We start from the raw sequence: 57,671 nt of genomic DNA, 5'->3' as shown, positions 1-57,671 counted from the left end.
GAAACGCCAGCGCAACAATGAGCCATATCCCTATCAGCGCTTGAGCAATAAGCTGTACTTTTTCTTTACGGGTTCGTCTTGCGCTGGTTTTTTTATCATAATCTTCCAATACCTGTCGGACGCGTTCTGGCAATTCTGCACCATAACCGAACAGTTTAAAGTGTTCGACCAGAAAACAGACTAGCAGCCCGCAGATAAAGACAGGCAGGGTAATTGGAGCCATGCGAATAAAGAAGGTGACAAAATCCCAATTAACGTTTTTGGCGATAATCAGATTTTGTGGTTCTCCTACCATTGTCATCACACCACCGAGTGCAGTACCTAAACCTGCATGCATCATCAGACTGCGCAAAAAAGCACGAAACTGTTCAAGAGTTTGTTTCTTTTTGGCTGTATCAATGTGATTGTCATGCTTAGAGTTAAGTACATTATGCTGATCAGTAATGAAGTTGTTGTAGATAGAATAGAAACCAAGGGAAACACTAATTACTACCGCGATAACTGTCAGGGCATCAAGAAATGCTGACAGGAATGCACTGGCCAGGCAGAATGCCAAGGCAAGCATACGCTTGGATTTTATGGAGAGCAGGAGTTTAGTGAAGGCAAATAATAGTAATTGCTTCATAAAGTAAATTCCTGCGACCATAAATATCAGCAACAGTACAACTTCCAAGTTATTAGCAATTTCATGACCAACTTGTTGAGGTGAAGTCATGCCGATGATGACCGCTTCAATTGCCAACAGGCCACCCGGTTGTAACGGGTAACATTTAAGTGCCATTGCTAAAGTAAAGATAAATTCGATAACAAGCAGCCAGCCTGCGACAAATGGGTTAATAAAGAAGAATATCAGTGGGTTGATGATGAGAAAGATGATGATAGCTAGCTTATACCAATCTGGCGAGTTGCCGAGAAAGTTTTTTACCGCTGTTTTTAGGATACTGGTTTCCATTGCAATTAAAGTTCCTCTAAATTCGTAAAATCGCGTTCTTTAAACAATAGTACGCTTTAATACAGAATATTTTAAGGGAAATGAGACATAATTCAGCATTGGTACGCTTTTTTTCATGACCACCTTTACGCTTTCTAGACTACATAGCTATATTGAAGTTGCGTATTCTGATATAATTTCATCTATTATTAGTTGAAAAAGTCACGTTGGAATAATAAAAATATGGTCATTAAGGCTCAAAGTCCCGCAGGTTTTGCGGAAGAGTATATTATTGAGAGTATATGGAACGGTCGTTTTCCTCCCGGCTCCATTCTTCCGGCAGAACGTGAATTATCTGAGTTAATTGGTGTGACAAGGACTACCCTGCGTGAAGTATTGCAGCGTTTGGCTCGTGATGGATGGTTAACTATTCAGCATGGCAAACCAACAAAAGTGAATAACTTTTGGGAAACATCGGGTCTTAATATTTTAGAGACTCTGGCCCGTCTTGATCACGATCGCGTTCCTGAGTTGATTGATAATCTACTGGCGGTGAGAACGAATATTGCGGCGATATTTATTCGCACCGCTTTTAAGCATAATCCGAGTAACTCATTGGAAGTATTGGCGGAAAAAGAGCATGTGGAAGATAACTCAGAGTCATTTAGTACGCTAGATTATGATATTTTCCGTGGCTTGGCTTTTGCTTCGGGTAATCCAATTTACGGCCTTATTATCAATGGGTTGAAAGGGCTATATACCCGTATAGGGCGTTATTACTTCTCTAATCCTGAGGCGCGTAAATTGGCGCTGAATTTTTATCAGCAACTGGTGATATTATGTCGTGATAAATCCTACGATAATGTCATGGAATGTGTACGTAATTATGGTAAAGAGAGCGGTGTTATTTGGCACAGTATGCAAAGTACGATGCCAAGTGATTTGTCAGAAGTGTGTCGCTGATATCTCGTTAGTGTTTTTACTTAATTCCAGGCGTTATCCGATCTATACCTAATAGATTTCGAGTTGCAGCGAGGCGGCAAGTGAATGAATCCCCAGGAGCATAGATAACTATGTGACTGGGGTGAGTGAAAGCAGCCAACAAAGCAGCAGCTTGAAAGATGAAGGGTATATTAGTTTCAAATCAAAATTATTTTGAGTTGGCCCGGTGCAGAATGCTCTGTACCGGGAGCTTTGTTTTTTCTCATTTAATCTCAAGCCAATTGTTAATTTCTCTATTTTAGAATATTATTCTGAGTTTTGGGTTTTTATTTGAATTTTTATTCCGATTAATTGATGGTTATTGGTATCTGTGGTTGTTTAATTGATTCGTTTTTTTTACCGAAAAACTCAAAATAATGACTTGATATGAAATAATTATCATGCGATTCATATCGTAATTATTATCTTAATTTTATGATTTTGATATTAATTTTTATAATTTGGTTAGATATGAATCACAAATAAGTCTGTTGCATAAATGTAATCTAATTGTGACCTAAATCATAAATGTAGATTATTGACGTCACCGATGATTGTTCTATATTGGTTTTTTATAAACAGCATATTATGCTTGCCTAAAATTTTAAATCATCCGGGGGCCATGATGAAAATCCTTATTTTAGGTAGTGGTGTTATTGGTGTAACCAGTGCCTGGTATTTGGTACAGCAAGGTCATGAAGTCACTGTCATTGATCGCCAGGGAAGTGCTGCTGAGGAAACCAGTGCGGCTAATGCCGGGCAGATCTCGCCGGGATACGCGACCCCGTGGGGAGCGCCGGGTATTCCATTGAAAGCGATTAAGTGGATGTTTCAACGTCATGCTCCGTTGGCTATTCGTCCGGATGGATCGCTGTTTCAGTTACGCTGGATGTGGCAGATGTTGCGTAATTGTGATTCAAGTCACTATGCGATAAATAAGAGTCGGATGGTACGGCTGGCAGAGTACAGTCGTGACTGTATCAAACAGTTGAGGGCAGATACGGGTATTCAATACGAAGGGCGTCAGGGGGGCACGCTTCAGTTATTCCGCACCAATAAGCAGTTTGATAATGCGGTGAATGACATAGCCGTTCTTGAGCAGGAAGGTGTTCCTTACAATTTATTAACGGCAGATAAACTCGCGACGGCAGAACCAGCCTTGGCACATGTCGCTCACAAACTGACCGGGGGATTGCAATTACCGAACGACGAGACGGGGGATTGTCAGCTTTTTACTAAAGAGTTGGCAAAAATGGCAGAAGCGGCAGGTGTAACGTTTTTGTTTAATAAACAGGTCAAACAGTTATTGGTCGAAGGGCATCGGATTACTGGCGTCCAGTGCGAAGATGGCGTTATGACAGCAGACAACTATGTTGTTGCAATGGGCGCTTATTCCACTGAATTGCTGAAAGGTCTTGTCAAAATTCCAGTATATCCACTGAAAGGTTATTCATTAACTATGCCTATTGTCGATGCAGAACGGGCTCCGGTATCTACTGCATTGGATGAAACATACAAAATTGCGATTACCCGGTTTGATAACCGTATTCGCGTGGGTGGAATGGCCGAAGTTGTCGGTTTCAATTTGAATCTGCTTAAAGCTCGTTATGAAACATTGAAAATGGTGGTGCAAGACCTTTATCCCGGTGGGGGCGATATGACTCAGACTCGTTTTTGGACAGGATTACGTCCAATGACGCCAGATGGTACCCCAATTGTTGGCCCGACTGAATATCACAATCTCTACCTAAATACAGGGCATGGGACACTGGGATGGACAATGGCATGTGGCTCCAGTCAGTTACTGGCTGATATTATTTCGGGTAAAAAGCCCGCCATTGCATCTGATGATTTATCAGTATTTCGTTATGTTAATGGTTTTAATACAACATTGAAAACAACATTGGTGCCATTTAGCCATCAATTACACATTGAACTGAGAGGCTAATAGAATATGCCACGTCCGATTTCGGCAACGATCCATCTTGATGCATTGGAAAATAATCTGGCGATTATTCGTAATAAGGTCGGTAAAAGTAAAATCTGGGCTGTTGTTAAAGCAAATGCTTATGGGCATGGTCTGCATTGTATATGGCGGTATCTCGATCAGGCTGATGGATTTGCTTTACTTGATTTTCATGAAGCGATTTTATTGCGGGAGCAGGGGTGGCAGGGGTCAATCTTGCTATTGGAAGGGTTTTTCAAACCCGAAGATTTGCCAATAATTGATGAATATCAGTTGACAACGGTAGTGCACAGCCATTGGCAACTTGAAGCAATAGAAGCGGCCAATTTGAGTAAACCCATCAATATTTATCTCAAACTCAATAGCGGTATGAATCGATTGGGATTTCCCGCGGATCAATATAGAACGGTTTTATCATTAGCAAAAGGTATCCGGCAAATTGGGCAAATAACGTTAATGTCACATTTTGCGAATGCGGATAATAAGGAGATCGGTGTTACTGAACAACTTAAAGTTATTAATTCGGTCAGTCAGGGATTGGATATTTCTCAATGTCTGGCTAATTCAGCCGCTTCTTTGTGGTATCCACAAACTTATAGAGATTGGGTACGTCCCGGTATTGTGCTTTATGGTGCCTCACCGAGTGGAAAATGGAAAGATATTGCCGATATTGGGTTGAAAGCAGTGATGAGTCTACAAAGTGAGATTATTGCTATTCAGAATCTCAAGGCAGGAGACAAAATTGGTTATGGCAGTAAATATACAGCGTCGGGCTCTATGCGAGTCGGTACCGTCGCCTGTGGCTATGCCGATGGTTATCCCCGTCGTGCAATGACGGGAACACCGATTATTGTCGATGGCGTCAGGACCCAAGTATTAGGTACAGTATCAATGGACATGTTGTCGGTGGATTTAACGCCTTGTCCGCAGGCCCAAATTGGCAGTCCTGTTGAATTATGGGGGCAAAATTTGCCGGTGGATGATGTGGCGGAGAGTTCTGGAACAATTGGCTATGAATTATTGTGTGCATTGGCAGATCGGGTTCCGGTATCTATGTGCCGTTAAATACCCGATAGCGTGTTAAATAGTCGTGAGTTTCTGGTATTATTGCAGGAAATAAGTTACCGTTTTCGCTAAATTAATATATCTTTGTTTTCTATAATCTGTTTATTTTCGTCAGAAAAATTGGGTGGGCACTATACCTAATAGATTTCGAGTTGCAGCGCGGCGGCAAGTGAACGAATCCCCGGGAGCATAGATAACGATGTGACTGGGGTGAGTGAAAGCAGCCAACAAAGCAGCAGCTTGAAAGATGAAGGGTATAAACATATTGTGCTCTTTGAGAAACATAGGACATTATTACTTGGAAATGAGGGAAACGATCTTTTACACTTGATATAGCTAATCGCATAATTGTTTTAAAGGAAATAGTTAATCATGATCAACAAAGCTAAAATTTTAGCCACAGTCGTCACTTTTTGTCTTTCTTCATCTTTAGCTTATGCGGGGCAGTGGTCAATTGGCGCCTCTGTTTTGGCTGAGGCATCACCTTATAAAGGGGTAAAGAATAAAGATAAAGTGTTGTTTGTTCCAATGGTTAATTATGAAAGTGACAATTTCTATTTTCATACTTTAGCCGCTGGGTATTATTTGTGGAATGAACCAAAAGATCAGCTATCTTTAGATGTTTATTACTATCCGCAAAATTTCCGCCCAAAAGATAATGAAGATAAGCAGATGAAAAAGCTGGATCGTCGCCATGATACCATGATGGGCGGCTTTAGCTATCGTCATATTGAAGATTGGGGAACGTTGCGTAGCTCTTTTGCTGCGGATACGTTGAGTAAAAGTAAAGGCATAACGATTGACCTGGCTTATTTATATGAATTTAAAAGTGATGATTGGTCATTACAACCAGGATTAGGTGTGGTTTGGAATAGTAAAAAACAAAATCGTTATGAATATGGCATTAAAGATAGTGAATCTCGCCGTAGCGGATTAGAAAAACACACGCCAGATGATAGCTGGACGCCCTATCTGGAATTATCTGCTAATTATAAATTTAACCAGGAATGGTCTGTATTTATGATGGGGCGTGTTGAGCGTTTACCGAGTGAAATTAAAGATAGTCCAATGGTTAATAAGTCATATTCAAGTATTGTTTGGACAGGTGTTACATATAGTTTTTAATTACATATAGTTTTTAATTACTCATGGCGATAATATTGGATAGAGACTGAATTCATGGGATAGTATTCAGTCTTTCTAATGTGAATGAGTGAGATATTTACTGGTAATCTTTCCGGCAACGGATTAAAACCGAAATATGGGCTGGACTATCATCTTTAGAGATTAGTGGCTTATTGATGCGAGCTGTTTCTACACAAACCATATTTTTATAACCTTCATTGTCCATATCTTTCATGCTATTCGATAATTGGGCACCTGGATTCCAGCATACAACATCACTGTGATGGTAATGGTGAATTTCAATAGTCCGTTTCAGCGATTTATCCCTTATCAAATTAAAATCTTCCGGCTTGGTATAAATGCGATCAGTGCGACCATTGAAAATAAGATGCTCTGCCGTGGTGTGTTGCTGTTTGTCAGCAACCGCATCAGTAAAATATTTACCTAAACCGCTAATTGAAACCTGATTAATATCGCCTATATTCAGATAAGTGTGCAGGGCACAAGTTGCTTGATAATCACCATAGGTTTCCAGCTCCACTTCACAGGTTTCACACAGTTTGAAACGGGCAATCAAGGTAAAATCATAAGGCCACAATTTATGGGTATATTCATTGTCTTTCAGCGTGAAAGTTAATATGACGCCATTTTCATGTTCATTATGTGCGCTAAATTCCCAGGGAAGAATTCTGGCAAAGCCGTGACTTGGTGCTCCGGCGGAACCAAACCAAGGCCAGCAAATAGGTATACCACCGCGGATAGCGGTACCTGCTACAAATGCGGTTTTCTTGCTCAGCCATAACCCCGGCTCTTCACCACTGGGTTGCCAGACGATGAGATGCGCCCCTTGCAGGCTGATTGCACCACGAACTTTAGGATGAGAGACGACTATCAGTGGGAACCCATCTATATTTCGTTGACTAATAGCAGGAGAAATCTGTTCTGCAATCGGCAACGTAAAAATTTTATCGTTCATGCGTATAACCTTGTAAAACCAAAGCTGGGATATGGCATGGCTCAAGAATAACGCATGTTGTATACAGATTGAAATAAAGAGCTGCCGGGGAAGGCAGCTCTTTTCAGACAAAGTAATTACTCAGTTATTTGGAAATATGAGCAATCAGATCCAGAACTTTGTTAGAGTAACCGGTTTCGTTGTCATACCAAGAAACCAGTTTCACAAAGTTGTCGTTCAGAGCGATACCAGCTTTGGCGTCAAACACAGAAGTCAGTTTTTCTCCATTGAAATCGTTAGATACGACGTCATCTTCGGTGTAACCCAGAACGCCTTTCAATTCACCTTCCGCCGCGTCTTTGATTGCATCACAGATTTGTTGATAAGTGGCTGATTTTTCCAGACGTACAGTCAGGTCAACAACCGATACGTTAGGAGTAGGAACGCGGAAAGCCATGCCAGTCAGCTTACCATTTAGTTCAGGGATAACTTTACCAACAGCTTTAGCTGCGCCGGTAGATGATGGGATAATATTCTGAGCAGCGCCACGACCACCACGCCAATCTTTCGCAGAAGGACCGTCAACTGTTTTCTGAGTTGCTGTTGTTGCGTGAACAGTGGTCATCAGCCCTTCAACAATGCCGAATTTATCATTGATAACTTTAGCCAGCGGTGCCAGACAGTTAGTGGTACAGGAAGCATTGGAAACGATCTCCTGACCTGCATAAGTTTGGTGATTAACCCCCATAACAAACATAGGCGTGTCATCTTTGGACGGGCCGGTCAGAACAACTTTTTTCGCACCAGCGGCAATGTGCTTACGTGCAGTTTCGTCAGTCAGGAAGATACCTGTTGCTTCTGCAACAACGTCAGCACCTACTTCATTCCATTTCAGGTTAGCTGGATCTCTTTCTGCTGTAACGCGGATAGCTTTGCCGTTAACAACCAAGTGGCCGTCTTTTACTTCAACAGTGCCGTTGAAACGCCCGTGAGTTGAATCGTATTTCAGCATGTAAGCCATGTATTCGGCGTCGAGCAAATCGTTGATTGCAACGATTTCGATGTCTGAACGTTCTTGTGCAGCACGGAAAACAATACGGCCAATACGACCAAAACCGTTGATACCTACTTTGATAGTCATAGTGTTCCACCAGCTATTTTTTAGTGAATTAAAAATTATTACTAAAGTTACCAAAACCTTGCCAGCCGTCAAGCGGAATCGTGTCAATAGCCGAAAAACATTAGCTTTGAGTTCATCATTTAGACGCTTGCTATAGGGTACTGGCCATTGAGCCGCCCACCATTATCAAGGTGCAGACAGATATTGAAAGTTAATTGGTTAGATATGCGAGTCACATCACAAATAGTAGGATAAACAGATTCAGTTAACCGCTTAAAATAAATTCCACTGATGTAATGTTAATTTTTTGTTATTATTAATCAATTTTATTGAGAACATGAGTCTTATTATTAAGGTGGTCGTTATGGCTAATAACCCTGAAATTTCCCTTTATAAAGAACTTACTGATATTCAGCGTCATGTAACCCAGAATGCCGGGACAGAGCCGCCATTCTCAGGGAAATTGCTACAGAATAAGAAAAGTGGCGTGTATCATTGTTTGTGCTGCGAGCAGCCGTTATTTATGTCCGACACTAAATTTGATGCTGGTTGTGGCTGGCCGAGTTTTTACCAGCCTGCCACTCATGATGCAGTGCAGTATCTTGATGATGATAGTCACAATATGCATCGTATTGAGGTTCGTTGCGGTCATTGTAACGCTCATTTGGGGCATGTGTTCCCTGATGGTCCGCAACCAACGGGAGAGCGTTTTTGTATCAACTCGGCTGCATTAAGCTTTACTGATGAAAATACAGGCGAAAAAACAGTAGGTTAATTGTTTTTATTATTGCGGGCATAATCTTAGTTTACGCTAAGAATCGTTTCAGCTAATTCTGGAAAATAATGAGGAAATATCAATGGAACTGGATGATCTGTTATCTGTAATGACACCAGAAATATATCAACGCCTGGTTCAGGCAGTAGAACTGGGTAAATGGCAGGATGGTGTGCCTCTAACGGTAGAGCAGAAAGAGCATAGTTTGCAAATGATTATGCTATGGCAATCAAGGCATAACCATGATCCGCAACATATGACGATTGGTACTGATGGTCAGTTGGTGATGAAGAGTAAACAAGAACTGAAAGCGATCTTTCAGTCTGAAATGGTGGCAACATTCAAACCATAATCTTTGGCAAATAGGTGATGAACAGGCTGAGTGTGTAAAACTCAGCCTAGCCTTAGATTGATATCAGAGAAGAGCACCCTCTAGTTGATCAAGTTCTATCAATATAGCGCCTTGCTCTTTTAGCTCTTTGAATGCTGATTGGCTATCATTTGGACTAAGGTTAACCCCCCGACAACCATCAGTAATGACCCAGGTTTCATAACCTAATGCCAGCGCATCCAGCGCGGTAAATTTCACACAATAGTCAGTGGCGATACCAATAATAAACAGACGTTGAATTTGCTGTGTTTGCAGCCAGTCATCAAGCCGGGTTTTACTCTGATGGCCGTTGTCGAAGAACGCACTGTAGCTGTCGATCTGTGGATTTTCACCTTTGTGGAAAATTTCGAGAATTGCTTGCTTGTTTAGCTGTGGATGGAAATCAGCGCCATGCTGGCTTTGAACGCAGTGTACCGGCCACCATACTTGTGGAATACCGTTTAATAGACCGATATCACCGATCTTCTGGCCGGAATTTACGGCGAAGCTCATATGTTCAGCAGGATGCCAGTCTTGGCTGGCAATAATGCTGATATTGTGTTTCAGACAAATAGCAATTGCTTGATTTGCCGCAACAATGACTTGTTCACTCTCTTCTACGGCTAAAGCGCCGCCGGTACAGAAGTCGTTCTGTAGATCAATAAGTAATAGGGCTGTTTTCATCTCTTTCCTTGATTATTTATCAATATATACCCTTCATCTTTCAAGCTGCTGCTTTGTTGGCTGCTTTCACTCACCCCAGTCACATAGTTATCTATGCTCCCGGGGATTCGTTCACTTGCCGCCGCGCTGCAACTCGAAATCTATTAGGTATAACTTAATTCACCACGTAAATTTTGTTGCATTAAATAACGAATTTTTTCATTGCTATAGGGTTGACTGAGTAAATAGTGCAACTTGGTTAAAGTTGCTTCAAAAGTCATATCGTAGCCGCTTATCACCCCCGATTCTGCCAGAGCATGGCCCGTTGCATAACCTTCCATATTGACTCGGCCAGAAATGCATTGAGTCAAATTAACAACCACGATCCCTCTCTCTGTTGCCTGTCTTAGCTCTTTCAATAATTCAGGGTGCTGAGGCGCGTTTCCGACGCCATATGAGCGCAGGATGAGAGACTTAACCGGTTGCATTAAAATATTATTCACAACCTGACTGGAAAGGCCGGGATAAATGGTGATTACACCAATGGGCTGAGGGGTAATCTGATGAGTAATAAACTCACCGTGATTGACAGGGGCAGAACATGCATTGAAGGTTTTGATGTTAATGCCGGCTTCCATTAATGGAGAACAGTTTGGTGAGGCAAAAGCATCGAAACCGTCGGCATGGGCTTTGACGGTCCGGTTCCCACGAAACAGTTTATTATTGAAAAACAGGCTGACCTCGTTAACTGGGTAATTAGCGGCAAGATAAAGCGCATTCAACAAGTTTGTCTGCCCATCAGAGCGCAGTGCTTCCAGCGGGATTTGTGACCCGGTGACAATGACTGGCTTACCTAGATTTTCAAACATAAAGGAGAGGGCAGATGCCGTGAATGCCATTGTATCCGTACCATGCAGGATCACGAACCCATCATAATCATGGTAGTTTTCTCGGATATCATCAGCGATAAATTGCCAGTCTTCTGGAGTCATATCAGAAGAATCGATCAACGGTTGATGTTCACGTATGGTGAATGTCGGCATTTCCGGTCGATGGAATTCGGGCATCTTAGTTAGTTGGTGTTGTAAATGCCCGGAAACGGGAATGTATCCCTGAGATGAGTGCTGCATTCCAATGGTTCCGCCAGTATAGACGACATAAATAGATTTCTTCTGCATGATTGTACCTCATAAAAAGATCAGCAGGATTATAGGAGTATTGCAAAATAAAAAAAGCCTGACAGGGTTTGTCAGGCTAAATTAATCGAGCTATGACTAGCATCATGCATTGTTATCGGTTGTTTAGCGAATATCTCCGCAATTTAAACAGAATGCATAACGATTTTGTGGATCATTCAGATGGCGATAGAACTCACTCTGTTGTTTTACTTCCTGAGCTACTTGCACCAATGGAGCGGGGAGCCAGGCTTGAACCGCTTCCGGTACGATAGCTTGCGCGGTTGTTGTCAACTGGTTCATCAGCAACTCACTGAATGACATTTCAGGTTGCATCCAGTCAAGCGCTGGGTTGTCCAATTTTGCCAATTCAGCCGCTTTGGTGACTGCATCATCGAAATCCCCTAATTGGTCGACCAATCCATTAGTTTTCGCATCGTTACCAACCCACACATGCCCCTGAGCAATTTTATCGACTTCTTCACGTGTTTTATGGCGTGAAGTAGCAACAAGGCCAATAAAGTTGTTATAGCCATTCTCAATATTAAGCTGCATCAGTGCTGAGAATTCTTTGCTAAGTCCTTTAGTAACAGAAATGCCCGCGAGTGGTGTCGTGGAGACGCCATCAGTGTGGATACCAATATGTTCCAGACTGTTTTCATAAGTGGTGATGACACCGAAGATACCGATGGAACCCGTCAACGTACTTTGGTTTGCGATGATGTAATTAGCCGGGGTAGCGATCCAGTAGCCACCGGATGCCGCCATTCCCCCCATAGAAACCACCACGGGTTTATTCGTTGCACGTAGCGCAGCCAGTTCAGTGCGGATAACATCAGAAGCATTCACACTGCCACCGGGGCTGTTTACCCGCAGAATAACGGCTTTGATATTATCATCCAGACGAGCTTGACGAATCTGAGCGGCGGTTGTGTCACCGCCAACCATGCCTTGAGTCTGCTGCCCATCGACGATTGCACCTTGTGCGACAATAACGGCGATATTGCCTTTGGATGATAACCTGCCTTCCACCAATTGCGGTGCATAATCATAAATGCTGATAGCATTGAAGTGACGGTTTTTCTCGTCCCAACCAAAGGCTTTTGTCATGTCATTTTCAATGACATTGCGCGGCGCAACATAATCGACCAGTTTGTATTTAAGTGCATATTGCGCATTGTCTCCGCCAACAGCACGTAAGTTAGCAATCATCTCATCAGCGCCAGGGAATACTTGATGAACAGAGAGCTTGCGGTTGGTAGCGACAGTATTGAGGTAGTTGTGCCACAGACCGTTGACCCAACGGCTATCAGCCTCGCGGGCAGCGGGGGACATATCATCACGCATAACCGGTTCAACGGCTGATTTATATGTGCCGACGCGGAAAATATGCGCGGTGACTTTCAGTGAATCCAGCAGGGATTTATAATACAAGTTATTGGTTGAATAGCCATAAAGGCCAACCGTTCCTTGTGGCGATAGATAGATTTTATCGGCAAAGGTAGCCAGATAATATTGCGACTGATTATAACTATCACTGATAGCATAAACCGGTTTACCGGAAGTTTTAAACTCATTAATTGCCTTACCGATATACTGCATAGAGGGCTGGTCGGTGCCGATGAAATCATCAAGTTTCAGCACCAGCCCGGTGATTTTGTTATCGGTTTTTGCTTGGCGAATGCTATCAACAATATCAAACAGGGAGTTTTCCTGGAATTTATTGCTGGATGTACCAAACAACTCACGGCCTAATTGAGTTAATGGAGTACGGCTGGAGACCTGATCCACAATGATACCGGTGAGATTGACATATAACGCTCCTTGATAACTATCTGCCGTTTTGTTTGGCTGTTGGTAAATCAGAAAACCGCCAACCACAACCAGAATCAGCATGATAAAAATCAAGTTTGAAATGACTTCCCGAATAAAATTTAATAGTTGCCAACTCCATTTAAATAATCTTGCGATCAACTTCCATAAAATACGCATATCATCTCCAAAACTAGGATCAAGTGAAGCTATCCTAATGATCAGACATGTAAATGTCAGCTTCAAATAGTGGCATATTGTCTGAAAAGATAGCTTTGGGGCTTTTATTTGTTAACAAATAAACAGAAAATGCTAGCTTATAACAAAATACATTACCTAGGAGAGAAAAAATGGATGCACTAGAACTTTTGTTGAACAGACGTTCAGTATCACGTTTAACAACCCCGGCACCTCAAGGTGAAGCATTACAGCATATTTTGGCGGCGGGAATGAGAGCACCTGATCATGGCGCATTACGTCCGTGGCACTTTACTGTCATGCAGGATGAAGGTATTGAGCGATTCAGTCGATTACTCCATCAAGCAGCCATTGATAGTAACCTTGGTGCTGAGGCGGAAGAAAAAGCGAAAAATGCGCCTTATCGTGCACCATTAATCATCGCGGTTATGGCAAAAGTGGCTGAGAATTCCAAAATACCTGAATGGGAACAGGTGGTTTCGGCTGGTTGTGCTGTACATGCGATGCAAATGGCTGCTGTGGCTCAAGGGTTTGGTGGTATCTGGCGTACCGGTTCATGGACTGATGATCATACCGTGCGTGCCGGTTTGGGTTGTCATGAACATGACAAAATAGTGGGTTTTCTCTACCTTGGAACGCCTGTACTAAAAGCGCCAAATAAGGTTACTGCGCCTGATATGACCAATTTTGTCAGCTATTTGTAACGGGGCCTGTTATGTCAACAGAAGTTCGTCTTACCCAATACAGCCACGGCGCTGGGTGCGGTTGTAAGATTTCACCAAAAGTTTTGGAAACCATTCTGCATAGTGAGCAGGAAAAATTTCTTGATCCTCACTTATTGGTTGGTAATGAAACCCGTGATGATGCTGCGGTTTATGATATTGGCAATGGTACCGGCATTATCAGTACGACAGATTTCTTCATGCCGATTGTCGATAATCCATTTGATTTTGGGCGCATTGCTGCCACAAATGCTATCAGCGATATTTATGCAATGGGCGGTAAGCCTATTATGGCGATAGCTATTTTGGGATGGCCGATTGATAAATTGGCGCCGGAAATTGCCCGTAAGGTGATTGAAGGTGGCCGGGCTGCATGTAAAGAGGCTGGGATTGTACTGGCGGGAGGGCACTCTATTGATGCACCTGAACCTATTTTTGGTCTGGCTGTAACCGGTATCGTTAATATTGACCGAGTGAAACAGAACAGTGCCGCGCAAGCGGGAAGCCAGCTATTTCTGACAAAACCACTTGGAATCGGGGTATTGACCACGGCGGAGAAAAAAGGCTTGCTGTTACCTGAACATCAGGGCGTCGCGATAGAAACCATGTGCCGCTTAAATAAATTGGGGATGGATTTTGCCGAGGTGGCTGGCGTTACAGCAATGACCGATGTAACCGGGTTTGGTCTTTTAGGGCATTTAAGTGAAATTTGTCAAGGATCGGGGGTTCAGGCAACTCTCCATTTTGCAAAAGTGCCTAAACTGCCGGAAGTGGAATCCTATATTGAAAAGGGTTGTGTTCCGGGGGGAACTGGGCGTAACTTTGATAGTTACGGTCATCTTATTGGTGAAATGACAGAACTTCAGCGCAAACTGTTATGTGATCCGCAAACATCCGGTGGCCTGCTGTTGGCTGTTTTACCAGAAGCCATGGACGAAGTGAAAATGATTGCACGATGTCATGACATCGAACTGACCGCGATTGGTGAATTGTCTGAGCGACAGTCAGGCAGAGTACTCATTGAGGTTAATGAATAATATCCATGCGGCTTTTTATTGCAGAAAAACCAAGTCTAGCCAGGGCGATTGCTGATGTTTTACCAAAACCGCATCGCCGTGGTGATGGCTTTATCGCTTGTGGAGATAACCAGTTTGTTACCTGGTGTATTGGGCACTTGCTGGAACAGGCGGAACCTGATGCCTATGACAATCGTTTTGCTCGTTGGTCATTAGTTGATCTTCCAATCATTCCTGAAAAATGGCAGTTAAAACCGCGACCTTCTGTTGAGAAACAGCTCAATATTATCCAGACGTTGTTGGAAAAAGCCGATGAAATAGTACATGCCGGTGACCCAGATCGGGAAGGGCAACTGTTGGTGGATGAGGTTCTGGATTTTTTGAAACTGGATGCTGTGAGGCGGAAAAATGTTCGTCGTTGTTTGATAAGTGATCTAAATCCGCAAGCGGTGACCAGAGCTGTTGAGCGGTTAAGAGATAACCGGGATTTTATTCCGCTATGTGTTTCAGCTCTCGCCAGAGCTAGGGCTGATTGGCTTTATGGCATTAATATGACCCGTGCTTATACCTTGCTTGGCCGCAATGCGGGGTATCAGGGGGTATTATCTGTCGGGCGGGTTCAGACCCCTATTTTGGGTTTAGTTGTTCGCCGGGATGAAGAGATTGAGCATTTCGTACCCAAAGATTTTTTTGAGGTGAAAGCGCATATTGTGACGCCGAAAGATGAACGTTTTATCGCTATCTGGCAACCAAGTGAATCTTGTATCGATTTTTTGGATGAAGAAGGGCGATTAATACACCGGCCTCTGGCTGAACATGTTGTTGCCAGAATAACCGGTCAACCAGCCTATGTGATCTCTTATCAGGATAAACGGGAATCTGAAGTCGCTCCTTTGCCATTTTCATTATCTTCTTTGCAAATTGAAGCCGCTAAACGTTTTGGCCTAAATGCGCAGCAAGTATTGGATATTTGTCAGCGATTGTATGAAACACATAAGTTAATTACTTATCCCCGTTCTGATTGTCGTTATTTGCCCGATGAACACTTTGCTGGTCGTCATTCAGTGCTTAATGCGATATCTATTCATGCAACAAATCTATTGCCACAAAAGTTACTGGAAATAGATAGAAAGAATCGTTGTTGGGACGATAAAAAAGTTGATGCTCACCATGCAATTATTCCTACAGCTAGAAGTAGTCATATAAATCTGACGGATAACGAGGCTAATATTTATGGTTTGATTGCCCGACAATATTTGATGCAATTTTTCCCGGATGCCATATTCCGTAAATGTGTTATTGAATTAGAAATTGCGGGTGGAAAATTTATTGCTAAAGCCCGTTTTCTTGCTGAGGCAGGTTGGAGAACGTTGCTTGGAAATAAAGAGCGTGACGAAGAGAATGACGGAACGCCATTACCGGTTGTTGCTAAAGGTGATGAATTATTGTGTGAGAGAGGAGAGGTGGTAGAGCGCCAAACCCAACCGCCGAAACCATTTACTGATGCGACTATCCTTTCTGCTATGACCGGAATTGCCCGTTTTGTACAGGATAAGGAACTGAAAAAAGTTCTTCGTGCAACAGATGGGCTAGGAACGGAAGCTACGCGGGCTGGCATTATCGAACTGTTGTTTAAACGGGAGTTTCTTTATAAAAAAGGGCGTCATATTCATGCAACACCTGCGGGTAGGGCGTTGATTCACGTATTGCCTGATATGGCCGCTTTACCGGATATGACCGCCCATTGGGAGTCTCGGTTAACGCAAATCAGTGAAAAACAGTTCCGCTATCAAGATTTCATGGTGCCACTTGAGGAGACATTGCAACAATTAATTTGGCAGGCTAAACAGGACCGTAATTTAACCGCTTTTCGTGACTTACCACCACTCCCAGTGAAAGATAAAAAAGGGAAAAAAATGAAAGCAACGAAAAACACCAAAATAGCTGCGCCATAGAGCGCAGCAATTATTGCGTTATTTTAAAAAACATCGGTGTTAACAGAATATCAAATTTCAAATTCTGCCCAAACTGGGGCATGATCTGACGGTTTTTCCATTTCACGGATTTTGTAATCAATGCCTGTTGCGATACAGCGCTCCGCCAAGGGTTTACTTGCAAGCAGTAAATCAATCCGCAATCCTCGGTTATCATCAAACCCTTTGGATCGATAATCAAACCAGGAAAATTGGTCATTACATTCAGGATTGAGATGCCGGAATGTATCAACCAGGCCCCAATTTTTCAGGCGATCCATCCAATCTCTCTCTTCAGGCAGAAAAGAACATTTACCTGTTTTTAACCAGCGTTTTTGGTTGTTCTCACCAATTCCGATATCCAGATCTGTCGGGCTGATATTCATATCACCCATGATAATCACGTGTGATTGAGGGGTTAAGTTTTGCTCCAGGTAGTTTTGCAGATCCTGATAAAATTTCTCTTTTGCCGGAAATTTCACTGGATGTTCACGATTTTCTCCCTGAGGGAAATAGCCATTAATAACGGTCAATGGCCCGTGTGGGGTTTCCATTTCCGCCATGATAACACGGCGTTGAGCATCTTCATCATCCCCTGGAAAACCACGATACACCGCAAGAGGCACCTGGCGCGTTAACAGTGCAACGCCGTAATGGGCTTTCTGGCCGTAATAAAATACATGATAGCCAAGTTTCCCAACCTCTTCTAAAGGAAACACTTCATCATGAACTTTTGTTTCCTGTAGGCCGATAACATCGGGTTGATGTTGCTCGATGATCGCAGCTAACTGATGGGGGCGGGCACGTAGTCCATTAATATTAAAAGAGATAAATTTCATCTTTTACAGCCATCCAGTAAAAAGACACAGGAACAATAGTAACAGATGGATCTTAAAAAGTAACTATTGACAATGGTCAGCACGAAATAGTAACGGATCCCCTAATATTATAATTTGCTGTGAAAAATATAATAATTTGTGGTGAGAAAGAGCCTCGGTTAGACCGTTTTTATCTCTAGTGTTACAAAAATTGATTACTGAAAAATGTAGAACCCTATCCTAATCTTTGATAGAAAATTGAGCTCGTTAGTAATGTTTATATTTTCTAATGGTTGATTGGTTGAGATTAATTTTTGAACCATGATAAACATGAATAATAGAGTTTATTGAGCCACCTATGTATTGAACATACGCTTTTTTTATGTGGTATATGTTTGAGAAGTATTTGTTTTTTTGTACAAAATTTATGCCTTCACAGTATCAAACTTGATTTAGCTGTCATTTGGTGAAGGCTATTTCAAAGAAATTATTTTAGCCACAAGTTATATAGGAACGGTGAATTATGTTTTTTTCTCGTAAATTAGAAGCATTCATGGCAGTGGTGGAAAATGGTTCTTTAAGTAAAGCGGCAAGAGTGATGAACCGTACAACTCCTCCAGTAGCTAAATCAATCAAAGACTTCGAAGCAACATTAGGGAAGCGCCTTTTCAAAAGGGAGAAATTTGGGATGAGTTTGACTAAAGATGGTTTAGAATTATATAACGATCTTAAAGATCTTTATTTACAAGAAAAAGAAATAACTAAAAAACATATCAGTGGTAGTATATGTAACATAGTTAATATTTATTACGATTGGGGGAAAAACAAACATCTTATTTATTTATATAAGGCAGCTGATAGAAATAGCTCACAGGTAAATATATTCCGGTTTAGTTATGATAACATTGAAGAAATAGTGGATTATGACGGCAACACGCTCATTCTGAGCTCAGAAAAGATACTGAGTGACCGTTTCAGCCTCATTAGTAAAATAAAAGGGCCTGAATTGGGAATTTGCTGCCGAAAAGAGTTATTAGATATTGCTAATGGTGATGTGATGCAATTGCTAAAGAGTAATACTTGGCTATGCGATCCTGTACTTTATAAAAGTAGTTTCATTAAAAACTTGGAAGAAGAAGTTATTCAAAGTGGTGGAAAAGTAAATATGCGTCAGATGGATAATATGGGATGTTGCATGAATTTCATTTATTCCAGAGATTATATATTTATTACAGATTCTCATCCTGATGAATTGGAAGGAGGAGACGCTTTGAGTTTTGTTCCCATTGAAAAACCTGGTGCAGCAAATCAATGTTATATTTATAAGTCTAAATCACACTCAAGTGTTCTTAATCGTTTTATCGATTCAGTTAATGACATGAGTTAAAATTCATCTACGCGGAGAGGATTATGGTAAGCTCCGCGTTGTTATTATGCGGAGATAATTATAAAGATTTTTCACTGTACCTAAATGATAAATTTATATTCCAAATTCTTATTTGAATATTCCGAGTAAATGTTTGGTAATGGTGAGGAAAAATGGACTGTTCCTCGCCTTTTGGAGCAACTTGTACTACAAGCCTGACATTATTATTCATTTTCGTCTGGTGTTTGGCACAACCCATTGTGCATGGCCTTTGCTTTACTGCTTTAGCCACGGTGTTGTGGTACTCCAAAAAATAATGTTAGCCCCCAAGTAGTTTTCGGCAAAATGAGTAAACTCTTCCTGAGTGAAGGGTTTTTTAGTTTTTGGGTTGGTGTAGGTCAGTGTTGGTTCTTGGACTGCTATTGCCACCAAATCCGGTTTGCCTTTGTAACGGTTGAAAAAGCGATAAGCGTTTTTCATCTGAGCAGATTGACACGGCACGATATCGGGACCGCCGATACCGATCTTATTTTTCGACGCGAAATTAAAAAAACGAGACATATATTGATGATCGTTATCCCATTCACATGGCCAGAAGTTAACATATTGCACCCCATAGGATTTTTTGCATGCTCGGTGCACCCTCCAATTGTTTCCAGCTATAAACAATTTGTACACCGGCAATATCTTGACGTTCTAGCAGAGGACCTAATTGCTCAAGCTCATCGGATGAAGTGTAGAGATAGTTTTGTGGTTTTCCTGCGAGTGCAGCAGTTGACAGTGAACTAAAAATCAGAGTAGCTGAGATGAGTTGTTTGAGCACCATTATTATCTCCATCCTTAATTGTAGGGGAATGAGTAATAGGTTTATGACAGCTTAACAAGGCGGATAGTTCCATGACTTTATGAATTTATTTAACATTACAAAGTTACTTTATTGGTTAATTAGTAATTATTTTCCGCATCTTAGTACCCATTTATCTCTATCTTTGTAAATACATTCTCATTAAGAACAAATGAGAATGTTATCAATGAATATGATATTAATTGGGGTTGTTGACTGTTTTTTTAAAGATATTTGGTTATTTATTGTTGAGGTTTAATCAAAATTAAACGTGCGGCATTTTATGATAAAAAAGCCTTGATTCTGAATCAGCCGTTAATAATGAAGGCGTATTTATAATATTCTGCAAAAGGTGTTCATGGAGTGCCTTTGAACTGGGTATAGATGCAGCAGACTGCGGCGGTAGTTCACCAAAGCATCCACATTCAGGTGCTTGATAGAGGTTTTTGGGGTTGGTTTAACACTGTTCTCATTGTTATCATTGCTCAAAGCAAAAGGAGATAACATGAAAAAATTGGCAGTTATGTTTACATTGGGAATGGTTAGCTTTGGTGCAATGGCAGTTGATGGTTATAAAGATGCAAAGTTTGGTATGACAGAAGAAGAGTTCCTTTCGAAGAAGTTATGTGATTTTGAAAAGTTTGAGGGAAGCCCGCGAATAAAAGAAATATCACTTTATTCGTGTTCTGACTTTTCGTTTGCTAACAAAAAGCGTGGAGCAATGGCATTTTTTTTTAATGGAAAATTTAAAAGATTAGAGATTGGTATTGGCGAATACCTGAAGCCAGTATTCAAATCGTTAGAGAAAAAATACGGAGAGCCGTCGTCGTACCCATCACAAGAAGAATTTGGTGATGCGATGAAAAATGGTGGGGTTATAACTATAGGTTATGATAATGATACGGTATCAGTTGATATACATGTGATGTTTGGTAAAGAATCCGGTCAGTTGGCTTATACGAGCTCAGATGTTTATGCGATCCCAGATTTCGAAAAAAAAATCCAGGAATTAAAGGAGTTCCAGGAATTCCAGGAATTTCTGAAATTAGATCATAAAAAATTGGATGAAGATATTTAAGACGACAATAGCCACCTTCGGGTGGTTTTTTATATTCGCAATACTCAAACATTACAAGTAACTAATTCAACCAGGTCGCTTTGGTGTCCTTTTTACATCTAAAGGAAGTGAACACAGACCAATATATTATGCTTTCATCAATGGTATTAAAGAGGGTTTTTCTACTTGGTGAAGGTGTTTATAAAATTGTTGCTACTCTGTTATCTGATGAAATTGACAAAGGAGTTACACCGATGGAAAAACAGATAATTTCAATGTTATGAGTCATGATCTTTTCTTATTAAAGCGGCCCATAACTTGCTGAAATGAGCCGTAAAGAAGAAGTGGATAATCTGATTATATGCTGTTTAATGTAATGGACCATCCAATGATGGGAATTTAACTGTTATTGCAAATAAAAACATCATTATTTCTTAGCTAAAAAAGGGGCTGTATATAGGATAGTTGATATCCAGATGATTGCGGTGATAAACATAACAATCATCTTGGTGAAACGCCAATAAAATGGCTTTGGCGGTGTATCGGTGGGAATCGGTAAGTTAGTATTTTGGGGTTGACTATTATCTTGTTCGTTATCTTGAAATGGCAGGATAAAACGATAACCTTGCCGGTACACTGTGTGTATGGCTTCACCTAGATCACAATAGCGTAATGTGCGACGTAATTTACAGATTAATTGCAGTAAATTGGTTTCTGCTACTCCGTTTTTGCGTTCAGGCCAAACCAGAGGGATCAGTTGTTCCCGGTTTAACGTATTCCCCTGGGATGCATGTTCCCACAGTGCAACTAACAGGCGTTTCTCTTTTTCCGTAATGATAAATATATTTTTACCATGAATTATTTTGTTTGAGTCACAGTCTAAATAAACATCTCTAGTTATTTTCAACATAACGCATTCTTTGCCTCTGTTTAGTGTTTATACCCGTTATCTTTCAAGCTGCCTCTTTGTTGGCTGCACTCACTCACCCCGGTCACATAGTTCTCTATGCTCCCGGGGATTCGCTCCCTTGCCGTCGCGATGCAACTCGAAATCTATTAGGTATATAGCCAGGAGGGCTCAATTAGGCACTTATGCCTATTAGAGTTTATATATTTTATGAATAAGTAATGCAAGAAAATAAATAATTTAAAATCTTTTATTTTATTTTGTTATCTGGGTTATTTTTATTTTTCTCATTAATAAATAAAACTAATGATAATTAATTATTAATTTTGTTTATATTTGTGATAATGCTGTCTCTATTCTCTGTGAAATAAATGAAAATTTTCAAATATAGATAAATTATTTTTAGGTATTGTTTTTTTCTTATAAATTCATTTTGTAAAAATTGATAAATAGATGTTCATAAGCAATAACCCTATTGATTGAGTGATATTTTTTATCATATTGAATTATAAGTAAAAATAGAGATTAAAATCATTATTTTTTATTTTTAACTTTTATTTATCGGTGTTTGAGTGATTACTGTTCAATGAATAGCTTCAAGTTCCAACAACGTGATGTTTATCACGTATTAACTTACGTTAGTCAGTAGTCAGGTCGCCTCATTGCTTGAATGAGGGTTTGGATATTAAAGCACGGTGAATACACAAGTAAGGCATTAGGCATGATACCTAAGGGCGGTAGCGTACCTAAAATGATGTGTGTTTTAACCCGGTTATGAATTTAACTCTTAAGGAAATAACAATGTCTACAACTGCCGATCAAATTGCTGTTCAATACCCCATTCCAACTTACCGTTTTGTTGTGGCCGTTGGTGATGAGCAAATGTCTTTTCAAAGTGTATCGGGATTAGATATTAGCTATGACACGATTGAATATCGTGATGGAATTGGTAATTGGTTACAAATGCCCGGTCAGCGTCAGAGACCAACAATTACCTTGAAGCGCGGTATATTTAAAGGGCAATCTAAATTGTACGATTGGATTAATTCTATTTCGCTTAATCAGATAGAGAAGAAAGATATTTCTATTAGCCTCACTGATGAAACAGGTTCAAATCTGCTGATTACCTGGAATATTGCTAATGCTTTCCCAGAAAAACTAACAGCACCCAGTTTTGATGCTACCAGTAATGAAGTTGCGGTGCAGGAAATAAGTTTGAAAGCCGATCGGGTTACTGTTGAATTCCATTAATACACAGTTTGGTGTCAGGAATAGTCTGGCACGTCAATACAGTGTTTTTTAAAGGCGAATATTATGACAATCAGTACAACTTATCCGGGTGTCTATATTGAGGAAGATGCTTCATTGGCACTCTCTGTCCGTTCCAGTGCAACGGCGGTCCCTGTTTTTGCGGTTGCAAATACTAATAAATTTTTATCCACACAAAATTATGTCCGTATTAGTAGTTGGTTGGACTATTTGACACGAAAAGGTGGGCAATTTGATCCTGATGATAAGCTTGATATTTCACTACGGGCCTATTTTATTAACGGTGGGGGATATGGCTATCTCGTGAAAACTAAAGACCTAGTAGGTCAAATTCCGAAACTAGATGATGTCACATTGCTGATTGCTGCCGGAGAAGATATCACTACTGCCGTAGGGACACTTTGTAAACCGGGCAAAGGATTATTCGCCATTTTTGATGGTCCAGCCACTCAAATAGCTTCGAATCAAAAATCCGATGAAGTGCTTAAGTCTTATACCGCTACTGCCTATGGCGCAGTTTACTATCCCTGGCTGACCGCCGAATGGGGAAATGAAAAAGATGATGAAGGGAGAAAAGCGAGTGTTGATATTCCCCCCAGTGCAATGATGGCGGGTATTTATGCCAGCGTTGATAACAACCGAGGTGTTTGGCAAGCTCCGGCTAACGTGGCTATTCAAGGTGGATTACAACCTAAATATCCAGTGACTGATGACCTGCAAGGACAATATAACCAAGGAAAAGCACTGAATATGATCCGTAATTTCCCTAAGAGCGGCACATTGGTTTGGGGAGCTCGCACGCTTGAGGACAGTGATAACTGGCGTTATATCTCGGTTCGTCGCCTGTTTAACAGCGCCGAGCGAGATATTAAAAATGCCATGAGCTTTGCGGTCTTTGAGCCTAATAGCCAACCCACTTGGGAAGTTGTGCGTCGAGCTATTGATAATTATCTCTATTCTCTTTGGCAACAAGGCGGATTGGTGGGAAATAAAGCCGAGCAAGCTTATTTTGTTCAAATAGGTAAAGGTATCACTATGACTGATGACAATATTAAACAGGGCAAAATGATCGTTAAAGTGGGTATGGCGGCGGTTCGTCCTGCCGAGTTTATTATCTTGAAGTTTACGCAGAACGTCGCACAATAATTGGAGGTAATATGCCAATAACACCAACTTATCCGGGCGTCTATATTGAAGAAGATGCATCACTGGCGCTTTCTATCAGCCAAGGGAATACAGCAATTCCTGTTTTTATTGGCCGCTTCTCGCCTAAGAAAACAAGCATAACGCCACAAGTGGTACGGGTTAGTAGCTGGTTGGATTTCACTAACCAGTTTCATGTGGGTTGTGTTACGTCAATAGATATTAAATCAACACCTCCACCTGCCGCTAAAAAACCCAAGAAAGTTGAAAAAGTTGAAAATGATATATCAGCCGAAAACAAAGCTACCAAAGAAAATGGAGAGGTTAATAGCGATACAAATGAAGAAGAAAAAAAAGCTGATTACACTTACGAGGTGACAGCAGTTAATTACACGACAAGCAGTGATGCTTTAAAACTTTATTTTCAAAATGGCGGTGGACCTTGTTATATCTTGCCAATTGCTGATTTGGGAAATACTGAAACTTTGGGCTTAATTCCCGAATTAATTGAGCAGGCTTTAGAAATTACTCTGATCGTCTGTTCTGAACAGGATTCTGGTTATCAAAGTCAAATATATAACAGTTTGACGCCTTCATTATTGAATGCTGGCTATTTCCTTATCGCTGATAACCAGGATAAGACAACCGCCATCAGTGTTAATGTACCCTCACAAACCGCAACGTATTATCCGGCGGTGAAAGTTTCACAACTTATGCAAACGGAAGAGAGCCTTATAGCTGTTTCAGGTTATAAGGATGCAGGTACAACATTAGACACCATCAAGAATCTGGCACAACTCAAAGAGAAAAACCCCGATGTCTATCAGCAAGCTGTTGCTGCAATACAGAACATAAGCAGAACGATTCCCGCCAGTGTAATCATGGCTGGTGTCTATTGTGCTACTGATGCTGGTCGGGGTGTCTGGAAAGCACCGGCTAATATTGTTCTGAGTGGCATTAGTGATGTAGAAGAACGGCTCACCGAAGATGAGCAAGGTACCATGAATCAAAAAGGTATCAATGCTATCCGTTATTTCAATAATCGAGGATTTGTCGTGTGGGGTACACGTACTCTGAAAGATGATGACAACTGGCGCTATATTCCGGTACGGCGTCTATTTAATGCGGCGGAACGGGATATTAAACAGGCAATGCGATTTGCCGTCTTTGAGCCCAATAGCCAACCGACCTGGGAGCAGGTAAGGTCAGCCATTGACAACTATCTCCATCAACTCTGGCAACAGGGGGCACTGGTTGGTAGTAACCCCCAGGAAGCCTATTTTGTGCAAATTGGTCAAGGTATCACCATGTCCGAGAGCGATATTAGGCAAGGAAGAATGATCGTCAAGGTTGGGATGGCGGCGGTTCGTCCGGCTGAATTTATTATCCTGCAATTTTCGCAAAAAGTAGCACAGTAACCGTACTGGGGCGCGGTTTCCGCGCCTGTCCTGTTGAGGAAACGATAATGGAAATAAAACAGCCGGGTGTGACAATTGCGGAAAACCTGATATCCCAGAAGCCAGATGATGCATTTATTGGTATACCGGTTTTTATTGGTTATATTCCAAAAAGTTCGAGCAATAAAACCATAGTCAAATTAAACAGCCTGACCGACTTTACCCTAAAATTTCGTGAGTCAGGATTAATGTACTACTCCGTACGCCACTTTTTTGAAAATGGCGGTCAACAAGCCTATGTACTGCCGCTGGACTCTGATGAACCACTGAACGATTTTCAATCATTGATCACCGCACTGCAACAGGATTGGCTTAAACAGGCTGTTGCCGCGGAGAGTAATATCACACTGATTGTCGTCCCTGATATTGTCCGCTTTAATCAGATGGGAGAGCCCGGTGCTGACATAGATCTTTGGTTGCAGTTTTGGCAATCAGTACTCAACCTTTGCAAGAGTCGACGTGGCATCATGGGATTGCTGGATGCCCCGGATGATCCGGTACTGGCCGCTAGATGTCTGGAGCAGTGTTCCTCAAGTGATCGGCAATGGGGCGCGGTATATTGGCCGGGGCTGAAAACCACATATCAAGAAAAGGGTGAACATATCATCCTTTCGCCTACCGCTGCGGTGGCGGCTGTTATCCAGCGTAATGACAACCAGAATGGTATCTGGGCCGCTCCGGCCAATGTGGCTGTAGTTAAAGTGGTCAGCCCGATACGTTCTTTTATTGAAGCTGATGCACTCTTTAATCAGAGGGGCTCTTCGTTGAATCTGGTTCGCAGCTTCCCCGGCAAAGGGATTAAAGTCTGGGGATGCCGCACGCTGGACAACATTCCCGGTTCTTCCTGGCGCTATATCCAAACTCGCCGTTTGGTTTCCTATATCGAAGCGCATATCACCCGATTAGGTCGGGCTTTTGTTTTCGAACCTAACAACGCGATCACCTGGATGAAACTTAAAGGCCAAACTTACAACTGGTTGCATCAATTATGGCTGAAAGGTGGACTGTTAGGTACCCAGGAGGACCGAGCGTTTGACATATTACTTGGTGTCAACGAATCAATGAGTGACGCGGATTTGCGGGCCGGGAAAATGATCATGAAAATCAAACTGGCTCTGCTAATTCCCGCGGAATTTATTGAGCTGAGTCTGACGTTTGATACGCGTACCGGGACAACGGGATTAAATTAAACAGGGGAAAAATATGCACAATCTATACACCCCGTCAGTGTCACACCGTTTTATCGCCAGTTTTCTGTTTAACAATATTCCCAGTCCACTTGATATTGCCTTTCAGCGCATATCGGGACTCAGCCGAGAGTTGCAAACCACCCAACACAGCCAGGGCGGGGAAAATGCCAGAAATGTTTGGCTGGCCGAGAAGATCCAGCACGGTAGTTTGGTATTGGAGCGTGGTGTTATGACGATTACACCCCTGACTCTGATATTTGATCGTGTCTTGCGTGGAGAAAAAGCGGTTTATGCTGATGTGGTCATTATGTTGCTGAATGAAAATTTTTTACCGGTGGCAAGCTGGACGGTGAGTAACGCATTACCGGTTCGTTGGTCTGCTGGTGACTTTGATGCTAATAGCAATGCCGTTTTGGTCAATTCCCTGGAGTTACGTTATCAGGATATGCGCTGGTTAGGAGTGAAAGCATGACTGTAGAAATTAAAGAACTGATTATTCAAGCTAAAGTTACCGATTCTGCGGGTGATTTATCATTCCCGCGAACATTAGCCCAAGAAGCGTTGGATGACGCTCGCCTGATTGAAAGGGTGAAACGGGAGGTATTAGAGGCATTACGTGAAACAGGAGGCCATTATGAGCTTAATTGAACGTAGCCTGTCCAAACTCACTCTGACTGCTTTTAAAGATCGGGAAGGTAAAATTTTGGTGGGCAGTTTACCGGTGATGTATAACCCCGATGCGATCCAGTTCAATTATCAAGCCAATTATAAAAACGATGAAAGCATTACCCATGCCCACCAAAGCAACCACTATATGTCGTCTCAGCCCGCGGGTCTGTCATTAGATCTATTGTTTGATGCGTCTATGCCCGGCAACAATACTCCGATAGAAACCCAACTGGCGACACTGAAAACCCTCTGTGCCGTTGATGCCGGTACCAAAGTCCCGCATTTTCTTAAAATCAAATGGGGCAAAATGCGTTGGGAAAACAAAGGCTATTTTGCCTGCCGGGCCAGCGGTCTCAGTATTCATTACACCTTGTTTGACCGGGACGCCATGCCGTTACGGGCAATTGCCACCTTATCGCTGGTGGCGGATGAAAGCCTTGTTATTCAGACCACTGAGCAACAGTTAAAATCGCCACCGGCTACTGCGGTTAGCGTAATCGATATGTTTTCCCTGCCATTGATTGCACTGGGCGCTGGCGCTGCTTTGGCGGGGGGTATTGATTATCTTTCGCTGGCTTGGCAAAACGATCTGGATAATCTTGATGATTTCACACCGGGACAAACGCTACAAGCGCGGAGGGAGGCATGAAGACACCTCCGATCGTGATTAAGATAGGTGGCAAAACGCTCAATCAGTTTACGGTTATCAGCCTGTCAGTAAATTACCCTATCAATGGCATTCCTTCGGCTAACGTCACTTTGGGTATTATGGGTGATACCAGTCATATTTTTGGTGCCAAGGCGCAGGCTGAGTTGGCAAGTTGTCGCCCGAATCATGAACTGATTGTGCAGATGCAAACAAATGTGTTGTTCAAAGGGATCATCGTTCGGCAGACACTGGGGCTTAAAGGTCAGGACAGTCTAATGATTCTGACGGCAAAACATCCACTGCAAAAATTAACACATAATTTCCACTCGCAACTATTTAGTCAGCAGAGTGATGAGGCAATTATCAAGAAGCTATTCAGCCAGGCCGGAGTGCCTGTCACGATAAAACAGGCGCCTCAACTTAAAACGGTACATGAGCAAATGGTGCAGTTTCGTTGCAATGACTGGACATTCTTAAAAAGCCGACTTAGTGCTACGAATACCTGGTTGCTCCCCGGCCATGATGCCGTTACGTTGGTAACGCCGGAATCACTTAATCGGTCAACCGTGCATACTATTCGCCAGTGCGGCGACCATCAGAGCGTTGTGCTGTTTGAAGCTAATCTGCAATGGGATAATCAGCGCAGCCCAAAAACGGTAAGTGTACAGTCTTGGGACATTAACCAACAAAAGTTGTCTCAGGCGATTCGGGTCAAAAGTAGTGGGTTTGGGCATGGTCAACTTGCTACGGACACGCTGAAATCGCTGACCGATCAAGAGTGGCAATGGATTTTCAGCTACCCATTGGATAATGAACAAACCAAGCAGTTTACTCAAAGCATCATGGGCAACCGGCGAAACCATAATATATCTGGCAGTTTTGAGGTTGCAGGCAATGATTGCTATCAGCCGGGTGATGTTTTGGCATTAACTGGCTTCGGGCCGGGAATGGATGGTCAGGCGATTATTACCAGTGTCAGTCAGACCATCACCCAGCGACAAGGTTGGCGTACCCGGTTAACTTTAGGCATGCAATCAGACATAGAACAGGTTATACCTCAAGTTAAGGAGTTGCATGTCGGGATCGTAGAAAAATACCAACAGGATAGCCAATCGCTAGGCCGTATTCCGGTCAAAATACCGGCCTTAAACTTAAACGGCACCCTTTTTGCCCGCTTAGGTAAACCTTACGCCAGTCATGAGAGTGGATTCTGCTTCTATCCAGAACCGGGGGATGAGGTGATTATCGGTTTCTTTGAATGTGATCCCCGTTTTCCGGTGATATTAGGTGCTATGCACAATCCTAAAAATAGATCACCGTTAGAACCCAGTGAAAAAAATCGGGTGAAAACGTTAGTGATTAAACAGGGAGAGAATCAGCAAGCATTAATATTCGATAATAAAGACAATACACTCGCATTTAATAGTGGAAAAAATACCTTATCTTTGCAACAGGATAAAGATATCACTATTAACTCTTCGAAAAATATCATCACTCATGCGCAGGAAATTAATATTCAGGCCGAAAAATCCCTATCAGCCGCTGGAAAATCTGGGGTTGATATTAAAGGGGCGAAAATTAATTTAACACAATAATAGGTTAAATAAGATGGCAGACAAAATATTAGCCGATATTTATGGTCGGGGTTGGGCATTTCCGCCACAGTTTTCTTCTCGGATGGGAATCGTCATGGCAGAAGGGGCAGAACATGTCCGCCAGAGTATGAAAATTCTTTTTCTCACTGAACCTGGTGAGCGGATTATGCGTGAAGATTACGGTTGTGGTCTCAATGATTATATGTTTGAAAATATCAGTGATGAATTGATGACTAGAATTCAAACACGCATTGAAGAGCGAGTATTACGTTATGAACCCCGTGCGGAAATGACCGAAATTACGGTGAGTCAGAAAACCGATTTACCGAATATTTTACATGTTCAGGTAAATTATGCCTTGAGAGGCAGCGAAATTAGCCAGCAAATTGAAGGTATTCTTGAGATTGGTGAAGGTCCGATAGAGGTGTTTTATGAGCAAACCACTGGTGGTTGATGGCGACACCCTGCTATTTGAGCCCTTATTCGGTAACCGGCAGGTCACCATTCTGGGGCCGGCAATCATCCGGGGCAGCGGTCATGCCAAGATCCAAGGTAAAAAGATCGTGATGGTGGGTGATGAAAAAAAGATACAGCTCCAGGCACAATATATTACCCCTAGCCATCCGGTTCCCGGCATGGGTGTGGTCACTATTGCTCAATTGGATGCTAGCCAGCAGGTAAACTTTTGTCATAGCCCTGCCACGGTCATTGTTATTGGACAGCAATTTATTGCCCGTTTTACCCCATCACAGCCGGCAAATAATCCATCGAGTGGCCCGGATATAACAGCACCCAGTATGGGTAAAGGCCGATTTATTGCCAGCCAATATGCGGTTAGTGTCGGATAAATAACGCTTTAATTTACTTGTAAATAACAATGATCTCCTAAAAATAGATTAAAGTCATATTCAAATAACAGGTGGTATAAATATGGGGCAGACCGAATTAGAAAATAAACTTACCGCGATTGTATCGGATGCTATTTTTAAACTTGATGAAAGAAGTACGCTGGATATATTAAATTGGCTTCAGGAATACACTGAAAAAATCCCTTTTGATCAAGAGAAAGGAAAACTTTGGAATAGCTTCTACTTTATTCAGGAAAACAATCCTCAGCAATTAGCAGATATTTACCAAGACACGAATAAAGCTAACGGCCTTTTACCCGCTCATCAGGCTTTTTTATTGGCTTTTTTGACACTCTTAGAAACCCCTAAAATATTATTCAATACCTTTCCGACTCGTCATCGTGATCTTTATTACCGGGAATTATTGGGTTTAAAACCGAGAAATGCTCAAGCGGATCGGGTGGCGATAGGTATTACCCTGAATGCTGATTGCGCTGAATATCTTATTCCGAAAGGAACTCTTTTTGATGCCGGGCATGATAGCGTCGGCAATCCATTACAGTATGTGTCCGAGTCGAATGTATTGGCAAATCAAGGAGAATTGACTGACCTATGTTGGTATCGCAAAGATGGCGATGGCTGGAAATCGGCAATACCACTAAATCTTGCAGATAATATTGCATTACCTGAAAACGGTATTCGGCTTTTTAGCCCAACGCCTAATGATGCTCCGGTTCTGTCCGGTTATTTAATTACTTCGTCTTTATTTGCTATGCCAGCAGGAGAGCGCGCGATTAAAGTGACATTAGCCAGCGAGTGGAAGGGTAAATCTGAGCACATCACAGCTAATATCAGTGCGGAAAATCGCTGGCTTTCTTTATCGGTAAAACTTGTCAACAACACAATGCTTGAGCTCGGATTGTCCGCCAGTGATGCGCCGATCACGCCACCGGATGCCTTGGACAATATGACGTTTGATGTGCCGGTATTAAAGCTGGGCACTGCTCAGGGCCCAACTCTGCCTAAGATTAAAGAGATTGAAGTCAGCATTAATGGTAACCGTAGTGTGCGTTATTCCTCTGACGGCGGTATCGAACAGACGGATACCGCCAGCTTTCCTTTTGGTCAATCACCGTTGTCAGGTTCTGGTTTTAATCTGATTGCCCCGGAATGGTATGGCACTGAAAGTGCAACACTGACTGTAACCCCTCAATGGGTTGGTTTGCCTACAGAAAGTTTTTCAACATGGTATGACAAATACAATCCCAAGCCTGCCAATAATGGTGTATTCAAAATACAGGGTTATTTAGTCACACCTCAAAAGAGAGAAAAGCTTAATGAAGCGCAGTCGTTATTCAATGGAGACGGAGATAAAGCACCACAAGGACAAAGTGTAAAATTTACCTTGCCAAAAATGAATTATCTCCTTGCAGACAGTGCATCTCCCAATGACTGGCCTGCGTCAGTACGCATAGAACTGGCCGGACAAGATTTTATGCATGTCCAATATTGGCAAAATCCGACTGGTAAGAATTCACCCTATACGCCACGAATCAGTGCATTGCAGGTTCAATTCAGCGCTAAAGCTAAACCTGAGCAATTTGCTGTTTACCCTCTGACGCCTTTTGGCCGGGGTAAGGCAGCCGAAACGCCAACATTCACCCATGAGGCATTCTATTTAGGCTTTACGGGAGTATTACCGGGGCAAACTTTATCTCTCTATTGGCAATTAGAAGGTATTAAAGCACTCACTTTATCTTGGTTTTATCTCAGCGAAAGCAATACCTGGAGTAAATTGGATAAATTCGTTGACGACCAAACCGGTAACTTGTTCGACCGGGGGATATGGCGCACCTTATTGCCACAGGATGCTGCAAATCGAGCCGCCCTGATGCCGACGGGGCGGTACTGGCTGAAAGCCGAGATAGTTGATAAGACTGATCCCCAAGATTACCCACGCATTAAAGGTTTGCTGTACAACGCCACTACCGTCACTTTAACTAATGCAGAAACTGTTGAGCAGGATCATTTCATTCATCGATTGGCCGCTGGCAGCATAAAACAGCCGGTAAGCACTATTCCGGTAAGCACTATTCCGGTAAACACTATTCCAGCAAACACTATTGCTGCAATCAGCAGCGTTACGCAACCTTGGGCTTCTTGGGACGGTCGCTCGCAAGAAACTGAGCACGCTTTCTTAAAACGAGTTCCTGTCCGGTTGTCCCATCGTAACCGAGTGCTGAGTTGGGGGAACATGGTTACCTTACTAAAAGATCATTTTGTCAGCTTATTTGATGTCAGACACCATTCAGGCGGTAAATTAACCACCATTCCGGCGCCGGAAAAGCAACAACTGATAGTGATCCCGGATAACCGTTACAAGGATAACGATGATGCATTACGTCCAAAACTGAACCCGGCGCGATTGGCTGAGATGGTCGAATGGTTAAGTCAATTAAGTAGCCCTTGGGCAACCATTGAAATCAACAATCCTACTTATGTTGACGTTAATGTGGACTATCAAGTGACCTTCATCTCCGGCGTTAATTCGGATTATGGTCATCATCAGCTACAACAGCAATTAAGCCGAACATATATGCCGTGGGGGGAGAATCCTGCTATCGGCGTGACAATGGGTAACCACATTGACTACTACCAGTTATTAGCCACCATCCAACAATCTCCTCTGGTAGAACGCGTCACCCATTTAAGCATAACAATAGCTAACCGAGTTACGGGTGCCGTGGGTGCAAGTATCGAAGCTAACGATAATGAAGTGCTGATTTTAGTCTGGTCAGATAAACATTCTTCAACTAAGGAGTTAATAAATGAATCATCAGGATGCTCTGTTTCCCGTCGTTAAAGATGATATTGCCTTTGATACCTTACTTGCTCAGGCTAAGGCTGTTATTGCGCAACAGTCTGGTCAATGTTGGAGTGATATGAATGAAAGTGATCCCGGGATTACCTTATTGGAAGCCTGTAGTTATGGCGCATCGGATTTAGCTTACCGCCATTCGTTGCCGCTTTTGGATCTTCTTACACCCAGAAAAGAGGAACAGATACCCGGTGACGGTATTTTTCCCCAGGAGTTTGGCCCGCAACAGATGCTGACCTGTGGTCCAATTACTTTGGTCGATTATCGTCGGGCGTTGCTGGACCTGCATAGTGATGACACGGTTGATGGTTACTTTTTATTTAATGATGTACTACTGATATGTGAACCTAACGATCAACGCTACACATACTGGTATAGCAAAAAGAAACGTGAATACAGTTTCATGCAAATCCCCGATTCAGAGAGTGAACAGTTAACATTAAGAGGAAATTATTGGCTTTATTTGTTGCCGAGTCGGGAAACTCAGGTTGATAATAAGCTGGCTCAGGAGAAACTTAATGCTTTCCTGAAAGATAATCGCAATTTGGGAGAATGGGTGAGTCAAATTATCTGGTTGAAGCCTGTTGATTTACCATTGAAGATTGATATTCAGCTTGATAATGATGTTAAAGATATTGCTGACATAGTTGCCCAAATATATCTGACGGCGGAACAAACGGTACTGGAAAAACCGCTACGTTATACCACCCAGGCAATGAAAGAAATGGGTTACAGTAATGAAGAAATTTTTGATGGGCCCTATTTGCATCACGGTTGGATACCTGAATTACCGCCGACCAAAGATTACAACGGCACCATAGTATTAAGTTTAAGCCATTTGGTTAACCAATTATTGGCTATCAAGGGAGTTCAAGGTATTACCCGACTGGAATTAGATAAAGATAAACTGGTATTAGATAAAGATAATAAGGAAATTATTTCTCCACTACCGGGCGATAATTGGTCTTGGGAAATGGCTAAAGGATATTATCCCAGACTATGGGGTGAAGATCCCTTGGAATTAATTACCTCACCAGACAGTCCATTGACTCTTATCGCCAAAGGTGGTGTGAAAGTTGTAGTTTCTAGTGAAGAGATAAAGAAGAAGCTCATTACAGAACCGCTGATTAATACACAACCAGAATTATTAAACTGGGGCAAACATCGTAAAGTGCGGGATTATTACCCATTAAGCAATAAATTACCTGCTTGCTATGGATTACAGACTAATAAGCATACTTTGCAACAAGTACAGTTACACCAATTTTTGCTGCCTTTTGAACAGATGTTAGCTAATAGCTGCGCGGAGCTTGCCTTATTGCCAAAACTATTGGCGTTTAAACAACGGGGAAATACGGTATACGGCGCCCAATGGCCTTTTAAAGTTAATACAGTGAGTCAGAACGTTCATCAGGAGATCATGCCTGACTTAATTAAGAAACTGAATGATGATGCGCAAATTGATAATGATGATGGCATCCATGAACGAAATTATGCAAAAGAGCTGGCTATTCTAGAATATCTGTTAGGCTATTTTGGTACTTATCGAGCAGCCGGACCACTCACCCTCGATTTCCGGGATTTTCTCTCTACTCAGCGCGGTTACTTGGCTCAACAGCCAGAGTTGGCTTATCATCGTAATAACATTCGTATTGATAAAGTATCGGCGCTGCAAAAACGGATTGCAGCCCGATTAGGCTTGGGAAGAAAATGTTTTAGTGAAACGCCTGATTTGGCTAACCTTCCTTTCTATTTAATTGAGCATCGTCGACTGTTGCCAGTAAAACCTGATGAGGCATCCAACAGTGAACAAACACCTGATAACCTGGAAATTAAAATTCATCCTGATGCTAACAGCCATCACTTAATTATGACTCAGAAAAGTACGGAGGGGCGGCTATTACATGGTCAGATGATTAACTTAATTATTAAAGGTGAGAATGGATTCACATTACGGGGCCAAGTGATCACTGAAATTACAGAACAATCATTTTATCTTGACACCCGTAACAGTGTTGATCTGGAATACAATTTGGACAGAGTGCAACAGGCGTTTACCGAAAAAAAACTATTCTGGCAAAATAGCCCGGTGTGGTTGGAAGATATGGATTATCAATTGGTTTATGATGATAAATCATATGAAAGTAGTGAAGAAAATGAACGGTGGATAACGTCCAGCCCCCAAAGCCCCTTTCCGGCTATGATCAAAGAAGGGGACGAAATCACGCTAAAATATAAAATTACCCCTTATGAACCAGCCAAAAAAATATCAACTAATGTGAATTCTCCATCTGACTATATGCTTAAAGCTGTGGTAAAAAAATTCGATCGTATTGAGGGTAAAATATTAATTAAACGAGATAAAGATACCAAAGTTGCTTTTCCAAAAAAGGAAAATGCGTGGCGTTATCGCTGGTATTTCTCTGGTGCAGAATACGCGCATACTGATCGTTTTTCATTTGTCGTCAGTGTAGTCATTAATCGTCAGTTAATTGAAAATAAAAAAATTGATCTTTATAAACTGGAATCGTGGGTAAAAATCGAGATTTTAGCTGAATTTCCTGCGCATGTTTCTATAATTATTCATTGGCTGTCATCGGATCATTTCAAGAATTTTGCCAGCACTTATAAACGTTGGCAGAATAATGGCGCTCCTTTAGGGGATGAAACATACCATATTTTAGAAATGTTAACCTTAGGTCGTCTGCCTTCTGCATTAACAGGCACGGGGAATATGCGAATTGCCACTAAAGAGCAGAGAAATGAGGTTATTGGTGAGTCTGAAACAGAATGGCATTCTGGATTTATTGAGAGTAACCAATTGCTATATGTGCCGAAAATTCGGGAAGATGTTGATCGTAATAAATAGAATGGAACTAATGTATTAGTTGAAAATTCTCAATTTCAATCTTGGAATAATAAAGACAAAGATTGATTTGTTTATAAGCAAAAATAAATACTTGTTGCATTATTAAATTAATTATCTTTAATCATTGCTATGTTATTAGAATAGACGAGTATATAAGGTGATAAAAATGGAAAAGAAGCACAATTTATCTAATTCAGAGATTAATACAAAAAATACCAATAATAAAGCAGAAGGTCCTTCAGCAGATGATTTAAAGAAGCGCTTTAAAGCAGGTAGTATTCCATTGCAAACTGATTATGAACACTTGATTGATATTGCTGATATAGGTCACAAAGCAGTCGGGAAATCTCATGGGCCAGGAGCAGGATTAAAATTGGATGATAATGGTACGCTTAATTTAAAAATAGGCACTATCTCCAGTAAAGACTATTCTCCATTAATATTAAAAGATGATATTTTATCCGTAGACCTTGGTATTGGTCTTATTAATAAAGACAATGGAGTATCTGTTGGTCAAGGTAATGGTATTGTTGTAAATACAGATGATATCGCTGTCAAGGCCGCTAATGGTATTACTGTTGATAGCAATGGTGTTTCAGTTAAAGAGGGTGATGGTATTTCTGTTAGTGGAAAGGGAGTAGAAGTTAAGGCCAAGAATAATGGTAGTATTTCCGTTGACTCAGATGGTATAGCTGTTAAATGTTGGGACGGGGGCGGTATTGTGGTAACTGATAATACTGGTCTTTATTTGAAATTAGAGGGAGGAAATACAAGCAATGCTTGGAGTGGTGTAAGTGGCTTGAGCCTGAGTAAAAGTGGTGTAAAAGTTAAAGCGAGTAATGGTATTAAGGTTGATTCCAATGGTGTAAGTGTTAAGATTAATGAAATTGCCTCAGCACTCGCTAATTTAATTATTCCCGCAGGAACAATTGTGCCATTTTATAATGATGGGCCTGTGCCTAATGGTTGGGTATTGTGTGACGGACGAAATGGTACTCCTAATTTAAACAATGATCGTGATAAAGGTAGTGCAGGTTGGAACATTAGTTTAATTTCAGGTTGGGATCAAATAAAAACAGATTATTGGCATTTGGGACATGGAGAACATTTGAAGGCAAATGTATATTTCATGAGATATATTATGAAGAAATAAATATAAATAATGCTACGTGTCAATTAAGTCATGATGATATATTTTATATATACACTCTTCGTACCTATTGCAGTAGTTAACTACAAAGGAAAATTCATATGGTCTTAGAGAAAAACAGATTAAGTCGGATCAATATTACTATTGAAGCTAATAATCAACAAATAGCTAAAAAATTATTATATGGTTCTCTACTTAATCAAGTCAGTGTGAATAAATTGCTTAATTTATACTTTAATAAACATGCTGTTAATCAGGATGTCTATTTAGAGAAATTAACGTTGAATCTTGGTGAAATTAATTCACATGACTTTAATTCATTATTTCCTATTAGGCTGAATATGGAATTAAGTAAAGTATTGAGTCGATATCATGGAGATAATAAAGAAAAAACACTTACAGAAGATCCAATAATACTCCCAAATGCCCATAAGCCCTCTTTATTAAAGAGTAATTATTTATCCGATATCGAGGGATTTATTCAGTATATATATCAAAAAGATATTAAATTAGCCCCAGGAAAGGCAATAGGAGATAATGGGAACATTAATGTTAATACTAAGTCTTTAATTAACCAATTAATGCGAATAGAGGGAAGTTTAACATTATTGTTGGCAAAAAGTTGCTTATCTGAGCACGGTTTGCAGCGGCTTTTAGCTATCAATCAACCAGATTTATTAACTGCGATTAATTGCAAATTATCAGAGAATATAGATAGATCTCAACATCAAGGAAAGGTAGTTTCCTCTTGGCAATTGGTATTGAATGCATTGGGATATATACAGAGACAGAATACGCAGGAAATACCTAAAGCAGATATGAAAGTGATATCATATATCATGGCTGAGTTTAATAGCAGTATGCTTGATATTATGCCTATTATTACGTTATTTCGCCAAAATATAGTGGCTGAAAATGTTTTATTAAATGAATGGTTGAAGCCGATTTGGAAAATAGAATGGATTACAAAACTGTGTAAAAAACATCTCTTTGCTGAGGAGTATAACGAACTGTCGCAACGTTTTATGCCAAATAATGCAAATCAAACGTTAATTTCTCAAGATCAACCAACATTATTGACACCAGATAATTTGCACATTAAAGGCAATAATTGTAGTCAGCTTCGGGCTGTTGACAGGTCATACTCTGAATCGGCTTTATCTTCTCTATATCAAGTCAGTCATGCTGGAATATTAATTCTATGGCCGATGTTACCCGCTTTGTTTAATCATTTAGATCTACTTGAAGAGAAAAAATTTATTCATCTCCAGGCTCAATTTAGGGCAGTTGATTTTTTGGATTATCTTATTTTGGGAGACGAAGAGAGACAAATAGAGAGAAAAAGCCTCAATAAAGTTTTGTGTGGGTTAATGATTGATGAAGAGACGCATTCAATCCCTGTTGAGCCAGAAAAACAGTTGATAATAGAACAATGGTTGGATGCGATTATCATTCAACTTCCGGGCTGGAAAAAATTAAGCCGTAATGATGCCCGCCAACTGTTCTTACAACGACCGGGTGAATTGCTGATAGGTGAACAAGAAATCAAAATTACGCTACAACATCAGCCATTTGATCTGTTATTAGCTGATTGGCCGTGGCCGTTAAATATCATCAAACTTCCCTGGCTAAATCGTCCTTTACAGGTTGACTGGAAAAATATTTAAAAGGTTTATATGAACTCTTTACTTAAAAATAGCCACTATATGGTGGCTGAATTACATTGGGTTTATCCCCATCTGGAACGTATCGATCTGCTATTACAGCGCTATTATTATCAAAAGAGGGAAAGGTATGATTCATTACCGGAGAGTTTTTTACTTGCCGAGGATAAGGTAGAAGAATATTTGGCACAACCGCAGGGCTTTCCTCATTGGTTATTTGAACAGGGTAATATTGTTGGTTATCCGAAAACCGAAGAACATGTTGCCGTTGATGCACTGTCTCTATTGGTTGAGCGTTTTGAACTCACAGAATTTGAGCGTGATGCCTTATTACTCGGTTTATTGCCACATTTTGATAGCCGTTATTATACATTATTTGCTGCTCTGCACGGTAATAGTAAAAAACAGTGGCCTAGTTTTACTTTAGCAATTGAATTATTTAGTCAACGCCAAAATGATTGGCAATTACTGCAAAACAGTTTCTTACCACAAACACCATTAATCAATAACCAACTATTACGACTTAATAATCACGAGGAACCTATTTGGTTACAAACGCAATTTTTAACCCACAGCGCCGTCTGGCATTTTTTATCAGGACAACAGGTAATTTTACCGCCCCTAATAACTTGTGCTTATTGGCATTCTCCTGTTTCACACCTTTGGTATCCACCAACTCTTTATCATTCACTTGAGAAGATATTATTGAATGAAACTGATGAAATTCGTTCTCTAGTGATACTTAAAGGAAAACAGAATAGCGCCAGAGAATTAGCGGTCAGCAATATTATGGCGTTTCACAGAATCAGCACTCTAATCTTGGATTTAGCTCGATTACCAGAGGAAGAGAATTTAACTGTAATAGCTAATTTGCTGGCAGATGTAGTGAGAGAAGCGCAGTTACATAATGCTTGTTTATTAATTCGTAATTTTTCTTTACTTGCAGATGAAAGGAAAATATTGAATAACCTATTATCCGTTTTGCTGAATCAACCAAAATTACGGGTAGTTTGTTTGGTAGAACCGGGAGACGCATTAGTATGGGTTAAATATCTGCCAATGGTGCAAATTGAGATGCCGGCAGCTACGCTAGTGGATAAAGAATTTATGTTGAAAGAATGTTTACCGGATAATGTCGCTCAGGGAATTAATATTATTCAATTGTGTCAGCATTTCTCATTTACTGCGGAAACCTTGCCATTAATTCTTAAAGAGGCTTATCAATATCAAATATTACGACAACCAGAAGGCCAATTAGAAGAGATAGATTTACGTAAAGCATTAAGTTTCCGCGCTCAACAGAGTTTAGGTAAACTGGCTCGACGAATAACGCCAAAACGTAATTTTAATGACTTAGTGATTTCTGATGAATTAGCTCAACAATTGAAAGAGATTATCGCAACGATTAATTACCGTGACCAGATTTTGGGTACTGGCTTTCAGGAAAAAATAGGTTATGGTACCGGTATTAGTGCACTGTTTTACGGTGAATCTGGGACTGGAAAAACAATGGCCGCAGAAATAATTGCCGGGCATCTTGGTATTGATCTCATTAAGGTGGATCTTTCTACGGTTGTGAATAAATATATTGGTGAAACGGAAAAAAATATTGCCCGTATTTTCGATTTGGCTGAGGCGGATTCTGGGGTGCTGTTTTTTGATGAAGCCGACGCACTATTTGGTAAGCGTAGTGAAACCAAAGATGCTCAAGATAGACATGCCAATATTGAAGTTTCTTATCTATTACAACGGTTGGAAGATTATCCGGGATTGGTGATTTTAGCCACTAATAATCGTAGCCATCTGGATAGCGCTTTTAATCGTCGTTTTACTTTTATTACCCATTTTACTTATCCTGATGAAGAGCTACGTAAAAAAATGTGGCGAACAATTTGGCCTGAACAACTGAAATTATCTGACGAAATTGATTTTGCACATTTGGCTAAGCGGGCTGATTTGACTGGGGCTAATATCAGAAATATTGCCTTATTGGCATCAATATTAGCCGCAGACAATAGTAGTGAAAAAATTGAGAATAAACATATAGAACGGGCAGCTATTCTCGAATTAAATAAGAGTGGCAGACTGATTTTTTAAATATTTACCAAATTTGGAGTTGATATGAAACATATCATTGAACCTAATAATGCTATTGTTGAAGTTAATAACGCATTAAAAGACATTTTATCTCGATATTTAAATAACATTGATATTCGTTTTGATTTGCCAGAAATATACTCAATTCCATCGAGGCCGACAATAAGTGTATTTCTTTATGATGTACATGAAGATTTGCAATTACGCTCTGCTGAACCAAAGCGTTATAATCCTGTAACTAATTTATTGTTACCGGGATGGGTAAATATTAATTATAATTATTTAATTACTTATTGGCATTCGAATAAACCATCAGTTGATGGCTGTAGCCCGGATAGCCAGCCTGATAATCAGGAGGCAAGAATAATGACATCTGTTTTGAATGCATTGATTAATAACCGGCAATTACCTAAAATTCCTGGTGCCTATACTAGGGTAATTCCACCACAGGAAAATTTAAATAGCTTAGGTAATTTTTGGCAGGCGCTTGGTAATCGCCCACGTCTTTCTTTATTATATTCCATTACTGCACCGGTAGAACTTCAAGATATTAAAAATACAGTAGAGCCAGTTATGGAGATTTTCCATTCTGTGGATCAAAAACTGGATCTGGCTAGCTCACAAATATGTCAGGCATTGTTAGAAAAATTATGTGTTGATTTAGGTGGTACGGAAGATATACGTTTTGCACTTACTAAAGTGAAGTTAATAATTAAGCCGGACACATCTGTCACAAACAATAATGATAATCAAGAAAATGAAAAAATTATTATTGAGGTTTCGGGTATTACTTGTTTAACTTATTTTTCTAAAATAAAAGAGATTCTTTCAACTTGGGTAAACAGTCATAAAGTGGTTGTTAAGATAAATGGCATAGGTATTTTTGTGACTAAAGAAAATTCTGATGCATTAATTGGCGTGAAAAAACCACCATCTAATTAATTACCCATAATAAAACGATAAGTTAGAGAGATAACGATATTTTTATTGATGGTTTTATATAAAAGCATCTTGTTGTTTGTGATATTTTAATTTATCTATACCTAATAGATTTCGAGTTGCAGCGAGGCGGCAAGTGAACGAATCCCCAGGAGCATAGATAACGATGTGACTGGGGTGAGTGAAAGCAGCCAACAAAGCAGCAGTTTGAAAGATGAAGGGTATATTACTTACTTATAACTCTTGGGTAATAATATTATGCCAATCAACAACCTTGCAAAAAAAATTGAAACTCGTGCCGGAGAAGATAGAATGTGTGGAAATATAGAAGCCAGTAATCATCTGGAAAGAGGTCTTTCTTCTGGCTTATCGAGATCAAAGGATACATCAAAATTTAAAAAAAATAATATAAATGCCATAAAATTGATAAATGATATTATCGCACTACATAATGATCCTAAAGGGAATAAATTACTTTGGAATGATAATTGGCAAGATAAAATCATTGATCGAGATTTGTCAGCTATATTTAAGGCGATTGATGAAATTGTTTCTGAATTAGGTGGTATTGAAATCTATCAAGAAATCGTTGGGGTAAATCCTTATGATCCGACTGAGCCAGTTTGCGGTTTATCTGCCCAAAATATATTTAAATTAATGACTGAGGGGGAACATGCTGTTGATCCAGTAAAAGCGGCCCAGGCAGGAAAAATAGATGGCAATGAATTTGCTGAAAGAGTTGATCAGCTTAGTGGTGCAAAAAATTATATTGCATTGATTAATGATCGTCGACTTGGACATATGTTTTTAATTGATATCCCATCCAATGATCAGGAAACAATGGGATATATTTATCAATCAGATTTGGGAGAAGGGGCATTACCGCCCCTTAAAATAGCAGATTGGTTAAACTCCAGAGGAAAAGATCCCATTACTCTTAATAAATTAAAAAAATTATTAAGTTGTGAGTTTAATCTATTATATGAAAATGAAAAGAAAGCGTTAATCTCAGAGACGCTTGATATACATAAAGATGTATCTAATATTAAGTTGGGTAGAATAAAGAGAGGTGAAAATGTGGATATTTATTTAACCGAATACGATATTAATAATTTTTATGAAAATATTGAAACATTAAAATCTAAGCTTGATAATTATGATAGAAAATTGGGTAAATCAGAATGAATTATATTATTTATATCTGATTACTACGATATTGAAAATATATTTTTTAATTGCGAGTATGGCTTGTGTACGGGTATGGCGCTGACAGAGAGAAAACGATGAAGAGAACGTCAGGGCAAGGCGATTATTATGTCGTTTATCGGGATGTCAGCAGAAACTTCTGAATACCACCTTATTAATTATTTTTTCTAATCATATTCATGGTGGTTTTGTTTTTTATGAGTTTAAGATCTAGATTAATATGCTTAATGTTACGTGTAATCTGTGGTTATAATGTTAATTTATTGCCATTTTTTTGCGTTTTTATAGTTATATAGTCTAAATATTCTCCTTTGTGACTAATGCCTCATCGATTGGCTTGAAAATCAAACTACGTCAACCATAATACCCCACCTGAAAATTTCATACATTACTATTAAGTAATAATTATGTATTCTATTGGTTTAATATGGCAACGGTAACTTACCGCAATATGATTGCCGGGCTGACCGGATGGGTTGTATTCGCACTTTCTCCCGTACAAGCCGATGACCAGCCCTTTATTCATCAAAAACAGCAACAACAGACAGTAGAACAACGTCTGGAAGCCAATACACCGTCTGTGAGGCTTGCTGTGCCTTTTTCCGATAACACCGTGCAAAATGCGGCGACCCTTGATGCTCAGGAGCAACTCAGGCAGCAGGAAAGGCAGCATGCTCTACAGCAACAACAGACGCCGGATACCGATGTCCGGCTCATGCGACCCGGCGTGCGCTTGTCTGATTATCCTGCAAACGAACATCCCTGCTTTACTATCAACACCTTACGTTTGGAGGGGGACGCTGCCCGCCGTTTTCAGTGGGCACTGGACGCGGCAGCGGATGCCAAAGGGCGTTGTCTGGGCGGACAGGGGATTTTGCTGGTCAGCAACAAGGTGCAGAATGCCATTCTGACAAAAGGTTACGTCACCACCCGTGTGATGATACAGGAGCAGGATCTGACTTGGGGCGTGTTGACGCTGACGCTCCAATCCGGCCGCATTGCCAACATCCGCTTTGATCAGTCGACATCTTGGCGTGGGCGGCTATGGAATGCTATGCCTGCCACATCCGGAGATATTTTGAACCTGCGCGATATCGAGCAGGCGCTGGAGAATTTCAAACGAGTGCCCAGTACTGAGGCCGACATTAAAATCGTGCCCGGTCAGCAGGAGGCGACCAGTGACCTGCTGGTCAGCTGGAAAGAAGGCCGCCCGATCCGGCTCAGTTTGGGACTTGATGACAGTGGTGCCAAAAGCACCGGTCGCTATCTGGGATCGGCGACCTTGGCGATTGATGCGCCTTTAGCCCAGAACGATCTGTTCTATGCCAATATCGGCAAGGATTTTTTTGAACATGGCCCCTTTGGTAACCGCTCCCGTACCGTTAACTACGTCTTCCCGCTCGGTTATTGGGCTTTTTCTGCGAACTACAACGACTACACCTATCACCAGAATATCGCCAACGCTAACGAAATACTGACCTACAGCGGCAGGAGCGAGAATGTGCAATTCACGGTGTCCCGGCTGTTATTTCGCAATCAATTGCATAAAACGACTCTCAATATGCGCGTCTTTCGTCGCCATTCCACCAATGCTGTGGGAAACATCCAGATAGAACAACAACACCGCCGTACCGCTGGTTGGGAGTTAGGACTCAGCCAGCGCAGTTACCTCGGCAATATCACATTGGACGCTAGCATCAACTGGCGGCGGGGAACCGGCGCATTCGGTGCGCTACCGGCACCTGAAGAAGCCTATCACGGGGGCAGTGCTCGTAAGGGGATTGCCCAAGGCGATATCAGTCTGAATGTGCCTTTTAACTGGGGGGCACAGCTCTGGCGTTATAACACCAAGGTGCGCTGGCAGTGGAGTGCAAATCCGCTGACACCACAGGACAGGATGGCTATTGCCGGGCGTTATACCGTGCGTGGGTTTGACGGTGAACAGATGCTGTCCGGAGAAAAAGGGCTGCTCTGGCGTAATGAGTTGGCTTGGAATGTGCTGTCGCGCGGTCACGAACTTTACTGGGCAGTGGATTATGGTCGTGTGGATGGACCGGGTACCCGTCATCTCGCCGGACATCAGCTGGCGGGCGGCGCTCTGGGCGTGCGCGGCACGCTGTGGAGCCGGTTCAGTTATGACCTGTTTGCCGGGGTGCCATTCTACAAGCCAGCGGGTTTTCACACCCCGGGTGTGAGCAGCGGTTTCAGCATCAATTTGGAAATCTGATGATCTGTCGTCTTTAGCACAGGCATATGTTGCGCTTATTTATTTAACCGGGACATGATTTATGAACAAACAGTGTTATTGCCTTATTTACAGCCGCACGCACGGTGAATTGCGGGTAGTATCGGAACTGGCTCGTAGCTGTAGCACCGCACCTGGGCAATGCCGTGACACCGGAGTATCTCGCTTGTGGGTGACCGTGCGCCGCGCGGTGTGGCTGTTGGGGGCGGCACTGTTTGCCGGACAGGCGTTGGCTGACGGTATCATCGCTGATGGGCAGATGGCACCTGCCCAGCGTCCGGAAGTGATAACAACCCAGAATGGCCTGCCGCAGGTCAATATTAATTCACCCAATCAGGCCGGGGTATCACATAACCCCTATCAGCGGTTTGATGTTGACCAGCGAGGCGCCATCCTTAACAACTCGGCAGTGATGACCTCCACCCAGCTGGCTGGGTTGATACAGGGTAACCCCCGCCTCGATCCGAACGCGGCGCCAGCTCGGTTTATTATTAATGAGGTCAACAGCGATAAGCCCAGCCAGCTACGGGGATTTCTGGAAGTCGCCGGTGGTCGGGCGCAGGTGATTGTGGCTAATCCATCGGGGATTACGTGCAACGGCTGTGGCACTATCAATGCCGGACGTATGACTCTGACCACCGGTAAGCCGCAGCTGGACGCAGACGGCAGTCTGGCGGGGTATCAGGTCGAGCGGGGTGTGGTGAGCATTGAGGGCGGCGGACTCAATGGTGACTTTCGTCATGATACCGAGTATGTCGATATTCTGGCACGGGTAGTGAAGGTGAATGCTGGCGTCTGGGCTAAAGAGGAGCTCGCCGTGGTGGTGGGGCGTAATCGCATTAGCGCGGACAGCAAGACGGTGACGCCACTGACCGCTGATGGCAAGAAGCCCGAGCTGGCGATAGACATGGGGCAGATGGGCGGCATGTACAGCGGTCATATCCGCATGATAGGTACTGAAGCTGGCGTTGGTGTGCGTAATCAGGGCGGCCATCTGCAAGCGGGTAAAACGCTGACTGTCAGCAGCGAAGGGCTGCTCAGCTGGCAGTCGGGGACGGAGGAGGCTGTCACTCAGGTGGGTGGCGACGTCACCCTGACCGCCCAGAACGATATTGAACATCACGGCAAGCTGCACAGTGGTGGACGGCTTGCTGTACAAAGCCGCGAAGGTGACATTCAGCAGTCCGGCACTCTGGCGGCGGTGGGCGATATCCGGCTGACATCTGCCTGGGACATTCAGAGCAGCGGACACCTGCTGGCAGGCAGCGATATAAACAGTACGCTGATGCATAAGGCGAATTTGACGCTGAGCAGTCAGGGGAATATCCGGGCCAGCGGCAGTCTGCTGAGTCAAGGCGATATCAACGTGACCGGTCACCGGGTGGATATCAGCCAGAGCCAACTGACGGCCAGCGGTGCTGAGATTGCCGCACAAGCTGGCGGCGTTGCCCTGCGAAAGGCGAAGGTCGACAGTCGGCAGTTCACGGTGAAGACCACGGGCAATTTCGACGCGCAACAGTCACAGGTGCGTGTTGGCCGCTGGGATATTCACGCCGACAACCTGTTCAACCAAGAGGCTGTCTGGTCTCAGGTGGATGCCGGGGAAAGCCGTTTTGCGCTGACCGGGGCGCTGGATAACACCCGGGGCAGCATTGAAGCTCCACAACTCAGCCTGAATGCCCACTCCTTGAACAATCAGAAGGGGCGTCTGGTGGCGCTCGACGGTACGGTGCAACACTGGCGGGTGAATGGCCTGCTGAACAACCGCGACGGCGTGGTGGGCAGCAACGGCAGTCTGCGGCTTGAGACTGGGCATCTGGATAACCAGCACGGCACATTGCAAAGTCAGTCAGCATTGCTTATTACGTCGGGGGGCGATATCAAGAACGGTCAGAAGGGCAAACTTCTGGCTGGTCAAGCGCTGACCCTGAACGCCATCGGCAGCATTGATAACCAGTCCGGGGACATACAAGGCGGACACTTGCAGATGACGGCACAGCGCTTGAATAATATGCAGGGCAAGGTAGTCAGCCAGGGGCGCTTGCAACTTGATGGCCATCAGGCGATTGATAATCAGCGCGGGCTTCTTGAGGCGGGTGACGCGTTGGATATTCGCACTGACGGCAACTGGGATAACCGCCGCGGTACCGCACAGGGGAGCAAGCAGGTTACCGTCTCAGCACATCGCATCAATAACACTGAGGGCAAACTTCTGGCTGGTCAAGCGCTGACCCTGAACGCCACCGGCAGCATCGATAATCAGTCTGGGAATATGCAAGGCGAACGCCTGAGGATGACGGCACAGCGCCTGAATAATATGCAGGGCAAGGTGGTCAGCCAGGGGAATGTGCAGCTTGATACCCACCAAGCGATTGATAATCAGCGAGGGTTTATCGAGGCGGGTGACGCGCTGGATATCCGCACTGACGGCAACTGGCATAACCGCAGCGGTACCGTACAGGGAAGCAAGCAGGTTACCGTCTCAGCGCATCGCATCAATAACACCGACGGTAAGTTGTTGTCAGGTCAAGCGCTGACTCTGAACGCCACCGGCAACGTCAATAACCAACGCGGTACACTGCAAAGTCAGTCAGCATTGCTTGTCACGTTGGGGGCCGATATCAAGAATGGTCAGGGTAAACTGCTGGCTGGTCAAGCGCTGACTTTGAACGCTGTCGGTAACATTGATAACCAGTCCGGGGACATACAAGGTGAACACCTGCAAATGACGGCCCAGCGTCTGAAGAATACGCAGGGCAAAGTGGTCAGCCAAGGGCGTCTACAGCTTGATATCCATCAGACGATTGATAATCAGCGCGGGCTTCTTGAAGCGGGTGACGCACTGGATATTCGTACTGAGGGTAACTGGGATAACCGTAGCGGCACCGCACAAGGTGGCAAACAGGTTGCCGCCTCCGCGCATCGCATTGATAACAGTGACGGCAAACTGTTGTCCGGTCAAACGCTGACTCTGAACGCGGCCGACAGCATCGATAACCAGCGCGGTACACTCCAGAGTCAGTCAGCATTGCATGTCACATCGGGGGTTGATATCCAAAACGGTCAGGGCATATTACTGTCCGGTCAAGTGCTGACCTTGAACGCTGTTGGTAGCGTTGATAACCAGTTCGGAAACATACAAGGCGAACACCTCCAGATGACGGCACAGTGTCTGAATAATACGGAGGGTAAGGTAGTCAGCCAGGGGCGTTTGCAGCTTGATATCCATCAGGCGATTGATAATCAGCGCGGGTTTGTCGAGGCGGGTGACGCACTGAATATTCGCACTGACGGCAACTGGAATAACCGCAGCGGAATCGCACAAGGCGGTAAGCTGGTTACCGTCGTTGCGCATCACATCGATAATACTGACGGTAAACTACAATCGGGTGGCAACCTCACGCTCAAAAGTCAGGGGAATGTCATTAATCAGGCGGGCACCCTGACAGCGAAGCAACATCTGAGCTGGCAGGGGGGGACGGACAGCCAGCTGAACAATGATGAGGGCTGGTTGTTTAGTGGCGAAGCGTTGTCATTGCGGGGCGGACAGCTGAGCAACCGCCAGAAAGGGGAGATCCAGAGCCAGCAGGGGCTGACGTTGGATCTGGCAGGCAGCTGGGACAACCAGGGCGGCAAACTGGCCAGTGGCGGGCGCAGCACGGTGCATGCTCAGGAACTCCTCAATGCGCAGGGGGAAATTCAGGTGTTGGATGTGCTGGATATGCAGTTCATCCGCGTACTGGATAATAGCAAAGGCCGCATTTTTAGCAGGCTAGTACAATCCCTGCGTGCGGAAAACATCCTTAATGCTCAGGGATGGATAGGCACTCAGGGCGGTTGGTCCGCCACGGGCAACCGGTTTGACAACCGCGAGGGCAGCGTGCTGAGCCAGCAGGATGCAATACTTGCTGTGAGCACGCTGGACAATCAAGAAGGCATACTACAGTCAGCGGGTGCGCTGATGCTGCGTGCGGCACAGGATATTGGTAACTCGTTAGGTAAAATCAGCGCTCAGGGGCGGCTGGATGTACAGGGCACTACAGAAGGTACTGCCGCCGGCAGTGTGCGGAACGCCGGTGGGCAGCTGCTTTCTGGCGATGGCCTCGCAGTGACTGCGCAGAGTGTGGACAACTCAAACGGCCTTATCGACAGCCAGAAGCAGCTTGGGTTGCGCATTCTGGGGCTGTTGAATAATACCCAGGGAACAGTGAGAAGCAACGGCGACCAGCAGATATCAGCCGGGCAGGTCAACAACCAGAAAGGCGTGTTCAGCAGTCAGGGAGCGCTTGAACTTGCCACGAGTCAGCTTGATAACCCGGACGGTACACTTATCAGCCGGGGTGCCGGCACATACCGAATCAATGTGCTCAATAATCAGCAGGGTAAGATCCACAGTGGCGACACACTGACATTCCGCGGCGAACAGGTCAACAATCAGGCCGGGGAGTTGGTATCAACCGGGGCGATGCGACTCGACAGTACACAGCTCAATAACAACGGGCAGGGGAAAATCACCAGTCAGGGTGTGCTGGTCGTGCAGAGCGATCGCCTGAATAACCGCGAAGGTGGCTTGTTACTGGGTACGGCGCACACCGACGTGACTGCCCGTGAGTTGGATAACACGGCAGGCCACCTGCAAAGCGCTGGTGCCCTGACGCTGTCGCACCTCGACATGTTGGACAACCGTCAGGGGTATCTCCTGGCCAACAAAACGTTCAACATCAACACTGGTACACCTTCTGCGCTGATGCTGTTCAATCAGGGCGGCACCGTCCAGAGCGGTGAGCAGCTTACCGTCAACGCCCGGGGGCTGGATAACCAGCACGGAACATTGCTCGGCCAGCAGACACTGACGCTTACCGTGCAGCAGGACTACACCCATCGAAGCGGTGACACGATTAGCAGTAACGGCGCACTGACCTTCTCTGTTGGCGGGATGCTGACCAATCTGGCCGACTGGCTGTTACCCGGAAGCCTGATTGTCAATGGCACTCACTTCACCAACATGGGTACGCTGGTCGGGAAAACGCTGCAACTAACTACCGGAACTTTGCTCAACCAGAAGCGGCTGGAGGCTGACAGTATAACGCTCATCAGTGACACTCTGGACAATATGAGCACGGTCATGGGAGATGATATCACGGTGCGCAGCCGCGTTATCGACAACCACGGGGAGGATGCGGTGATCGCCGCTACCGAGCGTATGCATTTGCAGGCCGGCGAGAAACTGACTAACCGAGATGGCAGCCTGCTCTACAGCGCCGGCGCCCTGCACCTGGGCAGTGATGACCTGATTGAGAACCGGGCGAGCCGCATCGAGGCGGACGGGGATGTGTTGATTGAAGCCAATCGGCTGGATAACCTGCGCGAAGGACTTAAGATCGCGCGTGAGGCAGAAAAAAGTGATATCAAATGGCACCGTTATAACTACTACTGGCGTTCTTATGCCTCAGGGGTCAATCCTGACAAAAATACCATGGCACCCACCACACAGCGTCTGACGTTCAGCGATGACGCGGCAGTGGAAAACAACCGTTATGGCACATTGTTGGCTATTGATGCTGTCGGCAAACGCGCACAGGTACGGGTAAAGGATCACGAAGGGCAACAGCGTGAGCTATGGGTGAATTATCTGGCACTGACACCGGGTAGTGACGGTAGTTACGACATGACGTTCTATGAGACGCGAGGTTTTCGTCAAAATAGAGTGCCGACGCCTTATCACAATACCGTCTGGCGCGAGCACAACCGGGGGCGGATTGAGCAGTGGGATCCAGAGAAACATATCGACATTGTTAATGCGCCCTTTGTAACCGACTATAACAACTTCCGTGAACGCTCGGCAACTGGGACAGTGACGCGGGATAAACTGGTGTCTGCGGGTACCGGTGCCCATGTTCTGGCTGGTGGCAACATGGTGCTGCGTATTGCGGGGGAACTGCTCAATGACGCCAGCACTTTCAGTGCCAACGGTGATTTGTCGGCGAAAGAGGTCGGCAAGGTCACCAACCGGGGCTATTCCGTGAACGAACGGCGTCAGGAACACCTTGTCGACCACTACGACAGGGACACTCGACACTGGTATCCGAACTTCAACAGCGATGAAACCACGGCGTTGACCACCATTGACGCTATTATGACCGGGCATGGCAACGTCACCATCAACGGTGCACATCTGGAAAATACCACCGTCAATCAGGCGCAAATCAGTCTTGTTGAGGCGGCCCAGAAGGCGGCGGAAGTCGAGCGTGCGGAATGGGAACGCAATCCTCTGGCCGTGACGGTTGATGGAGCGGAGTGGCAGGCGAAGAATATGCAACTGGTGTCGGTCAACCAACCCCTCACGCCAGTCAATCGACCACTCACGCCGGTCGACCAACCACGCATGCGGGACAACCAACCCCTCAGGCCGATCAACCGACCGCTCACTCCAGCTGAACTGGCACTGACCAATAAGCAACAACTTGACAGAGTAGCAACCTTTGTTCCCAATAACGGTCTGTTCCGTCAGCACCCGGTAGAGGGAAGTCCTTATCTGGTGGTGACTGACGAACGCTTTACCAGCCGAAGCCGGTTCATCAGCAGCGATTACCTGTTGCAGCGTGTGGGGTATGACCCGGCGCAGGTGCGTAAACGGCTGGGTGATGGCTTCTATGAGCAACGTCTGGTGCGTGAGCAGGTGCTCAAACTGACCGGTCGCCCTTCCGTACACGGTGAAGATGCGATGGCGCAATACCAGACACTGATGAACAATAGTATCAAGGTGGCAAAAGACTTCCAGCTAGTACCGGGCGTGGCGCTGACTCCGGGACAGATTGCGGTGCTACAGCAGGATATCGTCTGGCTGGTGAGCGAGACTGTCGATACCACCACCGGCCCGCAGACGGTGTGGATACCTAAAGTCTATCTGGCCAACACTACTCTGCGGCTTACCGGCGATGGCGCCCTGATTAGCGGTGGTAACCTGCAACTGTCAGTGAACAGCCTCAATAACGCCGGTAACCTGTTTGCTGAGCGGGCACTGAACATTGACGCCGATCAGTTCCTGCACCAGAGCGGTGAGATCCGCGCAGACAGTATCAACGTGCAGGCGGACGGTCTGAACCTGAGTACCAATCTGCAGGATGCATTGCGCCAGGCGTCGATGAGCTCACGTGAACTCAGCCTTAGGGGTGGGGATATCCAACTGCAAGGAGCTAAACTTGACGCGGCTCAGAACCTCAACCTGAGTGCACGCAACAATCTGGACATCACCGCAGCCAGAAGCAGCAACACGGCCAGCTTTGAGGTCATTTCAGGGGCGATGGGCAACCGCACCAGTGACGGCATGGAAGAGGCCGGGAAACGGATGGCGAAAGTCAGCGGCGAATGGCAACAGGCGCTGGGCAGTACGCTGAACGCGGGGGGCAACCTCAGCCTGACAGCGGGACAGGATATTACCCTGAAAGGGAGTCAGGCCAAAGCCGATGGTACCACCCGGTTACAGGCAGGCGGGAACGTAAAATTACTGGCGGAGACCATCACCAACAGCACGCATCTGGAGGCTAACAGCCGTACTTCATCGGTGAGTAACCGCCGTGAGGAAGAGAGGCTGCATCTCAGTACCCTGAGCGGTGACAAAGGGGTGACCATTCTGGCGGGCGAAAACTTGACGGCCGAAGGTGCACAGGTTGACAGTCAGGCAGGCAGTATCGGGCTGAGTGCCCAATCGGTGATCATCAAAGACGCTCGTCAGCGCGTGGCGGATCAGGATAGTGAGCGCAAGCGCGAGGGGAGCACGAAAAGCGGGCGGGAAATGGAGATCGCCAGCGATAATGCCGTGGGGAGTACTTTCAGCGGGCGTGACGGTGTTGCGGTTATGGCTCGCGAGGGGGATATCACGGTCACAGGCAGCACGCTGCACAGTGAACAGGGAGCACTTGCCTTGCAGGCGAAAAAGGACATTACGCTGAACAGTGCCACTGAAAGTGACTACCAATTCTCGGAAGCCCGCTCGGCGAAAAATGGCGTTCTGTCGAAAAGCAGCAGCCATACGGTGCAGCAAGACCGCGTGACCCGTGAAAAAGGCACTCTGCTCAGTGGCGATAGCATCAGCATCACGGCGGGCAACGACCTGACGGTGAGCGGGTCGGCGATAGCTGGGGATAAGGATGTGACCCTACAGGCGGATAATAACGTCGGTATCACGGCCGCCACTGAAACCCAGTCCCACTATTTGCTGGAAGAGAAGAAAAAGAGCGGGCTGCTCAGCAGCGGGGGCATCGGTTTTACTGTGGGCAGTCAATCCTCCCGTCATCAGGTTAATGAAGACGGCACTACGCAAAGCCAGAGTGTCAGCACGGTGGGTAGCAGCCAGGGTAATGTGAACATTACGGCGGGTAACCAAGTGCATGTCGGTGGTGCTGATCTGGTGGCAGGCAAGGATCTCAATATTACCGGCGACAGTGTGCAGATTGACCCGGGGCATGACAAACGTACCCGGGAGGAGACGTTCGAGTCGAAACAGTCTGGTCTGACACTGGCGCTGTCTGGCACGGTAGGCAGTGCGCTTAATGCTGCGGTCAGCACGGCACAGCAGGCCAGAAAAGAGAGTGACGGAAGGTTGAAAGCGCTGAAAGGCACTCAAGCAGCACTGTCCGGTGTTCAGAGCTATCAGGCGTACCAGCTCAGCGAAGCCAATGCCGCCAAAGCCGATGCCATCAACCAGGCGGGCGGGGAAGCGGAAAAACCGACTGACACCATCGGTATCCAGCTCTCTTACGGCAGCCAGTCGGCGAAATCTGAAACCCGTGTTGACACCACCGAATCGCAGGGCAGCCAGCTCAATGCGGGGCAGGATATCCGTATCACCGCCACCGGTGACAAAGCACAGGAAAACAGCGGTAATATCCGCATCGAAGGCAGCGGTCTGAAAGCGGCGCGTGATGTTGAACTGGAGGCGAAACGGGATATTTCGCTCACGTCAGCAGAAAATACTCAGACTACGCGCGGTGAAAACAGCAGTAAAGGTGGCAGTGTGGGGGTCGGCCTGACCGTAGGTCAGGGCGGCTACGGCATCAAATTCTCCGCCAGTGTCAACAAGGGTAAAGGGCATGAAACCGGCGACGGTGTCACCCATACCGAAACATTGATTGATGCGGGCAATCAGGTCAGCCTGAAATCCGGTCAGGACACCACCCTCAAAGGTGCACAGGTCAGTGGCGAGAAAGTCACGGCGGATGTTGGTCGTAACCTGCATTTGCAGAGCGAACAGGATAAAGACAATTACGATGCCAAACAGGAAAACATCAGCGCCGGTGCCAGCTTCACTTACGGCTCGATGAGCGGGTCAGCCAGCGTCAACGCCAGCCGCGACAAGCTGCACAGCCAGTTTGACTCGGTCAACGAGCAGACGGGTATTTTTGCGGGCAAGGGCGGGTTTGATGTCAAAGTGGGCGAGCATACCCAGCTTGATGGCGCGGTGATTGCGAGTACTGCTGACAAAGCCAAAAATCATCTTGAAACCGGCACTCTGGGCTTCAGTGATATTGAAAACAAGGCGGAATTTAAGACTGAGCATCAGAGCGTGGGCTTTAGTACCAGCGGCTCGATGGGGAGTCAGATTGGCAACCAGATCGCGTCCAACATGGCCTCGACCCTGCTGGGCGGCACCAACAAAAATGAAAGTAAATCGTCAACCACTCATGCGGCGATCAGCGATGGCACGATTACCATTCGTGATGCCGATAAGCAGAAGCAGGATGTGGAGAGCTTAAGCCGCGATACTGACAACGCGGCGAACAGCCTGAGCCCGATTTTTGACAAGGAAAAAGAGCGCCAGCGTCTGGCACAGGCACAGGCCATCGCTCAGCTTGGCAGTCAGATGATGGATATCTATAATACGCAGGAAGCCATCGCTGCGACGAAGAAGGCCACGGAAAAACTGAAAGACCCGCAGGAACAGCAGAAGCTGAAAGCGGATGCTAAAGAGCAGTTAAAGAAAGAAGGCAAGGTGATTACGGCGGCGTCCATTGCTGACCGTGCGCACAAAATCGCTTACGATACCGCGCTCAAAGAGCAGGGTGCTGTGATTGGTGGCGGTCAGCGTCAGGCCGTCACCGCAGTGGTCACCGCACTGCAAGGATTGGCGGGTGGGGATATCCAGGCCGCGATTGCCAGCGGAGCCGCCCCTTACCTTGCCAATGTGGTCAAGGATCTGACTTACGGTAGTAAGAAATATGAAGAGTTAACGACAGAGGAAAAAGCAACCAACCTGTTTGCCCATGCGATTTTGGGTGGGGTCATTGCAGAGATGAAAGGCGGCTCTGCTACAGCGGGGGCGGTAGGAGCTGCGGGTGGAGAACTGGCGGCTTCTGCTATCGCCAGTGTGCTTTACCCGGATAAAAAAATAAGTGAACTGTCACCGGATGAGAGGGAGAAAGTCAGCAATCTGTCCACGCTGGCAGGCGGACTGGCTGCGGGACTAGCAACGGACTCCACGGCGGGCGGGGTTGACGGGGCGCAGACGGCGAAGAATGCGACGGACAATAATGCCCTAGCTGTACCGATGCCACCACCACCGATAGCGGGTTCAAACACGGGTGAAGCCGTGAACGAAGCCAATCAGACGATAGCTTCAGCTTTGGACAAGAAACTGAAGGAGATAGGAGAAACACTAGATAAAGCTACAGAGTGTTCATTTGGCCGGGTATGTTCGTCAGATTATGTGGATGATAAAAACCAACCTAATATATCAAAGGATCTGACAGATTCAGAGAAAGCCGAACTTGGTGGTTCAGGAACTCCGGGAGGGCATGAGCCAGAAGATGAGCAGAATGCCCGAAATAACAATCATATTGACAAATGGTCAATTGATGAATTGTCAAATGGAGCGAAATATACAGATCCTGCCTCAAAAAAAGGCGATTTGACACTTGCTGGTCGCGCTCTACAAAAACATGGCAGTCGGCCAGGTAGTGCTTTTCCAGAGGCTAGAGGAAATCCATCTACAATAAATGAACAAGGCCAAAAAATTGTAGATAGTATATTGAATGACCCGAACAAAAAGGTGATTCAAAGCAATACAGGACGATACGGTCAAGTTACTGATGTTATATCTTCTAATGGGCGTGGATTACGTTATGATGCTCAAGGTAGGCTTATAGGGTTTTTGGAACCACCGAAATGACAAATAAATTAACAGCACAAATAGCAAGTTTGCCAGATCGAGAAAATGTTGTTTACGAGATCTTTTGGGGTACAGATCAAGTAGCAGAGATCTCAAATGAACCTGAGCATGGTATGAGAATAGAGATTTTTTCTTGTCCGAATGGAGGAATATGGAACTTCGATTTTAGAGAATTCCGTGCTCTTGTAGAGCAAGTAGAAAAAAATCTCATCTAAATATTTATCCATCCCGATTTGTAAAAATCGGGACTGTTTTTTTAGCTTACTCTGTCAATATCATAATGGCGGCAGTGAAGTTAAGTGAATGCTTATTGAACAGATCTGCTTTTTAACCGTATCTGGGTAAAGTGAACTGTTGGTCTAAAAAGTCGCGTCGGGGCGTTGTGGGCCAAGCATTAAACCACACAGGGAAAAATTGGTTGTAACTGACTGAGTGCATTGGGAAAATTGGCGTCCGGCGGTCAACTTCGCAATGGAATGCGTTGTTGTTGACAATAATCACTTAAGCGTTGACCAGAATCGCTCAAGGAGTGAGGAGTTGGTCAATTGTCAGGGAGATAGCAGTTGTCGTGCGACGGTCAGGGATAAATATCGGCAGGAATATGACCGGGTTCAGGAGCGGATAGCAACGTGTTCAGGGGCTGACCAGTGCGTTGCGGTTGCCAAAGAGTTGCGGGCATTACAGGGTGACTACAGTGCCCGGATGAGCGAAATTCAGGAAAAAGCCAGAATGCAGGGGCTGGATTCTCTCACACCGGCAGAAGTGCGGGAATGGGCTGATTTACGGGGTGCGATGTC

The 57,671-nt window shown here is 44.1% G+C and carries 41 protein-coding genes and 1 pseudogene (1 of these 42 running past the window's edge); 32 read left to right on the top strand and 10 right to left on the bottom strand.

From position 1 onward, the window contains the following. Positions 1–952, bottom strand: partial view of a sodium/proton antiporter NhaB gene (nhaB, locus tag KZ793_RS13035; RefSeq protein WP_225815728.1) — the 5' portion only. Its footprint begins 596 nt before the window's first position; the window shows 952 of its 1,548 coding nt (coding positions 1–952); it begins with the start codon at positions 950–952; its stop codon lies beyond the left edge, outside the window. Between the two features lie 222 nt (positions 953–1,174). Between nhaB and fadR the strand changes: the two genes are divergently transcribed. The 4 genes from fadR to KZ793_RS13015 all read left to right on the top strand — a co-directional run bounded on the left by fadR (position 1,175) and on the right by KZ793_RS13015 (position 6,068). Further along, positions 1,175–1,894 (top strand): fatty acid metabolism transcriptional regulator FadR, encoded by a 720-nt coding sequence (fadR, locus tag KZ793_RS13030; protein WP_225815727.1) that lies wholly within the window; start codon positions 1,175–1,177, stop codon positions 1,892–1,894. Between the two features lie 643 nt (positions 1,895–2,537). Beyond that, complete coding sequence (locus KZ793_RS13025; protein ID WP_225815726.1) at positions 2,538–3,860, top strand: D-amino acid dehydrogenase; 1,323 nt, start codon at positions 2,538–2,540, stop codon at positions 3,858–3,860. A gap of 6 nt (positions 3,861–3,866) precedes the next feature. Continuing rightward, on the top strand, positions 3,867–4,943 hold the full coding sequence (gene dadX, locus KZ793_RS13020) for a catabolic alanine racemase DadX (protein WP_225815725.1): 1,077 nt from the start codon (positions 3,867–3,869) through the stop codon (positions 4,941–4,943). 372 nt (positions 4,944–5,315) lie between these two features. Then, positions 5,316–6,068, top strand: a complete 753-nt coding sequence (locus tag KZ793_RS13015) for a MipA/OmpV family protein (protein WP_225815724.1) — start codon at positions 5,316–5,318, stop codon at positions 6,066–6,068. A gap of 97 nt (positions 6,069–6,165) precedes the next feature. Here the strand turns inward: KZ793_RS13015 and KZ793_RS13010 are convergent, their stop codons facing one another. Together KZ793_RS13010 and gapA are read right to left on the bottom strand one after the other, a co-directional pair. Beyond that, on the bottom strand, positions 6,166–7,044 hold the full coding sequence (locus tag KZ793_RS13010; RefSeq protein ID WP_225815723.1) for a D-hexose-6-phosphate mutarotase: 879 nt from the start codon (positions 7,042–7,044) through the stop codon (positions 6,166–6,168). Between the two features lie 124 nt (positions 7,045–7,168). Continuing rightward, a complete protein-coding gene (gene gapA / locus KZ793_RS13005) occupies positions 7,169–8,164 on the bottom strand; it encodes a glyceraldehyde-3-phosphate dehydrogenase (RefSeq protein ID WP_225815722.1) in 996 nt (331 codons plus the stop codon). 343 nt (positions 8,165–8,507) lie between these two features. Here gapA and msrB point away from each other — a divergent pair, with 343 nt between their 5' ends. Further along, a complete protein-coding gene (gene msrB, locus KZ793_RS13000; protein ID WP_225815721.1) occupies positions 8,508–8,918 on the top strand; it encodes a peptide-methionine (R)-S-oxide reductase MsrB in 411 nt (136 codons plus the stop codon). 82 nt (positions 8,919–9,000) lie between these two features. Further along, positions 9,001–9,270, top strand: a complete 270-nt coding sequence (locus KZ793_RS12995) for a YeaC family protein (RefSeq protein WP_036805531.1) — start codon at positions 9,001–9,003, stop codon at positions 9,268–9,270. 63 nt (positions 9,271–9,333) lie between these two features. On the opposite strand, the gene pncA is transcribed toward KZ793_RS12995, so the two are convergent. From pncA to sppA, 3 genes are all read right to left on the bottom strand, one after another. Continuing rightward, on the bottom strand, positions 9,334–9,972 hold the full coding sequence (gene pncA / locus KZ793_RS12990; RefSeq protein WP_225815720.1) for a bifunctional nicotinamidase/pyrazinamidase: 639 nt from the start codon (positions 9,970–9,972) through the stop codon (positions 9,334–9,336). A gap of 143 nt (positions 9,973–10,115) precedes the next feature. Beyond that, a complete protein-coding gene (gene ansA / locus KZ793_RS12985; RefSeq protein ID WP_225815719.1) occupies positions 10,116–11,129 on the bottom strand; it encodes an asparaginase in 1,014 nt (337 codons plus the stop codon). Between the two features lie 123 nt (positions 11,130–11,252). Further along, positions 11,253–13,118 carry a signal peptide peptidase SppA gene (sppA, locus tag KZ793_RS12980; protein ID WP_225815718.1) on the bottom strand — a complete coding sequence of 622 codons (1,866 nt, stop codon included), beginning with the start codon at positions 13,116–13,118 and terminating at the stop codon, positions 11,253–11,255. A 170-nt stretch (positions 13,119–13,288) separates the two neighbouring features. On the opposite strand from sppA, the gene KZ793_RS12975 reads away from it, so the two are divergent. The 3 genes from KZ793_RS12975 to KZ793_RS12965 are packed head-to-tail and all read left to right on the top strand — an operon-like array spanning position 13,289 to position 16,829. After that, positions 13,289–13,840, top strand: a complete 552-nt coding sequence (locus KZ793_RS12975) for an NAD(P)H nitroreductase (RefSeq protein WP_225815717.1) — start codon at positions 13,289–13,291, stop codon at positions 13,838–13,840. A gap of 11 nt (positions 13,841–13,851) precedes the next feature. Further along, positions 13,852–14,895 (top strand): selenide, water dikinase SelD, encoded by a 1,044-nt coding sequence (selD, locus tag KZ793_RS12970; RefSeq protein ID WP_225815716.1) that lies wholly within the window; start codon positions 13,852–13,854, stop codon positions 14,893–14,895. A gap of 5 nt (positions 14,896–14,900) precedes the next feature. After that, on the top strand, positions 14,901–16,829 hold the full coding sequence (locus KZ793_RS12965; protein ID WP_225815715.1) for a DNA topoisomerase III: 1,929 nt from the start codon (positions 14,901–14,903) through the stop codon (positions 16,827–16,829). Between the two features lie 50 nt (positions 16,830–16,879). Here the strand turns inward: KZ793_RS12965 and xthA are convergent, their stop codons facing one another. Further along, a complete protein-coding gene (gene xthA / locus KZ793_RS12960) occupies positions 16,880–17,686 on the bottom strand; it encodes an exodeoxyribonuclease III (RefSeq protein ID WP_225815714.1) in 807 nt (268 codons plus the stop codon). Positions 17,687–18,188: 502 nt separating this feature from the next. Between xthA and KZ793_RS12955 the strand changes: the two genes are divergently transcribed. Beyond that, a complete protein-coding gene (locus KZ793_RS12955) occupies positions 18,189–19,052 on the top strand; it encodes a helix-turn-helix domain-containing protein (protein ID WP_118985962.1) in 864 nt (287 codons plus the stop codon). Positions 19,053–19,307: 255 nt separating this feature from the next. On the opposite strand, the gene KZ793_RS12950 is transcribed toward KZ793_RS12955, so the two are convergent. After that, positions 19,308–19,592: a Mammalian taste receptor protein (TAS2R) gene (locus tag KZ793_RS12950; protein ID WP_225815713.1), complete on the bottom strand. Its 285-nt coding sequence runs from the start codon at positions 19,590–19,592 to the stop codon at positions 19,308–19,310. Positions 19,593–19,629: 37 nt separating this feature from the next. Continuing rightward, the gene (locus tag KZ793_RS12945; RefSeq protein ID WP_225815712.1) at positions 19,630–19,857 is read right to left on the bottom strand and encodes a hypothetical protein; all 228 of its coding nucleotides are present in this window, start codon (positions 19,855–19,857) and stop codon (positions 19,630–19,632) included. Positions 19,858–20,380: 523 nt separating this feature from the next. Between KZ793_RS12945 and KZ793_RS12940 the strand changes: the two genes are divergently transcribed. Beyond that, positions 20,381–20,953 (top strand): hypothetical protein, encoded by a 573-nt coding sequence (locus tag KZ793_RS12940; RefSeq protein WP_225815711.1) that lies wholly within the window; start codon positions 20,381–20,383, stop codon positions 20,951–20,953. Between the two features lie 406 nt (positions 20,954–21,359). On the opposite strand, the gene KZ793_RS12935 is transcribed toward KZ793_RS12940, so the two are convergent. Continuing rightward, positions 21,360–21,842, bottom strand: a complete 483-nt coding sequence (locus KZ793_RS12935) for a winged helix-turn-helix domain-containing protein (RefSeq protein ID WP_225815710.1) — start codon at positions 21,840–21,842, stop codon at positions 21,360–21,362. A gap of 798 nt (positions 21,843–22,640) precedes the next feature. On the opposite strand from KZ793_RS12935, the gene KZ793_RS12930 reads away from it, so the two are divergent. The 21 genes and pseudogenes from KZ793_RS12930 to KZ793_RS12830 form a co-directional block, all read left to right on the top strand. After that, positions 22,641–23,090, top strand: a complete 450-nt coding sequence (locus KZ793_RS12930) for a phage tail protein (RefSeq protein WP_225815709.1) — start codon at positions 22,641–22,643, stop codon at positions 23,088–23,090. 63 nt (positions 23,091–23,153) lie between these two features. Further along, complete coding sequence (locus KZ793_RS12925) at positions 23,154–24,254, top strand: phage tail sheath family protein (protein WP_225815708.1); 1,101 nt, start codon at positions 23,154–23,156, stop codon at positions 24,252–24,254. Between the two features lie 11 nt (positions 24,255–24,265). After that, the gene (locus tag KZ793_RS12920; RefSeq protein ID WP_225815707.1) at positions 24,266–25,669 is read left to right on the top strand and encodes a phage tail sheath family protein; all 1,404 of its coding nucleotides are present in this window, start codon (positions 24,266–24,268) and stop codon (positions 25,667–25,669) included. A 47-nt stretch (positions 25,670–25,716) separates the two neighbouring features. After that, positions 25,717–26,898 (top strand): phage tail sheath family protein, encoded by a 1,182-nt coding sequence (locus KZ793_RS12915; RefSeq protein WP_225815706.1) that lies wholly within the window; start codon positions 25,717–25,719, stop codon positions 26,896–26,898. Positions 26,899–26,911: 13 nt separating this feature from the next. After that, on the top strand, positions 26,912–27,370 hold the full coding sequence (locus tag KZ793_RS12910; RefSeq protein ID WP_225815705.1) for a phage tail protein: 459 nt from the start codon (positions 26,912–26,914) through the stop codon (positions 27,368–27,370). Beyond that, positions 27,367–27,546 carry a DUF5908 family protein gene (locus KZ793_RS12905; protein WP_225815704.1) on the top strand — a complete coding sequence of 60 codons (180 nt, stop codon included), beginning with the start codon at positions 27,367–27,369 and terminating at the stop codon, positions 27,544–27,546. Before KZ793_RS12910 ends, KZ793_RS12905 begins: the two co-directional genes overlap by 4 nt. After that, the gene (locus KZ793_RS12900; protein ID WP_225815703.1) at positions 27,533–28,216 is read left to right on the top strand and encodes a CIS tube protein; all 684 of its coding nucleotides are present in this window, start codon (positions 27,533–27,535) and stop codon (positions 28,214–28,216) included. Before KZ793_RS12905 ends, KZ793_RS12900 begins: the two co-directional genes overlap by 14 nt. After that, a complete protein-coding gene (locus KZ793_RS12895) occupies positions 28,213–29,811 on the top strand; it encodes a phage baseplate assembly protein V (protein ID WP_225815702.1) in 1,599 nt (532 codons plus the stop codon). Before KZ793_RS12900 ends, KZ793_RS12895 begins: the two co-directional genes overlap by 4 nt. Positions 29,812–29,824: 13 nt before the next feature. Continuing rightward, a complete protein-coding gene (locus KZ793_RS12890) occupies positions 29,825–30,265 on the top strand; it encodes a GPW/gp25 family protein (protein ID WP_225815701.1) in 441 nt (146 codons plus the stop codon). Beyond that, positions 30,243–30,659, top strand: coding sequence for a hypothetical protein (locus KZ793_RS12885; RefSeq protein ID WP_225815700.1), 417 nt, complete (start codon positions 30,243–30,245; stop codon positions 30,657–30,659). Before KZ793_RS12890 ends, KZ793_RS12885 begins: the two co-directional genes overlap by 23 nt. Positions 30,660–30,741: 82 nt before the next feature. Next, entirely contained in the window at positions 30,742–33,522 is a 2,781-nt protein-coding gene (locus KZ793_RS12880; RefSeq protein ID WP_225815699.1) for a hypothetical protein, read from the top strand. Continuing rightward, entirely contained in the window at positions 33,488–36,406 is a 2,919-nt protein-coding gene (locus KZ793_RS12875) for a hypothetical protein (RefSeq protein ID WP_225815698.1), read from the top strand. Before KZ793_RS12880 ends, KZ793_RS12875 begins: the two co-directional genes overlap by 35 nt. A 166-nt stretch (positions 36,407–36,572) precedes the next feature. Further along, a complete protein-coding gene (locus KZ793_RS12870; protein ID WP_225815697.1) occupies positions 36,573–37,559 on the top strand; it encodes a hypothetical protein in 987 nt (328 codons plus the stop codon). 98 nt (positions 37,560–37,657) lie between these two features. After that, positions 37,658–39,223 carry a contractile injection system tape measure protein gene (locus KZ793_RS12865; RefSeq protein ID WP_225815696.1) on the top strand — a complete coding sequence of 522 codons (1,566 nt, stop codon included), beginning with the start codon at positions 37,658–37,660 and terminating at the stop codon, positions 39,221–39,223. A 9-nt stretch (positions 39,224–39,232) separates the two neighbouring features. Beyond that, positions 39,233–41,317 (top strand): ATP-binding protein, encoded by a 2,085-nt coding sequence (locus tag KZ793_RS12860; protein ID WP_225815695.1) that lies wholly within the window; start codon positions 39,233–39,235, stop codon positions 41,315–41,317. 24 nt (positions 41,318–41,341) lie between these two features. After that, positions 41,342–42,259, top strand: a complete 918-nt coding sequence (locus KZ793_RS12855; protein ID WP_225815694.1) for a DUF4255 domain-containing protein — start codon at positions 41,342–41,344, stop codon at positions 42,257–42,259. Between the two features lie 255 nt (positions 42,260–42,514). After that, positions 42,515–43,441 carry a cycle-inhibiting factor gene (locus KZ793_RS12850; protein WP_225815693.1) on the top strand — a complete coding sequence of 309 codons (927 nt, stop codon included), beginning with the start codon at positions 42,515–42,517 and terminating at the stop codon, positions 43,439–43,441. A gap of 448 nt (positions 43,442–43,889) precedes the next feature. Then, the gene (locus KZ793_RS12845; RefSeq protein ID WP_225815692.1) at positions 43,890–45,689 is read left to right on the top strand and encodes a ShlB/FhaC/HecB family hemolysin secretion/activation protein; all 1,800 of its coding nucleotides are present in this window, start codon (positions 43,890–43,892) and stop codon (positions 45,687–45,689) included. Between the two features lie 61 nt (positions 45,690–45,750). Continuing rightward, complete coding sequence (locus KZ793_RS12840) at positions 45,751–56,874, top strand: hemagglutinin repeat-containing protein (protein ID WP_225815691.1); 11,124 nt, start codon at positions 45,751–45,753, stop codon at positions 56,872–56,874. After that, on the top strand, positions 56,871–57,089 hold the full coding sequence (locus tag KZ793_RS12835; protein WP_015833626.1) for a hypothetical protein: 219 nt from the start codon (positions 56,871–56,873) through the stop codon (positions 57,087–57,089). The genes KZ793_RS12840 and KZ793_RS12835 overlap by 4 nt, the downstream gene beginning before the upstream one ends. Before the next feature lie 217 nt (positions 57,090–57,306). Then, positions 57,307–57,671, top strand: a pseudogene (locus tag KZ793_RS12830) (hypothetical protein); the annotation flags it as partial.

This window comes from Photorhabdus antumapuensis, assembly GCF_020387775.1.
In the GTDB taxonomy this organism is placed as follows: domain Bacteria; phylum Pseudomonadota; class Gammaproteobacteria; order Enterobacterales; family Enterobacteriaceae; genus Photorhabdus; species Photorhabdus antumapuensis.
This window is presented reverse-complemented; position numbering and strand designations above follow the sequence as displayed.

Bases quoted from the DNA above. Each gene is read 5' to 3' on its own strand.
- fadR (WP_225815727.1), top strand. From the start codon at position 1,175: ATGGTCATTAAGGCTCAAAGTCCCGCAGGTTTTGCGGAAGAGTATATT.
- KZ793_RS13025 (WP_225815726.1), top strand. From the start codon at position 2,538: ATGAAAATCCTTATTTTAGGTAGTGGTGTTATTGGTGTAACCAGTGCC.
- dadX (WP_225815725.1), top strand. From the start codon at position 3,867: ATGCCACGTCCGATTTCGGCAACGATCCATCTTGATGCATTGGAAAAT.
- KZ793_RS13015 (WP_225815724.1), top strand. From the start codon at position 5,316: ATGATCAACAAAGCTAAAATTTTAGCCACAGTCGTCACTTTTTGTCTT.
- KZ793_RS13010 (WP_225815723.1), bottom strand. From the start codon at position 7,044: ATGAACGATAAAATTTTTACGTTGCCGATTGCAGAACAGATTTCTCCT.
- gapA (WP_225815722.1), bottom strand. From the start codon at position 8,164: ATGACTATCAAAGTAGGTATCAACGGTTTTGGTCGTATTGGCCGTATT.
- msrB (WP_225815721.1), top strand. From the start codon at position 8,508: ATGGCTAATAACCCTGAAATTTCCCTTTATAAAGAACTTACTGATATT.
- KZ793_RS12995 (WP_036805531.1), top strand. From the start codon at position 9,001: ATGGAACTGGATGATCTGTTATCTGTAATGACACCAGAAATATATCAA.
- pncA (WP_225815720.1), bottom strand. From the start codon at position 9,972: ATGAAAACAGCCCTATTACTTATTGATCTACAGAACGACTTCTGTACC.
- ansA (WP_225815719.1), bottom strand. From the start codon at position 11,129: ATGCAGAAGAAATCTATTTATGTCGTCTATACTGGCGGAACCATTGGA.
- sppA (WP_225815718.1), bottom strand. From the start codon at position 13,118: ATGCGTATTTTATGGAAGTTGATCGCAAGATTATTTAAATGGAGTTGG.
- KZ793_RS12975 (WP_225815717.1), top strand. From the start codon at position 13,289: ATGGATGCACTAGAACTTTTGTTGAACAGACGTTCAGTATCACGTTTA.
- selD (WP_225815716.1), top strand. From the start codon at position 13,852: ATGTCAACAGAAGTTCGTCTTACCCAATACAGCCACGGCGCTGGGTGC.
- KZ793_RS12965 (WP_225815715.1), top strand. From the start codon at position 14,901: ATGCGGCTTTTTATTGCAGAAAAACCAAGTCTAGCCAGGGCGATTGCT.
- xthA (WP_225815714.1), bottom strand. From the start codon at position 17,686: ATGAAATTTATCTCTTTTAATATTAATGGACTACGTGCCCGCCCCCAT.
- KZ793_RS12955 (WP_118985962.1), top strand. From the start codon at position 18,189: ATGTTTTTTTCTCGTAAATTAGAAGCATTCATGGCAGTGGTGGAAAAT.
- KZ793_RS12950 (WP_225815713.1), bottom strand. From the start codon at position 19,592: ATGTCTCGTTTTTTTAATTTCGCGTCGAAAAATAAGATCGGTATCGGC.
- KZ793_RS12945 (WP_225815712.1), bottom strand. From the start codon at position 19,857: ATGGTGCTCAAACAACTCATCTCAGCTACTCTGATTTTTAGTTCACTG.
- KZ793_RS12940 (WP_225815711.1), top strand. From the start codon at position 20,381: ATGAAAAAATTGGCAGTTATGTTTACATTGGGAATGGTTAGCTTTGGT.
- KZ793_RS12935 (WP_225815710.1), bottom strand. From the start codon at position 21,842: ATGTTGAAAATAACTAGAGATGTTTATTTAGACTGTGACTCAAACAAA.
- KZ793_RS12930 (WP_225815709.1), top strand. From the start codon at position 22,641: ATGTCTACAACTGCCGATCAAATTGCTGTTCAATACCCCATTCCAACT.
- KZ793_RS12925 (WP_225815708.1), top strand. From the start codon at position 23,154: ATGACAATCAGTACAACTTATCCGGGTGTCTATATTGAGGAAGATGCT.
- KZ793_RS12920 (WP_225815707.1), top strand. From the start codon at position 24,266: ATGCCAATAACACCAACTTATCCGGGCGTCTATATTGAAGAAGATGCA.
- KZ793_RS12915 (WP_225815706.1), top strand. From the start codon at position 25,717: ATGGAAATAAAACAGCCGGGTGTGACAATTGCGGAAAACCTGATATCC.
- KZ793_RS12910 (WP_225815705.1), top strand. From the start codon at position 26,912: ATGCACAATCTATACACCCCGTCAGTGTCACACCGTTTTATCGCCAGT.
- KZ793_RS12905 (WP_225815704.1), top strand. From the start codon at position 27,367: ATGACTGTAGAAATTAAAGAACTGATTATTCAAGCTAAAGTTACCGAT.
- KZ793_RS12900 (WP_225815703.1), top strand. From the start codon at position 27,533: ATGAGCTTAATTGAACGTAGCCTGTCCAAACTCACTCTGACTGCTTTT.
- KZ793_RS12895 (WP_225815702.1), top strand. From the start codon at position 28,213: ATGAAGACACCTCCGATCGTGATTAAGATAGGTGGCAAAACGCTCAAT.
- KZ793_RS12890 (WP_225815701.1), top strand. From the start codon at position 29,825: ATGGCAGACAAAATATTAGCCGATATTTATGGTCGGGGTTGGGCATTT.
- KZ793_RS12885 (WP_225815700.1), top strand. From the start codon at position 30,243: ATGAGCAAACCACTGGTGGTTGATGGCGACACCCTGCTATTTGAGCCC.
- KZ793_RS12880 (WP_225815699.1), top strand. From the start codon at position 30,742: ATGGGGCAGACCGAATTAGAAAATAAACTTACCGCGATTGTATCGGAT.
- KZ793_RS12875 (WP_225815698.1), top strand. From the start codon at position 33,488: ATGAATCATCAGGATGCTCTGTTTCCCGTCGTTAAAGATGATATTGCC.
- KZ793_RS12870 (WP_225815697.1), top strand. From the start codon at position 36,573: ATGGAAAAGAAGCACAATTTATCTAATTCAGAGATTAATACAAAAAAT.
- KZ793_RS12865 (WP_225815696.1), top strand. From the start codon at position 37,658: ATGGTCTTAGAGAAAAACAGATTAAGTCGGATCAATATTACTATTGAA.
- KZ793_RS12860 (WP_225815695.1), top strand. From the start codon at position 39,233: ATGAACTCTTTACTTAAAAATAGCCACTATATGGTGGCTGAATTACAT.
- KZ793_RS12855 (WP_225815694.1), top strand. From the start codon at position 41,342: ATGAAACATATCATTGAACCTAATAATGCTATTGTTGAAGTTAATAAC.
- KZ793_RS12850 (WP_225815693.1), top strand. From the start codon at position 42,515: ATGCCAATCAACAACCTTGCAAAAAAAATTGAAACTCGTGCCGGAGAA.
- KZ793_RS12845 (WP_225815692.1), top strand. From the start codon at position 43,890: ATGGCAACGGTAACTTACCGCAATATGATTGCCGGGCTGACCGGATGG.
- KZ793_RS12840 (WP_225815691.1), top strand. From the start codon at position 45,751: ATGAACAAACAGTGTTATTGCCTTATTTACAGCCGCACGCACGGTGAA.
- KZ793_RS12835 (WP_015833626.1), top strand. From the start codon at position 56,871: ATGACAAATAAATTAACAGCACAAATAGCAAGTTTGCCAGATCGAGAA.